The organism is Shewanella frigidimarina NCIMB 400, assembly GCF_000014705.1.
In the GTDB taxonomy this organism is placed as follows: domain Bacteria; phylum Pseudomonadota; class Gammaproteobacteria; order Enterobacterales; family Shewanellaceae; genus Shewanella; species Shewanella frigidimarina.
Window position 1 is genome coordinate 634,099 of record NC_008345.1, and the last position, 57,671, is coordinate 691,769.

Here is a 57,671-nt window from a genome sequence, read left to right on the forward strand (position 1 = left end):
GCTAAGCAGTCTGGGCGTAATCAATATTGTAGTGCGTAGATAAAAACGACAGTTTGCTGGATGTTTGTGCCATTAACAAAAATAGATCTTTATGTGAATAAATGCATATTTGTTGTGGTGTGATGTTGTTTCGCGACATTATGTGGCCCTAAAAATGCTTATTTGGCCATTTCATCTAAAATTTAACATTTTTCAGTGAAATCCACCCAAAGATTAAAAAATAATCTACTATATTTTAGTGCATTGTTTTATATGTAATTTGCAGCATTAATTGAGTTTTTTTATGCTAAAAACAAATAAATATTGCAACAGCTATTTGCGCCCAGCAAGGTTCCAATTTACAATATGCGCCTTAATAACCTGATGTGCGGTGTGTCGGTTCTTTTTCGCATGCTCCGTCTACTTCTTAAACTAATCATTAAAGTTGAATCATGACCGAATTATCCAAATACAGAAACATTGGTATCTTCGCTCACGTTGACGCGGGTAAAACCACGACCACCGAGCGTATCCTTAAGCTAACCGGTAAGATCCATAAGATCGGTGAAGTACATGATGGTGAATCAACCACAGACTTCATGGAACAGGAAGCTGAGCGCGGTATTACCATTCAGTCTGCAGCTGTAAGCTGTTTCTGGAAAGATCACCGTTTTAACGTTATTGACACTCCAGGCCACGTTGACTTTACAGTTGAAGTTTATCGTTCGCTAAAAGTGCTTGACGGTGGTATCGGTGTATTCTGTGGTTCTGGCGGCGTAGAGCCTCAGTCAGAAACAAACTGGCGTTATGCTAACGATTCTGAAGTTGCGCGTATCATCTTCGTAAACAAGTTAGACCGTATGGGTGCTGACTTCTTACGTGTTGTTAAGCAAACTAAAGACGTATTAGCGGCTAACCCATTGGTTATGGTTTTACCAATCGGTATCGAAGACGAATTCTGTGGTGTTGTTGACCTACTAACTCGTGAAGCTCACATTTGGGATGATTCTGGTTTACCAGAAAACTTCGAAATTAAGCCTGTGCCAGCTGACATGGTTGACATCGTTGAAGAATACCGTGAAATGCTAATCGAAACTGCTCTTGAGCAAGACGATGCCTTATTAGAAGCATACATGGAAGGTGTTCAGCCATCTATTGAAGACGTTAAGCGTTGTATCCGTGCGGGTACTCGTACAATGGCTGTGTTCCCAACATACTGTGGTTCAGCATTCAAAAACAAAGGTATGCAGTTATTGCTAGATGCCGTTGTTGATTATTTACCAGATCCAGTTGAAGTTGATCCACAACCTCTAACTGACGAAGAAGGTAACGAAAATGGCGAATTCGCAATCGTTGATGTTGATGCACCTTTTAAAGCATTAGCGTTCAAGATTATGGATGACCGTTTTGGTGCGTTAACTTTCGTACGTATCTATTCTGGCCGTTTGAAGAAGGGTGACACCATCCTTAACTCATTCACTGGCAAAACAGAACGTATTGGCCGTATGGTTGAGATGCAAGCTAACGAACGTAACGAACTTGAATCAGCGCAAGCTGGTGACATTATCGCTATCGTTGGTATGAAGAACGTGCAAACTGGTCACACTTTATGTGATCCTAAGCACCCTTGTACACTAGAAGCCATGGTATTCCCTGAGCCAGTTATCTCTATCTCTGTAACGCCAAAAGATAAAGGCGGTTCTGAGAAAATGGGTATCGCTATCGGTAAAATGATTGCAGAAGATCCATCTTTCCGTGTAGAGACTGACATTGATTCTGGTGAAACCATCCTTAAAGGTATGGGTGAACTTCACTTAGACATTAAGGTTGATATTCTTAAGCGTACTTACGGCGTTGACCTAATTGTAGGCGAGCCTCAAGTTGCTTACCGTGAAACTATCACTAAAGAAATTGAAGATAGCTACACGCACAAGAAACAGTCTGGTGGTTCTGGTCAGTTTGGTAAAATTGACTACACTATTCGCCCTGGCGAGCAAAACACTGGCTTCACTTTCACTTCGAAAGTGGTTGGTGGTAACGTACCTAAAGAATTCTGGCCTGCTGTTGAGAAAGGTTTCAAGAGCATGATGAACACAGGTACTATCGCAGGTTTCCCTGTGTTAGACGTTGAACTTGTGCTTCAAGACGGTGCTTTCCACGCAGTTGACTCGTCAGCTATCGCGTTCGAAATTGCTGCTAAAGGTGCTTTCCGTCAATCTATGCCTAAAGCCGGTGCACAACTTCTTGAGCCTATCATGAACGTTGACGTATTCAGCCCAGATGACAACGTTGGTGACGTAATTGGTGACCTTAACCGTCGTCGCGGTATGATCAAAGATCAAAACGCTGGTGTTACAGGTGTTCGTATTAAAGCTGACGTACCGTTATCAGAAATGTTCGGTTATATCGGTTCACTACGTACAATGACTTCAGGCCGTGGTCAATTCTCTATGGAATTTGCTCATTACAGCCCTTGTCCAAACAGCGTTTCTGAGAAAGTTGTTGCTCAAGTTAAAGAACGTAAGGCTGCTGAAGCTAAGAAGTAATTCTAGTTTCGACCTGCCCATAAAAACCGTTGCCTAGGCAGCGGTTTTTTTATGCCTGTTTTATGTGATTTATACGATATCAAATGATTATGACACCGTATTGATATTACTCATGACTGTTTCTGCTGAGCGTTAATAGTGCTTGGGCTGGTGGGGTTAACGGTAGATTCTCTCGCCATATTAATGCCAGATCCCAGGTCATTGCCGGTTGCATCGGTTTAAATACCAGTTTGCTATTGGTTAACCGTTGGCAAATGGGTTCGGGCAAAATCGCGACACCCAAGTTAGCTTCAACCATTGCGGCTAAAAAGTCCCACTGACCTGTTCGAAAGGCGATGTTGAGATGTACGCCAACTTTACGACTTAAATAATTAATTAACTTTGCTAATGAAAAGTCTTCGTTGTAAAGAATGAAAGGATAAGATTCAAAGTCTTGCCAGCGTATGTCAGCATTGTCAGCAAGTGGATGGCCTTCTGGTAAGCAAGCCAGTAAAGGGTATTTAGTCAGAGGTTGGCTTGCTAACTCTGTTTTATGCGTTGTCGGAAGTGCAGTAAAGGCAATATCTAGACTGTTGCTCAATAGTGCTTGCTCACAACCAAATCCGCCATACTCGTACATCTGTAATTCGATTCCGGGATATTTTTGTCGATAATCGGTCAGCAAAGGAGTGATTAAACTACTCATCATAGGGCAAACTCCAAGTCGTAATCGTCCTGATTTTAAGCCACTGAGATTGTTAATACCTTCTTGTAGTCGGTGCCAATGACCTAAAATCTCCCGTGCGCTTTGCTCAAACAATTGTCCTGCTTGGGTTAATTCTACTGTTTGATTATTCCTTATTAACAATTGCTCACCCATATTGTCTTCTAAACGTTGAATGGTTTTTGTCAATGTCGGTTGGGTCATAAAACATTTTTGTGCCGCACGGGTAAAGTTTTTGGTTTCCACTATGGTGAGAAAGATCTGTAAGGTCTTGATTGGGATGTTCATGCTTAAATGGAATCCACTCTATGGTAATTATTCATTTTACCTATGAACCCTAAACGATTACTTTGAACCTGTTAACAAAAACGGAGTAATGGTTATGAAATCAACATCAAGTTTATGGGTCGGTGCGTTATGGCAAGCAGCGATGCCTGTTCAGCATGAGATACAATCATCTAATACATCACAAACAGCTGCAGAACCGAGTTCGCCGGTTACACCGCAGACATCTCAACCAACAAACCCAGCCTAGGCTGGGTTTTGTTTTTAGTTCTTTTGTTGTTCGAGCAAGTACCGTTTTAACACTGACACTAATAACTAATAAAAAAATGCCACTTCGATAGAAGTGGCATTGCTCAAATTGAGGAGTGAGGGGGATTTATATCTTTATCAATTACTTTGTCGTAAATGTGTTTTCCACTAGTTCCTGTTTATTATCTGCTTGTGCAACATGACACTGTACACAGAAGTAGTTCATGCCATTCACTGTGCCCTTATCATCCACAACGTGTGACTTCGCCACTGGCGTTGCTTTCATTCTTTTTGCTTTATCCCAGCTATGGCATGTTAGACAGCCATTTTTGTCTGTAGTGATGCTATAGCTATCTTTATGAGGGATCAACGGCGGTTGTTCAGCAAAGCTGCGCGCGATAGCTTTACCTCTAGTCGGATAGGTGGCGATAGCATCAGCAGGTGAGTTGTCGGTTATGGCGACGTTACCTACACGAGATTCTACTTTTACAGGGGTATTATCTGCTACGGCTTGTTGTCCAGAATATGCGCTAAGGCTTAATAGTATGGCCGCGACGCTAAGTAGTTTTTTCATTTTCATCTCCGTTACATCCTAATGAATGTAGAAATCGAGTGTCGCAGCTGTCAAGGTGTAATAACCCCGCGACAGCTGCAGCAATTAATATTAAAGCGGTATTAGGCTTTAAATATTTTCACTGGACACTTTTTGAAATCAGTTTCTTTTGATAATGGGTCCGTGGCATCCAAAAGCAGCTTGTTCACTAATTGCTTAGCGTCGAAGAATGGCATAAATACCACACCTCTAGGCGGCTTGTTTCGGCCTTTAGTTTCCACTCGAGTATTGATTTCGCCGCGTGGTGATGCAACAGTAACCTCATCCCCTTGGACTAACCCACGAGCTTTAGCGTCAGCAGGGTGCATAAAGACTTGAGCACTTGGCATCGCTTTATGCAATTCTGGTACGCGAGCGGTCATTGACCCTGTGTGCCAATGTTCCAGCACTCGTCCTGTTGACATCCATAGATCGAACTCTTCATTAGGTTCTTCTGCTGCCGGTTCATAAGGCAGTGCAAATATGACGGCTTTGCCATCTGGCTTACCGTAAAAATTGAATCCTTCACCTGCTTTGACATAAGGGTCACTGCCTTCAACAAAGCGGCGGGTGGTTTCTTTGCCATTAACGACAGGCCAGCGTAATCCTCGCGTTTGATGGTAAGTGTCAAAGTCTGCTAAATCGTGTGCATGGCCGCGACCAAATTGTGCATATTCTTCGAAAATACCTTTTTGCAGGTAAAAGCCAAAGTGTTCGTTTTCATCGTTATAAGCACCTTTACAATCGCTGGTTGGGAACTTATTGATTACGCCGTTAGCAAATAACACTTCATATAATGTTTTATCGGCTAACTCTGGTTGTTTAGCGATTAGCTCAGCGGGCCAGACTTCACTGACTTTAAAGCGCTTAGAGAACTCAACCAGCTGCCATAAATCTGACTTAGACCCTTCTGGCGTTGGTACGAGCTGATGCCAGAAATGAGTACGTCGTTCTGCGTTACCATATGAGCCTTCTTTTTCAACCCACATTGCAGTTGGAAGAATTAAATCTGCGGCCATTGCCGTGATAGTTGGGTAAGGATCCGAGACCACAATAAAGTTTTCTGGATTACGGAATCCGGGATAAACTTCATCATTGATATTAGGACCAGCCTGCATATTGTTAGTACACATAGTCCAATAACAGTTTAATTTACCATCTTTAAGCATACGGCTTTGCAGCACGGCATGGTATCCAGGTTTAGCTGGAATAGTGCCGGCAGGGACTTGCCAAAGTTTTTCAGTAATCTCACGATGTTTATCATTGTTCACCACCATGTCAGCAGGTAAACGATGTGAGAATGTGCCTACTTCACGAGCAGTACCACAAGCTGAAGGTTGACCTGTTAATGAGAATGGGCTGTTGCCTGGAGTCGCTATTTTACCGGTGAGTAAGTGAATGTTGTAGAGCATGTTATTTGCCCACACACCACGAGTATGCTGGTTTATACCCATGGTCCATAAGCTCATCACTTTAATGTTAGGGTCGGCATAAGCTTTTGCCATAATCTCAAGTTTTTCAGCCGGTACGCCGCTCATTTTTGCCGCGTATTCAACTGTGTAAGTGCTAACGAATTTAGCATACTCGTCAAAGCTAATCGGTTTGGCATCACCGCTACCTGGATTTTTAGCTTTCTTTTCCAATGGATGTTCAGGGCGCAAGCCATAACCAATGTCAGTGGTACCCAGGGCAAATTTAGTGTGCTTGCTAACAAAGTCTTTGTTTACGGCTTTGTTTTGAATAATGTAGTTGGCAATATAATTTAAGATGACCAAGTCAGTTTGTGGCTTAAACACCATGGCATTATCTGCTAAGTCAAAGCTACGGTTTTCATAGGTAGAGAGTACGTGTACGCGGGCATCTTTATGGCTTAAGCGACGGTCTGTTAAGCGGGCCCACAAGATGGGATGCATTTCTGCCATGTTGGCGCCCCACAATACAAAGTGGTCAGCGGCTTCTAAGTCATCATAACAACCCATGGGTTCATCAATCCCGAAGGTACGCATGAATCCACCAACAGCTGATGCCATACAATGGCGTGCATTCGGGTCGATATTGTTGGTGAGAAAACCAGCTTTATGAAGCTTAGATGCGGCGTAGCCTTCCCAAATAGTCCACTGGCCAGAACCAAACATTCCTACAGAGGTTGGGCCTTTTTTGGCTATGCTGGCTTTCCATTTTTCGGCCATGGTATCAAAGGCAACATCCCAGCTTACTGGCGTAAAATCACCTTCTTTATCATATTTACCATCTTTCATTCTGAGTAATGGCGAGGTTAATCGGTCCTTGCCATACATGATTTTAGATAAGAAATACCCTTTAATACAATTTAAGCCTTTGTTAACAGGGCTTTCTGGGTCGCCTTGAGTAGCAACAATTTTACCATTTTGAGTACCTACTAGGACGCTACAACCTACACCGCAAAAGCGACATGGGGCTTTATCCCATTTTATTTCACTTTTACCTTCTGCAGCTTGAACGATATTAATTGGAATAGCGATACCCACGGCCGACGCTGCTGCGGCAGCGGCGTTGGCTTTTAAAAACTCGCGACGACTGATGCTCATGGTGTTCCTCACTCTTAGAATGTTGTACTTGGTACGTGATAGTCATTGGAGGTGACGTGATAGAGTGAGTCTAGACCTTACTAATAACATGGGTATACCTCAGAATGGGTATAGTGGTTAATAGTTGTGCAAGGTCACATTTTTCAGCGTGATGTAAATCTCATTTTAACAATTAGGTAAATGCTGTTTTAGGGATTGCTTGTAAAGCTTGTAGTGCTTGAGGCACAGCTTTTATTGCCGATTAAAACCTTTCGGTACCCTGTTGCTAACACGGCTCCCAGGAATGGGGAATTGAGATTGTGAGAGGTATGATCTTTATAGGTAGGATACGGCTTGCTTCTCTTCGAGAAAGTCTTCGAGAAAACCTTTGAGCGAATCTTGGTGCAACATTCAACTTAAATGACCAGCAGACCTAGTAACCAGTAAGCTCCATGTAACCTTGACCTTGGTGACTGCCTTTAATCGTAATGGGGCCTTCCCAATATGACGTAGATACTGGCATGTCGCTGTTAGGGTTAACAGCTTGGGTCGTGACGTCGATGGCTTCACTATTAATCTTAATTCGCCATGCAATAGGATGATTGCCTAATGCGGTTTGTTGCCACTGAGTGGGTTGCATATCAATATCACCAGGGTTGTCTCGGCTATTAATATTGTGGCCACTACCATCAGTAAACATCCTTCTGGCACTGTAAAAGTGTGCTTGGTCATTTTCGCCGCGCAGTCTAAATGCCATTAGCGTTGAATTGTCGTCTAAACGCAGTGAAAACCAGTCCCAACCTTGCTGGGCTTTGGTTAAAAATTGTGAACTCCATTCGCGGTCAAGCCAAGCTTTACCGCTGACTAGTTCTGTTACGCCATGACGAGTTATTTGACCTGTTACGTCGATAAAAGGCTGGCTGTAATAGTAAGACGCTACGCTTTGGTCTGCACTTTTGCTGCTATAACCTTTATCACCTTGTAATTGCAGCGGTTGCTGACTATTTAGCTGTAATTGATAACTAAACTGATCACTAGCCACATTTAATGTTGCCGGAAAAAGACTGTCAGACTGACCTAACCATTGCCAGTTTTGCAGATGCACTTCAAACGGTTGCGATTTTACACCTGCAAGTTGCGGGTGCCCTCGTGACCATTTCTCAGCTAATAAATGTTCATTTGATGTGGTTACAGCGGCATGAGCCATGTAAAGCTGATTTGTTTCCCAGTCATTGGTGGCAACTGTCGATTTTTGAGGTGGTGTCATTCCAATGCGAAATTGAGTCCATTGCACGCCAACATCTTCACCTGCAGCCGTGGTCAGGTTTGCGGTTAAATACCACCACTCAATTTTAAAGTCATCGTGCGCTAAATGGTCTTGTGGAAAGTGTAAGGTTTTACCTTGAGTGACTTCGCTATAACCTTCAGCTGATGCAGATGACATGCTACTAATTGTTGACTCTTTTGTGACGCTATCTTGCGCAGGTGAGCAGGCTGTTAACATTGCACACAGAGGCAATGCTAAAAGGAGCATCCATTGTGTTTGCCGTGTTGTAAACTTGGTATGTAATACAAACTTGAAAGCGATGGAGTATATGCCTTTAAAGGTAACAGAGATCATAGCGCTTCCTGTTGCAAACTTGATATCAAGGGTTTTCTGGTTTGCCAATACAAAGGTAAACACACTGCCAGTAAACAACTGACTACAGCAATGATCACCACTTGAGCATATGCAGCCCAATCCCAGACCATGGCGATGCTCCAGCCAAATGCTTGTAATGTGACTTTATGAATTAATAAATAACCCAGTAACGCGCCTGTCGGTAACGCGAGAAAGCAGGTCAAAAATACGATAAATAGCATTTGTACTAACACCATCATCCGTAATTGATTACGGCTAACACCTAGAGCATACAAGCGGGCTAATGGCGCTTGCCTCGCTTGCGTTAGCATTATACAGGCACTGAATAAGCCGATTGCCGCCACCAGTAAGGTCAAACTGTTGAGTACCACAGTGATCGAAAATGTTTTGTTAAACATATTAATCGCTTCTGTTTTAATCCGCTGTTGACTGTACATATAGGCTGAAGACAAGTTGAGCTGTTGGCTAATACTGTTTTGTAGCGGGGTAATATCGCCTTGATAAGACACTGCCAGGCTAATGGGTTTTGCTGGTAATTGAGATTGCTGCCATAAAGACTGAGTGATAATCGCTTCGCCTTGGGGATTACCATAATCGTAATAAATACCGCCAATCGTCATGATGTGTTGATCAAGTTGCGATAGTTGAACTTTATCGCCTATATCGAGTTGGTATTTTATCGATAATGGCTCACTGATCATCAGGCTTTCACCTGCTGTGAAGGTTGTCCAAAAATCATCGGCAGTGGTTTTAAACACGGTTGTTTCAGTTAACGACAAATGGTCACGACTGACTAAATGAATTGGCACTTGTGTTTGCGGTGTTTCAGCTCGATTAAGATGGCTATCGACAGTCCATTGCTCATAAATAGCCTCAACCTTGGGGTCTTGTTTTAATAATAGCGTTAATGTATCGATTTGGTTTGGGTTGGGTCTAATGTATAAGTCTGCATGCAAACGGGCATCGAGCCACTTTTTTAAGGTGATTTCAAAACTACCCACTAAGGTATTCATGGCAATGTTGGCACACAAAGCTAGCAGCATAGCCATCATCGCCAGAGCGAGTGGGGCAATAATCTCTTTGGTTTCGGCAATCACATAATGCCACAACCCTTTAGGCATAAAAGGACTGAGTAAGTTAACCGCCCAATGCAGACATTGTGGTAACAGTAATGGAATCGCGACCGAGAGTACGCCTAGTAATATTAAGCTATGGCGATATTGTTCAGTAAACGCAAACGCGATAGTGCAAACCAAAAGTAGCAATGCCGCAATAATGAATTGTCGCCAATGAATAATACTTAACTGTCGGCTTTGTGGCTGCTTTTGAGCCCCTTGTGCAAGTGGGGTGTTAATAAGGTTTATTAGCATTGGAATACAAGCAGCAAAGGCTGCAGACAGGGTTAATACGAGCGCTTGTGCAAACCATTGCCACTGCCAGTTTCCCGGTAACAATTTAGCACCATATAGCTGCTCAAGAGTCATCGCGACCATAGGTTGTAACCATTGCGATAATTGCAGTCCGACAATAAAACCTAATACACAACCGATAAACACTAAGCAGATTATTTCAATGCTTAGGGCTAGCATGATGGTGCGTCTATCGAGCCCTTGCTGCATGATTTGCACTAGCAATTTTTGACGCTTCATTAAGCTATAACGAACCCCGTTATAAGCGATAAATAAGCCGACCACAAAAGCCAACATACTCATGGCATCAAGATTAAGATGAAAGCTGGCAGTGAGGGCGGTAAGTGATTCGCCTTCACTTGTTTGGGTGGTGAAGTTCAGCTTGGTGGGAACAATCCCTGCTTGGGTTAAGGTATGCGTTAATCGAGCGATTAGTTGCGCATCTGTTTCTGATTCGTTTGCGTCTGAGATATTTGTATCTGCGGAGGGGGAATCAAATACGGCAATGTAACTTAATTTACCCTGCATATTCAGCATAGGTTGAGCGAGTGAGATATCGGCCAAAATAGCAGAACCAAGTCCCCATGAATCGTCAATGGCAACAAATTCAACAGGCATACCATTAAGTATTATGCGGTCAGTGTTGTTAGTCACTTTACTCATGCGTTCGCGCTGGCTTGTCGACATTAGCACTTTAGGTTTGCCTGCCAGTAGTTCTGCTAACGGAATATGCGTCGCTGTTATCGATGAGCTAGTACCCGATTGCTGTAGTTGCATACTGCTGGTAATCGCGGCGACTACATCACTACTATTAACTCGCCATAGCCTGCCTTGTTCATCGGTTGCAATTCCTTCAATGCTGGCGATGGTGTTGAATCCTGCATTGGCTAACGCAAAATAAACCGACTCATCAATGCTGTCCTCAGTGCGGTGACTAATCGATAGTCGAGCTTGTTGGCTCATGAGTTCGGATACATTGCCATAGCTTTGTTTAGCGTTTTCGTTAGTGGCGTATACGCCAATCAATAACGTTACCGCCAGCATGATGCCCAATAAAATTGCGCTAGCTTGCAATGGGGCGTGACGATAATGGCTGGCAAACAGCTGCAAGCATAATCTTAAACGCTTAATTGAGGATAAGTATGATGAAGAGTGAGTCATCATGGGCTTAACCTTGCAATGTCATGTCAGCAGGGTTAATCACAATCTGCTGATTTTCGACGTGCCAGCGATGCTGCATAAAAGCGGCGCATTGTTCGCTATGGGTCACCATTAAGATACAGCAGTTGGCTTGTTGAGCGAGTTCGGTTAGCAGTTTCATGACTTGTAATCCGGCATGTTGATCAAGATTACCTGTCGGTTCGTCGGCTAATATGAGTTGTGGTTTATGAGCGAGTGCCCTCGCAATGGCCACCCGCTGTTGTTGCCCACCGGATAGGTTTTCGACGTTACGAGCTAGCAATGGTGTTAAGCCAAGCTGGTGGCAAAGTTCATCACACCAAGGGCTCCACGCTAACTGATTAAGCGCCAGTGAAAACTGAATGTTGTCACGCACATTTAATGGGGTGAGCAAGTTAAACTGTTGAAATATTACCCCGAGTGACTGACGTCGATAATGGCTCCATTGTTTATCTTGCCACTTTGTCACCGAATGCATGTTGCCTGTTTGGCGGATTAACATGTCGCCGCTGTCAATCGTTTCAAAGCCACCAATAATATTCAGTAAGGTACTTTTACCACTGCCACTAGGGCCTGTTAACGCAATCGTTTGGCCTTGTTGCAGTGTTAGGCTGACATTGTTAAGCACCGAATGGAATGACTCGCCATCGCGAAACCCTTTACTCATGTTTTCTAAGGTGACGATAGTGGTCATAGTCGCTCCATAACGTATAGGCTTAATAGAATTACTGCATCAACAGAGTAATATTATCAATAATATACGTGATATGAAGCGCAAATGTTCAAAAATAAAAAAAGCGAGCCAATGGCTCGCTTAGTCAATGTATCACTCAAATTAATTAAGCATCTGCTAAAGAATACGGTAACTCGATAATAGATAATTGTGAGCTTTCATCACCGGCAATACGAAGTTGCGCCGTGTTTTCGGTATCATTTGGCAATACAGCTGTCAGTAATACTTTATCGCCATATTGGACGCATTCAATGATATTGCCACCACGACGGAAACCGTCTTCAAGGGCAATTTCTAATTGAGTATCAGTGCTGATGGTTTGCTTGGTGGTGCCAGATATAATATACAATGCACGTTTATTGCCTCCGCGATATTTCATTCTGGCAATGGTTTCTTGGCCCATGTAACAGCCTTTGGTAAAGCTAATACCATTAATGGCTTGCAGGTTGCACATTTGCGCTACGTACTGGCCGGAATGAGCTGCATCTATGTTTGGATAGCCGGCTTTAATTTCTAATGCTTGCCATGCACTGGCATCAATCAATGTTTGTCCCGATTGGCTGATGATGGTTTCTGCTGCCGCATTATTAATAATGGCAATAAAACGTTCGCCATCACGAATAATTACACCTTGCTCTACAAGATTAATTGCTTGCGATACATCGCCAAAGTTTTCAGTTGCAAAGGCTTGTGCTTGTGATCCGGCAATACCAATTATTTGATAATTATTACTGACATCTGCGAGTTCGGCTTTACTGAATACAGCGTATTTTTGTAACTGGGGTAAATCTAAGCTTAAAGTACTTTTCGGCAGTAACATAAATAAGCTATCGCCGATTGAAAACGTACGGAAACTGGCGAGCATTTTACCTTTAGGGTCGCAATGAGCACCCCATTTCCACTCGTTTGTGCCAAGGGAGGTAATATCTGTGGTGACTTGGCCATGAATGAAACTGCGCCCTTGCTCACCGGTGATTTCGATTAACCCCATATGCGTCAAACTTGATAACATTAATTCAGGAGACGTGGCGATAAAATCCCAATCTGGCTGGTTTACTGAAATGGTCATAACTATCCCTAACGTGTGAATAAGACGGTATGGTTTGGAGTGTAACGGATTAATAGAATACTCAACAGGGGGCTATGGTTTTAAAGCTAATAAAAAAGCTACCTTGTGGACAAGGTAGCTTTTTTAGGAAGACAATTAACTCAAGTTAATTGCTTATAAAATATAAGTCAGTTTAAAACAATACCCGCGCACGGATAGTGCCTTCAATAGACTTTAATTCAACTAATGCTTCTTCAGCTTGATCTGAATCTACTTCCATTACCACGTAACCAATTTCAGCGGTAGTTTGTAAGTACTGAGCAGCAATGTTAATGCCTTTTTCAGAAAACGCTTGGTTAATTTTAATCAATACACCAGGACGGTTTTGGTGAATGTGCAATAAGCGTGAGGTGCCACTATGTTGCGCTAAAGACACTTCAGGGAAATTAACCGCAGACAGAGTCGAGCCGTTGTCTGAGTATTTGACCAGCTTACCTGCCACTTCTACGCCGATGTTTTCCTGTGCTTCAGCAGTACTGCCACCAATGTGCGGTGTGAGTAATACATTGTCTAAGCCGCGTAGTGGAGAGATGAATTCATCATCATTCGACTTAGGTTCAACAGGGAATACGTCAATCGCTGCACCCGCAAGATGTTCTGACTTCAGTGCATTGGCTAAGTCTTCAATATCAACTACGGTTCCGCGAGAAGCATTGATAAAGAAACTGCCTTGACGCATTTGAGCAAATTCAGCTTTAGCGAACATATCTTTAGTTTGCGGTGTTTCTGGTACATGCAGACTGACAACGTCCGCTTGAGCCAATAACTTGTCCATAGAGTGAACTTGAGAGGCATTGCCTAACGGTAACTTATCTTCAATATCGAAGAAAATTACTCTCATGCCTAAGGTTTCAGCCAAAATACCCAATTGAGTACCAATATGACCATAACCAATCACACCTAAAGTTTTACCACGGACTTCAACACTGCCATTAGCACTCTTCAACCAACCGCCACGATGTGACATGGCATTGCGCTGTGGAATGCCACGCATCAGCATGATGATTTCACCAATCACCAATTCAGCAACACTGCGCGTGTTGGAGAAAGGAGCGTTGAAAACTGGAATGCCCAGTTTCTCAGCCGAGGCTAAATCGACTTGGTTGGTACCAATACAAAAACAACCAATCGCAACCAACTTTTCTGCATGATGCAGTACTTCCGCAGTAAGCTGGGTGCGGGAGCGTAATCCAACGAAGTGAGCATCTTTAATTGATGCAAGCAAAGCCTCTTCGCCTAACGAGGCTTTATGGTATTCAATGTTGGTATAACCTGCACGTTCTAGTACATCGACCGCAGTTTGGTGGACGCCCTCCAACAGCAGGATTTTGATCTTATCCTTGTCAAGCGAGTGTTTCGCCATGATATGGGTACCCTCTTATCATTAAATGGTGCTTAAGCTAATGGTTATACTAATGCTTATACTAATAGTTATGATATAAATGCGGACTTCCGGCGCATTATCAAAGTAGCACTTTTTTAAGCGCTTGTAGAGGGCTAGATGGCTAAAGTTTATATTCTAATTTGAGAACAATATCTCATGGAGAGAATTAAGATGAAGAATAAGGTTATATGGATAGGGATTTATCTATTAGTACTGTTGTGGTCAGTTAGCGCACCTAAAGATATGTTCACTTGGTGGTTAGAAGCTATACCAGCGTTAATCGCATTACCTATTTTATTTTTTAGTCGTAAAAGCTTTCCGCTGACCACGTTAGCTTATGCACTTATTTTAGTGCATTGCTGTGTATTATTTGTGGGTGCGCGTTATACCTATGCCGAAGTGCCGTTATTTGACTGGTTAGCACAAGTGATGGGCAGCGAACGCAATAACTACGATAAAGTCGGCCATTTTGCTCAGGGATTTATTCCGGTGATATTAGCTCGCGAAATATTTATTCGTAAGCAGGTGATGCAAATTGGTGCCTGGTGTCAGTTTTTAGCAGTATGTTTTGTGTTGGCATTTTCAGCTTTTTATGAATTAGTTGAATGGTGGGTTGCCATTGCTACGGGTGAAAATGCCGAGGCATTTTTAGGTACTCAAGGATATGTTTGGGATACTCAATCTGACATGTTTTTAGCGTTAATTGGTGGGGTATGTGGCTTACTGTTGTTATCGTCTCTTCATAATAAACAAATAGCGACCAAAATGGCGCTTAACCAGCCGTCTGCATCATAGGGCTCACTTAGCTTATTCTTCCATAAAATGTGTAAATTTGGCTGCTAGCATTGATGATAAATTGATGATGTTGAGCGAATTGAAAGTATGAGCTTATCAGTCTTGAGTTAGTGATAAAGTCTACGCAAAGTCAGTCAAATTTACTATTCATACTTTAGACTTACATAATAGTCATAATAACTAGCAAATTTTTACTATGCTTGCTGTATAGGAAGGTTTTCATTATAAAAATCGTGATTGATAGTGACCGACTTACCATGATTATCCATTATTTTGGCGAGTCGATTTATCAAGTAACGCGGTTAACGAATAAATAAAGCACATGCTCTAATATAACGACAAAAAGTAAACTATCTGCTCAACCTAGTTCTGAAGGCTAGTAAACGTATTTCATTTACGTATAGTATATAGCCTCAGGATGTGCTCAAGGTATGTTGAGCAATAATGTACTTTTCAGGGAGAAGAGTGATGAGTTCAAATATTGATGAGTTGGTGTTTTTGCACCAAATCGCAGCACCTTGCCATTTAGCTATTTTGGCAGAATCTATCGGTTTAAAAACTCGAATTGTAAAGCACGCTGCTGAGCTTGAGTTAGAAAAAAAATCCAACAACTTTTATCTTGTTTCACAAAAAGGTGCGGCCTTAGACAGTAAGGGCATTCCGTTGTTGGTATCGCGTTTAGTTGAGCATGTCCCTGTAGCATTATACCAAGTTGAACGTGGATCACTTGATCAAGAGTCTGCATTGCTCCTGGGGGTGCGGGGTTTATTATACAGTGACCAACGCATGGATTTAATGCTGACTGGTTTGCGTAAAATGGTTTCTGACGAATTGTGGTATGACCGTCCATTGATCAGTAAAATTTTTAGACGTTTAGTCCAGCAGTTAGATACCAGTGCTGAAATCCCAGCCGATACTGTTGCCATCCTCCAAAGATTGACCAGCCGAGAGAGAACCATTATTCAGCTTGTCTCTAGCGGCGCGCGTAATAAAGAAATTGCTCAGCGCCTGTGTATTAGTGAACATACTGTTAAAGCACATATCTCATCAATTTTCCGTAAAACGGAGTCTCGTAACCGAGTTGAGTTATTGCGTTGGGCACAAACCTATCAAAGCCATTGTGAATTAGTGAGTTAACGTACATATAAATTTATTTAATAACAATAAAAGGAGCTTAGGCTCCTTTTTAATGGGCTACTGTTATTGATCGCGTTTCTCTTTCAAAAAGGTAAGGTAATCAGTACACTGAATTTTCTAATAATGATAATGATGGATATTAAGAATGAGTATTTGGTTTAACACTGTCACTTTAGAAGATTGTGCTCGCTTAGATGCTGGGATGCACGGAAAGGGCACCTTAATGCAAACATTAGGGATTAAGATTACCGAAATTGGTGATGATTATATGGTTGCCACTATGCCTGCTAATCCAGCTGTACATAATCCATTAGGGATAGTTCACGGCGGTGCAAACGTCGCTTTAGCGGAAACAGTAGCCAGTTATGCCGCCAACTTTGTAGTCGACTTTACCCGTTATTATTGTGTCGGCCAAGAAATCAACGCCAATCATTTAAAAGCGTCACGTAATGGTGAGTTAACGGCAACAGCTAAACCTGTGCATTTAGGTAAACGCAGTTCGGTTTGGGAAGTTCTTATTCGTAACAGTGCGGGTGAGCTTTGTTGTATTTCAAGAATGACGGCAGCAGTTGTAGAGCGATAAGCTATTATAGATACTAGAATTCTAGTAATAAATAGGCCTTATAATCAGCGATAGACCAACGTTTTAATTTTGTTGATTCGGTATTATGCATATAAGGCGTTTTGCTTGTTTGAATGTAAAAACAGATGCGTTAAGCAATAAGGTGATTTCATTCACTGACTCACGCTAGCTTAAGGTTGTTACTCGCTTGCATTAGATGTAGGCATATCAAAATAAGGAAAATCCATGGACAGTATCAACATCTGGGAATGGGTAGGGTATTTAGCCTCTGTCGTTGTGGCTATTTCGCTGATGATGTCAGACATTAAAAAACTACGCTGGTGGAATTTAATTGGTGCTGGGTTATTCGTGGCATATGGTCTCGCGATTGATGCTATTCCTGTGGCACTGGTTAACTTTTTTATTGTGCTCATTGATGCTTATTACTTGGTTAAGTTATATCGAGATCCGCCCCCACCAACAGAGTAATTAATCTGTTTATTGTTAAAGTCAAAATGAAGATTTTGGCTTTTTTATTGCCTGTATTTTAAGCGTAATCTGTTCTATCAATCATTGATAAATTCTCTAATCGCCTTTTACTTTTAACGTTATCTATTTTAATCGTTTTTAATAATTCTATTGTACTCCTATTATGTGTCCATCGAATGATGAGTTGAGTGAGGAAAATCATCATGGCAACAGTTTATGACTTAATAGAGCAGTGGTTAGTAGACCGCGCATAGGAGCAACAAATGAATCAAACTAACTATTTAACTAGCCAAAATGGCGCACCAGTAGCAGACGACCAAAACTCAATGTCAGCTGGTGAGCGTGGACCACTGCTTTTACAAGATTGGCATTTAATTGAGAAGCTTGCTCATTTTAACCGTGAACGTATTCCAGAGCGTGTTGTGCATGCTAAAGGAACCGGTGTATACGGTACATTTACACTAACTAAAGATTTAAGTGAATTTACCATAGCGGATCATTTTAATGGTGTAGGCAAGCAGACTGAAACATTCATGCGATTCTCTACGGTAGGCGGAGAGATGGGCTCAGCTGATGCAGAGCGTGATCCACGCGGTTTTGGGCTACGTTTTTATACTGCTCGTGGTAATCATGATATTGTCGGTAATAACACGCCAACATTCTTTATCCGTGATGGTATTAAGTTTCCTGACTTTATTCATACCCAAAAACGTCACCCACAAACTAATTTGAAAGATCCCCAAGCAATGTGGGACTTCTGGGCACTCAATCCAGAGTCGATGCATCAAGTGACTATTTTGATGTCAGACCGTGGTATTCCGGCTAACTACAGACAAATGCACGGTTACGGTTCGCATACGTTTTCGTTCTGGAATGCTCAGGGGGAACGTTTTTGGGTTAAGTTTCACTTTAAATCACAGCAAGGCGTGGTGAATTTAACCGGCGAACAAGCAGATATATTAAAAGGGATAGATCCTGATTCATCACAACGCGACATGGTGGCAGCAATTAATGATGCTAACTTTCCGCGCTGGACTGTAAATGTACAGATTATGCCAGAAGCTGATGCCAATACTTACGCCATTAATCCTTTTGATTTGACTAAAGTATGGCCGCACAGTGATTATCCGTTGATTGAAGTGGGTGAACTTGAGCTAAACCGCTTACCACAAAACTACTTTGCTGAAGTTGAACAAGTGGCATTAGCACCAAGTAACTTAGTGCCCGGTGTGGGTGCATCGCCAGACAAAATGCTGCAAGCACGTTTGTTTTCATATGCAGATGCTCAGCGTTACCGTATTGGTACTAACTACAATCAGTTACCGGTTAACTGTCCGCATGCCGCTAAAGCCAACCATCATCAACGTGCTGGTGCTATGGCAGGAGCTCAGTGTTCTTATCAAGGTAGCCAAACCGGTGGTGATGCCAGTGTTAATTATGGTCCTAACAGCGTTGCACCACTCACTGAAAATGCAAGTTTTGCAGAACCACCGTTACGTTTAGCAGGAGAGGTTGCACGTTTTAGTCGTTATAACCAAGATGACTTTACCCAAGCTGGTAACCTATATCGTATCTTTAGTGAAGCAGAGAAAAATCGTTTAGTGGAAACGATTGCGGGCACACTCAGTCAAACGACCTTAGATGTGCAACAAAAAATGGTGGATCATTTTACTAAAGCGGATGTTGATTACGGTCGACGTGTTAAGCAGGCTTTGGCAAAGTAACCTGTATTTTGCGAAAGAATAAGCGACTATTAATGCCTTAACGCTAACAGATTAGTTGCTTAGTAAAACAGGAAGATAATCATTATCTTCCTGTTTTACTATTCATCACTAATACATGTGGGCGTGTAACCATTTATATGGGTAATATGCACGCTTACCAGTAAATAGGGACTTTTAAGGCACTTTTTCGTGAGTGCTCCATGGCAAACAATAAACTGGTTTCTTTATTGTCTAACCAAGCTTCAATATTAAGCTGATGCTGTGCACTCAAATGCCTTAATATTTTATATGCAGATAACGTACTAATCCCTAACGCTAAGTCTTGCCATGGTGCCCGAAAAGCCTCGCGCTTTTTAGCCGGATACATTTCTCCATAAGCAAACCCAACTAAGATACTTTCATCCAAAGCATCTGCAACATGTTGGTAATCAATACTGTTCATTTCAGCGGTTATCGGCATTGATTTTCCAATACGCTTCCATGAGGCTTGCTGTAGTTGGTTGGCAAATAAACCTAATTCTGGATAATGACGACCCTGGTTTTTGCCGCTTTCAGCTGTTAATAGTAAATCGACTAATGCCAATTGTAATTGACCATACTCAGGTTGTTGCCATATTGAGGCCAATTGAGTTGAAACAGACATTAAGCTGATATGGTTTTCTAGTTGTTGGCAAACAAGGGTTTTATTGTTGATGTTGGCAAGTGGTTTTGCATCGTCTTGTAATAGTAAACAACAACTTTGCAGTGGGCTAACAAATGCCAGAGCCTGCTCAAGATGATCGAATAATGGACTGGTGCGCTGATCTAATAAACCAAATTGATTTAAGGTGAGCCTGAGTAAGCGCACACAGTGGCGTAATTCGCCCCACAAGGCTGATTGTTGATGAACATCACTCGTTGGCAGCGTTAATATATTTTCAATCAATTGCCAGCGCTCAAGACCTGTTTCTAATAATGTGCTCAAGACTTGCTGCATGTTATTGTTTTTAGGCAATGAGACATAATCAATATGTTCAATAGTGAACGGCTTTGATTTACCTGCAAGTTGATAGCCGCGCTGAGCTTTACTTGCTTTCCCTAAGCGAAATGGAACTGATTTAGCGACTTCGATAGCTAATGTTACTAAGGCAGAAGTATCACCAGCGAGTAATTCAAATTCGAGTTCGCATATAGGGTCAACTTTATCATTAGCGATAATTTCACCGACATCTAATGCGACCTCAACGAGACTATCATTGAGGTATATATGCCAAGTTTGACGCTCAAAATTGGTTTCAAAAATACATGTTAACGATGTTGATACCTTGTCGAGATCATTTCCTATTGGCCAAATTTCTTTGGGGAAACGTGACAAGATCGGTGTTTTTTGATCAATGTTGACATTATATTCGGGACGGGAATGGATCCCCCCTACGACACGTCCTGCCGTTTTTATGGTCTGTTCGAGTTGATTATCAAAACCTCTTACACGTAAGCCCATATCCCATCTACGCAGTTGTAAATCGTCGGTATCGAAATATCCGTTGGTGAGTTTTTTCTGCCCTTGTGGGGTCGAATTAGGGTATTCATTCAATATTTTTTTTAATAAATCATGATGTTGTGGTTGAATGAATAGTTTTAACTCTATTTCTGCGTCCATTGACTTTATGTCTGCCTTGTCATTAAATATTCACTAATGCGTCACATTATCTTCATAATGTCATATTGTTGTAATAAAAATCTCTTAGGATAGCGTTGCTCGCATCATATATACTGAGCAACGATAACAGAGAAACTGTCGTACGAAATTAAAAAACACAGTTTCATTATGCGGACGCTTGGGTTAACATGCGCCCGCTTTTTCCAAACTGGAATTTATTAAATAGGTAAACGGCAATGCCAGTAAACTCTATTTTAGGTGTGTTTGCAAAATCACCTCTTAAGCCTTTAGAACTACATATCGACAAAGTACATGAGTGTGCATCACTTCTTGTTCCTTTCTTTGACGCAACCAATTCAGGCGACTGGGATGAAGCGATAAAGATACGTAAACAAATTAGTTTGCTTGAAAAAGAAGCTGACTCACTCAAACGTGAAATTCGCCTGACTCTTCCTGGTGGATTATTCATGCCTGTTGAGCGAACTGACTTGCTTGAGTTATTAACTCAACAGGACAAAATCGCGAACAAGGCAAAAGATATCTCTGGCCGTATTATTGGCCGTCAGTTAGTCCTTCCTCAGCCTATGCAAGATGCCTTTGGTGCTTATCTCAAACGTTGTTTAGATGCGGTATCACTAGCCAAGCGGGCTATTAACGAACTCGATGATTTACTCGAAACCGGTTTCCGTGGTCGTGAAGTTGAGTTAGTTGCCAAAATGATCACTGAATTAGATCTTATTGAAGAAGATTCTGATGATTTACAGATTCAAGTGCGTCGTCAGTTGTATGCATTAGAATCTGAATTGAATCCGATTGATGTGATGTTCACGTACAAAATTATCGAATGGGTTGGAGGTTTAGCAGATATTGCTGAGCGTGTCGGTTCCCGCCTAGAGCTGATGCTAGCTCGTAACTAATCACAAAGGTTATCAAGGAAACAACATGGTTGATGTATTAGTCACCAACGGCCCTATGCTCATTATGATAGCGGCTGCATTTGGATTTTTGATGGCATGGGGCATTGGTGCAAACGACGTAGCCAATGCAATGGGAACCTCTGTAGGTTCTAATGCCATTACCATTAAACAAGCGATTATTATTGCAATGATCTTTGAATTCGCCGGCGCTTTTTTAGCTGGTGGTGAAGTCACGAGTACAATTCGTAAAGGTATTATCGACGCGAGTTATTTTACTGATGTCCCTGAGTTGTTGGTATACGGCATGATTGCCTCATTACTTGCTGCGGGTATTTGGTTAGTTGTAGCGTCAGCGTTAGGCTGGCCGGTTTCGACAACGCATTCAATTATTGGTGCTATTGTTGGCTTTGCCGCAGTGGGTGTTAGTGCTGACTCTGTTGAATGGGGTAAGGTTGGCGGTATTGTTGGTTCTTGGGTAGTGACACCTGCTATTTCAGGTTTTATTGCTTATATCATTTTCCAAAGTGTGCAAAAGCTGATTTTTAATACCGATGATCCGTTAACAAGTGCTAAGCGTTATGTGCCTTTCTACATGGCATTGGCCGGTTTTGTGATGTCACTTGTGACCATTACTAAAGGCTTATCACATGTAGGCATAAACTTTTCAACAGTTGAAGCATATGCTTTAGCAATTGTGGTTGCAGCCGTCGTCGGTCTAGCAGGTAAAATTGCTATTAGTCGTTTAAAAATGAGCGATAAAGCCGATCTAAAAACCCAATATGGTAATGTTGAAAAAGTATTTGCCATATTAATGGTTGTAACTGCGTGTTGTATGGCATTTGCCCATGGTTCAAACGACGTTGCTAATGCGATTGGTCCTTTAGCTGCTGTGGTTTCAGTGGTTGAAAGTGGTGGTGTTATTGGTGCTAAGGCTGTTTTAGCCTGGTGGATTTTACCACTTGGTGCTGTAGGTATTGTGTTAGGTCTGGCTATTTTTGGTCAGCGTGTAATGCAAACCATTGGTAAAAACATCACTCATTTAACCCCAAGCCGTGGTTTTGCAGCTGAATTAGCTGCCGCATCGACCGTGGTTATTGCTTCTGGTACTGGTTTACCTATTTCGACAACGCAAACATTAGTGGGTGCTGTGTTGGGTGTGGGCATGGCGCGTGGTATTGCAGCAATCAATATTGGTGTAGTGCGTAACATTGTTGTGTCTTGGGTTATTACTCTACCAGCCGGTGCAGCATTGTCTATTTTGTTCTTCTTCATTATTAAGAGCATCTTTAGTTAATTTGACTAAGACGCAATGAAGTATTAGCAGAAATGTGAACGCTGAATGTATTAAAGAAGGAAGTCATATGACTTCCTTCTTGCATTCAGAGCATTTAATAAATAGCATGACAATAAGTTTTCTGAGTTTGGATAAATACCGTGTTAAGAGTACTTTCAATTCTTATATTTTTACTTGCGCCAAGTGGCGTATTTGCAGCGCAAGCCCCAACGCGTTTTATTTCTGATGATGTGTTTACCTATATTCACGGTGGACCGGGTACAGAGTTTCGTATTATCGGTAGTGTTGAAGCAGGTCAGCCGGTCACTTTATTGGATAATACTGAAGGTGATTTTACTCAAATCATTGATCATAAAGGTCGTGAAGGCTGGGTATTAACCAGTTTAGTTTCAGATCAGCCTAGTTTTCGTGAACGTTTTCCTGAAATGGAAGCACAACTAAAACAAGCTAATGAGCAATTAAATAATATTACTCAAAATACTGACAATACCGAAGAGTCTTTAACATTGTCTAATGAAAAGGTGGCAGAGTTAAGAGCTGCATTGACTAAAGCGATTAAAGAGCGAGATGATGCTAAGTCAAAGGTGCAACAAGCCGCTGATAACCAACGTTATGAAATGTGGCAGCAAGGTGGGTTAATTGCAGGTATTGGTGCATTGATTGGTATTGTATTGGTGTATTTACCTCGTCCGCAACGTCGTAAGAAAAGCCGTTGGATGTAACATCTCAATGTAGATGAGATTTTTCGGAATATAATGACACGACTTATGTCACTAATTTGATTGTATAAAGGCCAACTATTCAAACGTTGGCCTTTTTTTTTACCTTGCTAATGATGAGATGTAGTCATATTTATTCTTATTTTTTATTTAGTAATAGTTGTTATTTAACAGGTAGTTAACAGTGTTTTGTTGTTGCAGCGTTAATTGTCTAGCACATTGTTTTGACCTATTTCAGTGAACAAAATCAAACAATTATTAGCAAGTTTTCAACTTGAGTGTCCAAGTTCACATTTTGAATGTATAATCGCCGAAAAACCAGATCGTACATTGTATACAAAATAAAATATTCGTGAATACAATGTCCATTCAACAACGATAATAACCATCCTTAACCTGACCCAGATGGAAGCGAATACTATGTTCAAAGCGAGTGAAGTACTGGACGGCCGCTACGACAATGCCACTCTTGAGGAACTGTTTACTGCAGTGACCAACAATTACATTGTCGATGAAGAGCAATACCTGTCTGAATTAATTAAGCTTGTGCCTTCGTCTGAACAAGACATTGAGCAAGTGACTCGTCGCGCCCATGAGCTCGTGAGCAAAGTTCGTCAGTTTGAGAAAAAAGGCCTGATGGTTGGTATTGATGCATTTTTGCAGCAATACAGCTTAGAAACAAAAGAAGGCATTATCTTAATGTGCTTGGCTGAAGCCTTGTTACGTATTCCTGACGCGGCAACCGCGGATGCGCTTATCCAAGATAAACTGTCTGGTGCCAAGTGGGATGAACACCTTAATAAGAGTGAGTCATTACTGGTTAACGCCTCAACATGGGGCTTAATGCTGACCGGTAAACTGGTTAAGTTAGATCGTAATACTGACGGTTCGCCAAGTCATATACTTAAACGTCTGGTTAATCGTGTTGGTGAGCCAATGATCCGCCAAGCCATGCTTGCAGCAATGAAGATCATGGGTAAGCAATTTGTGTTAGGTGAGGACGTTAAAGAAGCACTTAAAAATAGTGAAGCTAAACGTAAGTTAGGTTATACCCATAGCTATGACATGTTAGGTGAAGCAGCATTAACCGCCAATGATGCGCAAAAGTATTTTAACGATTACAGCAATGCTATTCGCGATTTAGGCGAACAGCAATACGATGAAGCGAACTCACCAAGACCCACCATATCAATCAAACTATCTGCTTTGCACCCTCGTTATGAAGTCGCTAACGAGGATCGTGTATTAAGTGAATTATACGACACAGTTATTAAGCTGATAGTACAAGCGCGTGAACTTAACATTGGTATTTCTATTGATGCTGAAGAAGTTGACCGTCTTGAATTGTCATTGAAGTTATTTAAGCAGCTTTATCAGTCAGAAGCCGCTAAAGGCTGGGGCTTATTAGGCATTGTGGTGCAAGCTTATTCTAAGCGTTGTTTACCGGTGTTGTGTTGGTTGACGCGTCTTGCTAAAGATCAAGGCGATGAAATTCCGCTGCGTTTAGTTAAAGGTGCTTATTGGGACAGTGAGCTTAAATGGGCACAACAAGCGGGTGAGCGTGGTTACCCACTCTATACCCGTAAAGCAGGTACTGACGTGTCATATCTTGCTTGCGCACGTTATTTGCTGTCTGAAGCCACCCGTGGTGCGATTTACCCACAATTTGCCACCCATAACGCTCAAACCGTTGCCAGCATTGATGCGATGGCAGGTAATCGTATATATGAGTTCCAACGTTTACACGGCATGGGGCAAGAGCTTTACGACACTATGCTTGCAGAAAGCGGTGCTAAAGCGGTACGTATCTATGCCCCCATTGGCGCCCATAAAGACTTACTGCCGTATTTAGTACGCCGTTTACTTGAAAACGGTGCCAATACCTCATTTGTGCATAAACTGGTCGACCCTAATACGCCGATTGAAAGCTTAGTCGTTCATCCATTGGTGACGCTATTAGGTTACAAGTCGTTAGCGAATCAAAAAATTGTTAAACCTGCTGATATTTTCGGTGCAGAACGTAAGAACTCTAAAGGATTAAACATGAACATTATTTCTGAGTCAGAGCCATTTTTTGCTGCACTGGATAAATATAGCGATACTCAATGGACCGCGGGTCCATTGGTAAACGGTAAAACATTAACGGGTGAAGTACAAACTGTTGTTAGCCCATATGATACTTCGCTAACCGTCGGTACCGTGGCTTTTGCAGATGCAAACGCAATTGAGCAAGCCATTGCTGGTGCAGATGCTGCTTTTGGTAGTTGGGTTCGTACGCCTGTTGAAACTCGAGCGAATGCACTACAGAAATTAGCTGATTTATTGGAAGAAAATCGTGAAGAGCTGATTGTATTATGTACCCGTGAAGCGGGTAAGAGCATTCAAGACGGCATTGATGAAGTTCGTGAAGCAGTCGATTTTTGTCGTTACTACGCGGTACAAGCTAAGAAGATGATGGCTCAGCCTGAATTACTTCCTGGCCCGACAGGCGAGTTGAACGAACTGTTTTTACAAGGCCGCGGAATTTTTGTGTGTATTAGTCCATGGAACTTCCCGTTGGCGATTTTCTTAGGCCAAGTATCTGCAGCACTTGCCGCGGGGAATACTGTTATTGCCAAGCCTGCGGAGCAAACCTGTTTAATCGGTTATCGTGCAGTACAACTTGCGCATGAAGCCGGTATTCCTACCGATGTATTACAGTTTTTACCAGGTACTGGCGCTGTTGTTGGTTCTGCAATCACTGCAGATGAACGTATTGGCGGTGTGTGTTTTACCGGCTCTACTGGCACCGCTAAATTGATTAACCGCACTTTGGCAAACCGTGATGGCGCAATTATTCCATTAATTGCTGAAACCGGTGGTCAAAATGCCATGGTTGTGGACTCAACATCACAACCAGAGCAAGTTGTTAATGACGTAGTTTCTTCATCGTTCACCAGTGCTGGTCAGCGTTGTTCGGCATTGCGAGTCTTATTTTTACAAGAAGATATTGCAGATCGCGTGATTGAAGTGATGAAAGGCGCCATGGAGCAATTAGTGATTGGCAACCCAAGTTCAGTTAAAACTGACGTGGGACCAGTGATTGATGCCACTGCCAAAGCAAACTTGAATGCCCACATTGATCATATCAGCCAGGTCGGCAAGTTAATTAATAAACTTGAATTACCAGCGGGTACTGAAAACGGCCATTTTGTAGCGCCTACAGCCGTTGAAATTAGTTCTATTAAGTTACTCGAAAAAGAACATTTTGGTCCTATTTTGCATGTTATTCGTTATAAAGCGGCTGATTTGGCAAAAGTGGTTGATGAAATCAACAGCACAGGTTTTGGGTTAACCTTAGGTATTCACAGCCGTAATGAAGGCCATGCGCTGTCGCTTGCTGACAAAGTAAACGTAGGTAACGTGTACATTAACCGTAACCAAATTGGCGCCGTTGTTGGCGTGCAACCATTTGGTGGTCAAGGTTTATCGGGCACCGGTCCTAAAGCGGGTGGCCCGCATTATTTAACTCGTTTTGTGACCGAAAAAACGCGTACTAATAACATTACCGCGATTGGTGGTAATGCGACATTATTGTCACTGGGTGATGCTGAAGAATAAGCCTGAAGCACCTGCATTAAGCCCACTTGCTCGTGGGCTTTTTGTTATCTCTAGTTTAGGTTAGTTAATGATGGCCCTGGATATCATTGCGTTGTAAACCACGACTGACATTTCTACACAGTTTTCCAAAGCGACTAATATCGCCAAACGAAGGTATAACGCCTTGAGCAATGGCTGCGTCCCAATAGTTCATTTCTGCATCAACAAGGTCGAGCAACTTTTTAGGGCAGCCCACACAGTTGTTGGTTGGGCCACAGCTAAATATACCGGGTTGATCAAGCGGCAAAGAGGTTTTGACTTGATCAAGGAGCTGCTTCATCGCGCTCACTCTGTCTGGTTTACGTTCCATAGCCTCACCTCTATATAAGTTAGAGAATCCTTGTCAGCGTAACAAATTGGCATTAGGTTATGATTAACTTACATCAATTTTTTAGTGAATAAAGAGAGTTAAATAGATAAATTGATTATGGTTATGTAAATTATTTGTAGCAGTTTTCAGGTTTTAGAATAAAAAACACTCCGGAAGCAAAGAAGTCTAGACGTCTAGATTGACAGTGGTGAAGAGTTCTCTTATTCTTGGCACAACTTGTTATGATGTGACTGCAATATTTAGCACCGTTGAACGTGTTGTTAAATAATCACCGATGACCGAGATTGTGTCGTACTCGCTTTTCTCATCCAACAATCCCTATTCGTTAAGATAAAGAGAGATCATTTTGACCAAAGCTACTTCATCAGTTACCACGGCAGGAAACAGCCCGGCATCGTTTGTGGCGTTATTGCCATTATTTTTATTTTTAGGATTATTTATAGGCGCAGGCTTATATTTTCAAAGCCAGGGCGTTGATTATGCGTTCTATCAATTACCTAGTGTGATTGCGATTTTACCTGCCATTGTGTTGGCGGTGCTGTTATCGAAACAGAAAATCAACAGTGCGATAGAAACCTTTATTGAAGGTATTGGCCACAGCAATATTATTGCTATGTGTTTAATTTATTTATTGGCAGGCGCATTTGCTGCAGTGGCTAAAGCCACTGGTGGCGTTGATGCCACCGTTGCTCTTGGTTTATCGTTTATTCCATCAAATTTACTATTGCCTGGTTTCTTTGTTATTGCTGCTTTTATAGCGACTTCAATGGGCACATCTATGGGCACCATAGCAGCAGTAGCACCAGTGGCATTAGGTGTTGCAGACCAAGCACAAATTGATTATGCCTTAATGGCGGGTGCGGTGATGTCTGGTGCATTATTTGGAGACAATTTATCGATTATTTCAGATACCACGATTGCGGCAACACGTACTCAAGGTTGTGAAATGAAAGACAAGTTCCGTGAAAACTTAGTGTTTGCAATTCCAGCGTCGCTCCTCACCTTGATTGCTTTTTCGATTGTCGGTCAAGGGCAAGCGGATATTGCTGCTCAGGACATTGAAATCTTAAAAGTATTACCGTATTTAACCATTCTGGTATTAGCTGTGGTGGGTTTAAACGTTTTTGTGGTGTTGTCGCTAGGGATTGTACTTGCAGGCATGACAGGCGTACTGACTTCAGAATATAGCGTTATTCAATTTGGTAATGATATTTATACTGGTTTTACCAATATGCAGGAAATTTTTATTCTGTCGATGTTAGTCGGTGGTTTAGCGGCGTTAATGCAGCAGCAAGGTGGATTAACCTTTGTCAGTAAACAAATTGAGGGCTTGATCAGCCGTTTTTCAAAAGCTAATGGCGAAGCATCAAGTCGTGCAGCAGAGTTAGGCATGGCAGCGATTGTTGCCGCGACGAATACCTGTGTTGCTAACAATACAGTATCAATAGTGGTCACAGGTGACATTGCGAAAGAGCTTGCTGAAAAACATGGCGTATCGCCAAAACGAGCTGCCAGTATTTTAGATATCTTCGCATGTATTATTCAGGGATTAATTCCGCATGGCGCCCAAGCATTATTAATTGCCTCGGTGTTTACCATTAGTCCATTAACCGCAGTGTCTAATGCTTGGTACTGTATGATTTTGGCCGTTATTGCGGTGATTATTGTGATATTTCGTAAACGTACTTAAATTGGTTACAGGGTAAATCACACTGTCGCTTGGTTTAACGAGATTAAGTTTAAAGTGACTATTTAGTCCGCTATAGCAAATAATGCCTAGTCAGCCATGATTGGGCATTTTTATTTTTGGTTTAAATTTTGGTTTAAGTTAGGGCTTAGGTTTAGTTTTTGGGTTATGTGATTATCGGCTTTTACTTTTTTGCTTTCCGCGTTAACATTCTCATTCCATTTTTGACATAAGTATCGATCAGTGACAGATAGAGTCCGTAATTATGATTTACACCTAGTGATTGTATTTATGTCATTGGCAGCGGCTGCAATCTGCTCTTTTGGCGTAGGAAGTGCGTTGATAGTACAAGCCGATGGTATAAGCTTAGACATGTTGATGATCCGCCCTGATACGCTTGGTAATTATATGCATTCGTCGTTTGCAATCGTGTTTAATTTATCACTATTAGCGGGTGGCTCATGCTTCTTACTCGCCATGGTGGCGGTGTTTAATACCTTTCCTGATTTACTGAGCCGTTACATTGCCATTATTGGTGGTGTAGTTGGTGTTAGTATTGTGCTAATGGGTGTGTTTCCGATTAACTTTTTAGACTTACACCGTAAAGCGTCGACGCTTTATTTATTCAGTACCATTTTTTTGCATTGTATTTGCCTACTTGATTACTTTAAACCTGGCAGCACGATGACCAAGCGAATGCTTAGTTTGAGCATTATTTCAATATGCAGTGGGTTATTATTATTGACGCTGTTCGATTGGAGCCAGTTGGATTTTGCTGAGTGTTCGGCCGATTTACCTCAGTATTGTATCGTGTCCTCAGCCATGTGGACATTAACGCAAGCGAATATTCTATGGTGTATCTGTCTTGGGTTAAGCCTGCTGTCAACCATTAAAACTCAACAACATAACGTGTATCAATTTCTCGAAACCCGTTAACGTCTATTTATTCCTGCTTGAGTATTATCTATGACATCAATGAGATTAAGTCATTATTTGGCTGTATGTGGTGTGGCGTCAAGACGCCAAGCTGCACGACTTATCGACACTGGTCGAGTGAGTATTAATCATCAATTAGCTAAACACACTGACCGAGTTAACTTTTGTGAAATTGAGACAATTCTAGTAGATGATAAACCGATCCTTGCTGTGCAAGATAAACAGTATTGGCTATATCATAAGCCTGTTGGAATTGATTGCCGTTTATTAGTTGATGATCCCCACAGCTTACTGCATGTATTACCTGAGTTACCAAGGTTGTATCCTGCAGGGCGTTTGGATAAAGATTCTCGTGGTTTGCTACTACTCACTAATGACGGTCAATTAACGCAAGCGCTAATGCATCCCGATTATTATCATCCTAAGACATACGTGGTCCAAGTTGATAAGCCAATTAGTACCAGTTTTTTATCGATGATGGCAAATGGGGTTAGTTATGGTGATGTGCAAACTCGATCATGCGATATTCGGCCATTGAGCTTAACGGCTGAAGAAGACAGGTTTGAGATTGTATTAACCCAAGGATTAAATCGACAAATACGCCGTATGTGTCAAACGTTAGGTTACAAAGTGATTGATTTAATGCGAACTCAATTACTCGATATACGTATTGATGAGCTTGCAGAAAAAACAATGCGGCCATTAACGGCCGCAGAGTTATTGAGTCTTAAACGTGCAGTAAACTGAGCGTTATCTAACGATTTCCATTTCAGCTAATAAGTTGTCAGCATTATCTAAATACTGCATTACCCATAGCATGTAGCGGCTGTCTACTTGGATAGAACGGTTACTTTGTGCGTCGTATCCCCAGTCACCAATGATACTTTCGTACACACCATCAAACAGTAAACCCACTAGTTCAGCTCGGCCGTTTAAGGTTGGTGAGCCTGAGTTACCACCCGTTGTGTCTAGGGTAGATAAGAAGTTAACCGGTACAGAGTCAACCGCTTTGACGTAGTAATCGCCGTATTGCTTTTGTTTAATCAGCTCAAGTTGTTTAGCTGGCGCATCGAAAGGATCAACACCAGTGTCTTTGGCTAAAATGCCTTCTAAACGTGTAAAAGGCACCGCCACTAAACCATCCTGTGGAGAATAACCTTTAACGTTACCTACCGTTACACGCAGGCTTGAGTTTGCATCAGCATAAACAGGTTTTCCTAACTCGCGATTGTAAGCAATGATAGCGTCCATATATTGTGGACGTACTTTCATTAAGTCACCTTCTAATTGCTTTTTCTCTTTCTCGCGCGCCATGTCAGCATCAAAGGTCTGTACTGCAAATTGAATGAATGGGTCGTTAGATGCTTTAAAGTCGGCAACCGATTTGTTCATCCATGCTAAGCGAGTTTCTTTGTTATTTAGCTTGGTGTTGGCGTACATTTTATCGAGTGTTTTAGCTAATGCTTTAGCATCGAACTTGCTGCTAATACCAAATGCTTTATCTAAAGCGGCTAAATGCTGCTCTGCAGGTAATGCAGCATAACGTGTCAGTAAATCGGCTAGCAGGGCTTTATCGACACTGGCGGCATAACGGCGATCAATACGTTCCATGCTTGAAGTGAAGTTGGTCATGTCACGTTCTTGGTAGCCTGGTTCTCGTGCCATATCAGCTAAGGTTTTCTCATTAGCTAAGCGATACAAATCACGAGCGGTAGTGACCATAGTGGTGTAACCGATGTAACCTAATAAAATGTCACGTTGCTGATTTTGCTGACTCTTAGCCACTAACTTTTCTAAGCTTGATAGTGTTTCGCCATACTGCTGTTGGCGCTTTTTATCTTTGCCGATCCAGTTGGCTAAATCGCTCTCTATTTTCTCACGATCAGCGAGCATGGTTGATTTTCCATAATACTCAATCATCGAGGTAAAGTTTTTGGCATAATTGGCTAAACCGGCAATCAAGCTTTCGTATTTAATCCGCTCGTCGCTGCCTTCTGAGGCGGTTTCTTTGATGATGCTAATCATGCGCTCTTGCAGGACTTTGCCTTCTGGATAAGCCCAATTAAACTGATTGTTCACTTCATCGGCAGTGCGGTATCGGTTGGTACGGCCAGGATAACCAGCAACCATGACAAAGTCGCCATCGCTAACGCCTTTAGCTGATACTTTTAAAAAGCTTTTTGGCTCGTACGGTACATTGTCTTTGCTAAAATCGGCAGGCTTGCCGTCTTTAGATACGTAAGCACGATAAAATGAGAAGTCACCGGTATGACGAGGCCACATCCAGTTATCGATATCACCGCCGTATTTGCCCACACTAGCGGCTGGGTTATAGGCTAAACGCACATCACGAATTTCTAACTGCTTAACAAGATAATATTCTAGGCCGCCATGGAAACTATACACTTGGCAACGGTAACCATCCTCTTTTTCACATTCAGCAACTAAGGTTTTTTCTTGTAGTTCTATACCTTTATAAAACTCATTGCCCACTTTATCCATCTGGTTTGCTTTAACTTTATCGGTAACATCGGTTACTGCTTCAGTTACAAAAATACGTGAACCAGGTGTCGCCGGTAATTCTTCGGCGTAAGTTTTAGCTAAAAAGCCGTCTTTAAGGAGGTTTTTTTCTGGGGTGGAGTTGTACTGAATTGAGCCATAGGCACAGTGATGGTTGGTAACTACCAAACCTTTTGGTGACACAAATGATGCGGTACAACCACCCAGGCTGATAACGGCATTCATTGGGAATTCAGTTAATTTTGAAATTGAATCAGCGCTTATTTCTAAGCCTTTTGCTTTAAGTTCATCAGCCATTGCGGGAAGTTGATGTGGTTGCCACATGCCTTCATCTGCCGCAGCGCCAAAGCTGGCTGCCATTGCGACAGTTAATAACCATTTTTTCATTATAATAATTCCATTTGGGGTGTTCACGGGTAATCAATATTGCCGTCAGTCGTGTCGATTTCTTGTTTAATCATCTAGGTCAATGTTGGCGGACTATAAAAACGTCGGACCATAAAAACAAAAAAGTCAGGCTAAGCCTGACTTTAACAAAAGTTTTACTATCTTAACAGCGTTTGAAAAACTCGCTTACAAATCCATTTTATCAGTCGTCCGATTTAGGCTAATGCTACCATCAACTGCGCCACAACAATTAATGTGCCGAGCAATCCTGCGGCGATCAGCCCTAATGTGCCGCCAGAAACTTGATAACCGCCTAATTGCTGTGAGCGTTGCTTTAATGCCATCGCAATGGGTAAATAGATAATCATCACCACCAATGGAATGGCAGCAAAACCTAGCACTTTGAAAAATCCGTCTGGGTAGTAAAGCGCACATAACAGTGGTGGTATAAATGTTATTAACCATGTTTTAGCACGACCAACAGCGTCATCTTTAGCTCGGGTCAGTTCGGCGACATAATCAAATAGGCTCATGGTGACACCCAAAAATGAGGTCACCAATGCAAGGTTGGCAAATAGATCAATTGCTTGGCTGATAATGTGTGACTGGGCTAAACCTTGTAAAGCAGCAACCAGTTTAGGCAGTGAACCACCAAAGCTGTGAACTGTTTCGCCACCTAAAGAACCTAGCGTTACGAGCAACCACAGGATGTAACAAACCAGTGGAATGGTCGAGCCTATTAATAACACTTTTCTAAGTGATGCAGCATCACCCTCTAAGTAGCGCACAATGGTGGCAATACACACGTGGAAACCAAATGAAGTGAATACTACCGGGATAGCTGCTAACCATAATTGTTGTAAAGCGGTGCCCGATGCCACATCGGTTGAGTAATTGTTTAATGCACTGATTAAATTAACGTCTGGTAATAGAAATGCCACCACAATGACAAGCAGCACCACCATAGAAGTAAATAAAATACGTGATACTTTATCAATCCATTTAACACCAATGGCAATCAAGCCACCAAAAATAACCGTAAAAAGTATGACGGCGACTTGGTTGCTCATGTTAATGCCGATGGGTTGTAAACGGGTTTCTAATAGCGATGACCCTCCCATTAGATACACCATGGTTAAGGCGAATAATAAGCTAAGGAATGAGCCTCCTTGAATGAGTTGGCCGACTTTGCCCAGTGTTTTACCAGTAATGGCATGGACGTTATCGCCGACACCACTGTGAAGATTAATTTCTAACATCAGTAACGAGGTGTAAGCCGATAAACCCCAAATAACCACTAATAAGATTAATGCGGGGATCATCCCCAAAGCTGCTGTTGCTAATGGTAGCGCTAGCATGCCTCCGCCAATTGCCGTTCCCGCGACAATCGAAATAGAACCTAAAGTTTTAAAATTCACAGAAAACGTCCTGTTTAATTATTATTTTATTTGTGTCGGACATTAGCAGAAGGGTGACAGAGCAGGCAAGGATCTTTGACTGTTAAAGGCTAACAGCTATGTTTATAAACAATTACACAACAATCGACCAAACTTTTTTACACGTGATTTTTGCAATAGTGTAGCATTACGGCGTTACTGTTAAGGCTTAGGTGTTTTTATGCCAAATTTACAATGTAAAATGAGTGCGTTGAATAAAATTATTTAATCGTTATAATGCGACTTGTTTTAGGGGAGTAGCTAATCTTGTTTTGCTGTTATGGCACACAAGATGTCTGTATCAACATAATTGGCCTCATGCCATGGTGCAGACAGTAACACACTGTATATCAGTGATTTACCAAGCGAGACCTAAGCACAGTAACTGCATCAAGGGGTATGCGGTGGCTTGTGCTTAGTTGTCATTTACCCCTAGGAATATCACATTGGAAGCTTTATTCGCCTCAACTCTCACAGTTGCCATCGCTGAAATAGGCGACAAAACTCAATTATTAGCTTTACTGCTCGCGGTGAGATTTAGCAATAAAACCGCTATTATCTCAGGCATTTTGCTTGCCACATTATTAAATCATTTTCTTGCCGCATGGTTAGGTCAATGGGCAATTGCGTGGATTGATCCACAATGGACGACCTATTTGGTGGCCGGGTCATTTTTTGCTATTGCACTATGGGTCCTTATACCCGATAAAATGGATGATGATGATAATCGCTTCTATAAACTCGGTGCTTTTTCTGCAACGTTTATTTTGTTTTTTATTGCTGAAATAGGGGATAAAACTCAAATTGCGACGGTGGTCTTAGCGGCAAAATACCAAGCACTGACATGGGTTGTCATCGGCACGACATTGGGAATGTTAATTGCTAATGTCCCCGTTGTGCTGGCTGGGCATTTTAGTGCTAACAAATTGCCCATGAAACTGATTCATCGCGGTTGTGCTGTGTTGTTTGCGCTACTTGGGGTCGCTACATTGCTGTGGTAAAAGGAGGTTCCATACCGATAACCAAGTTTTTGATGCAGATACTGCCTGTGGGTTGCCCTAGGTTGTTGCCATTGCTTTTTTGTGCAGTCCGGCACACACTTCATTTTATGATTGGTTAAAATGTAAGCATGCATAGCTTTATGGATAGGCGCGTGCATGTAAATGTGTAATCGCATAGTAAACGGATAGTAAAGGAGTCACGATATGGATATGAAGAAACATGGTTTATCGATAGGCATAAACCGAATTGAAAGTGTGTTTTTTGTGACATTAAAAGCCATTGGTACATTAACCCACGAAGACTATCTCGTCATTACCCCTATGCTAGAGGGGGCATTAAGCCAAGTTGATCAGCCTAAAGTGAGTTTATTTCTTGATGCTACCGAGCTTGACGGCTGGGACTTACGCGCCGCTTGGGATGATTTAAAGCTGGGATTAAAGCACAAATCTGAGTTTGAAAGAGTGGCCATTTTGGGCAATAAAGATTGGCAAGAATGGGCGGCCAAAATTGGTAGTTGGTTTATTGCGGGTGAGATAAAATATTTCGAAGATGAAGATGACGCCTTGAAATGGCTTCGATATTAATATGATGTTCAAGCTCAGTTGCTCTCGAACGATGCAAAGGTCTTTAGCGTTGTGATGGCGTCATTAGCCCTAGGAACAGATTTTCTAGGGCTTTAACCATTTATGCCGTGGTATTAACATTATGACCACTGTTGCCAACGGGCTGCGGTGCAGGTGGCTGAGCCGCTTCAATGAGTTGTAATGCCATTTGACCTTCAACTTTTTGCTGTTCTTTAGCCATTACGGCCACTTTTAAGCTGCTGCCAGAATCAATTGTTGTTGGCATTGAAGACGGTGAATTAATACTAATTGACATGGTTAACCTTAATATAAAGTCGGATGGTAATAATATATCGGCTGAAAATCAAAATGCTTGACTCATTTTTGTTAAAAAGCATTCGTTGGAATTTTTTGATTATAGGTTGCGCACAACCAATGTTATAATTAGCTCATATTATTGGTTAGTGGAGTGAAGCCTATGTCTAGTAAAGTGCTTACTGAGTCTCAATTACCTTCAGCGCAAAATCCGCTAGCACTTGAAAACCAAGTGTGTTTTTCATTGTATAGTGCGACTAATGCGATGATCCGTGCATATCGACCATTATTGGATGAGTTATCGCTAACTTATCCGCAGTATCTAGTGATGATGGTACTTTGGAAAGAGCCGGGGATCAGTGTTAAAACCTTAGGTGAGAAATTACATCTTGATTCTGGAACATTAACACCCTTGCTAAAGCGTCTAGAAAGCAAAGGCTTAGTGAGCCGTGGCCGTAGTGAATTAGATGAACGCGTGCGAGTGTTACATGTTACTGAGCAAGGCCAACAATTACATCAGCAAGCGTTGAGTATTCCTGAACAGATGCGTTGTAAAGTGGGTGGCACTATTGAAGACTTACAACAATTAAAGCAACTGTGTGATCAAGCATTTACCATGTTAAATTCCGGAGAGGCGAGCAGCTGTGAAATGTGATTATTTTGAGCGTGGCGATTGTTTGTCATGCCGCAATATTCAACTACCTATGGTTGAGCAAGTGAGTGTAAAGCAACAACAGTTAATCGATTTGTTTCGTGGCATTTCAGTTAAGCAATGGCTAGCGCCGATATTAAGCGCAGAATCAGGTTTTCGTAATAAAGCCAAAATGGTCGTTTTAGGTGCCGCTCACAAACCTATTTTAGGTTTGGTTAATCCTAAAGGGGAGCCGGTCAGTCTATGCGACTGTTCGTTATACCCTAAAGATATGCAATTATTGTTACACCGTTTAGAACGATTTGTGCAGCAAGCTGGTATACCGCCTTATCGGGTCGATAAAAGCAAAGGCGAGCTAAAATTTATTTTACTGACTCGCAGCCAAAGTAGTGGCCAGTTTATGCTGCGTTTTGTATTACGCAGTGATCAAGCCATCGTGAGAATTGAACGAGAATTACCTCAATTATTACAAGAGTTTCCCGAAATTACCTTAGTCTCGGCCAATATTCAGCCAATCCACATGGCGATTCTTGAAGGCGAAAGGGAAATATTTTTAACGGAAACGACACGATTAGAAGAACAACTTAATAATGTACCGTTGTTTATACGGCCAAAAAGCTTTTTTCAAACGAATCCTGAAGTCGCCGCCCAGTTGTATCAAATAGCGAGGGAGTGGGTTACTGAATTCAAACCGAACTATATTTGGGATCTATTTTGTGGCGTCGGTGGATTTGGGCTGCATTGTGCTGACAGCAATATCCGTTTAACTGGGATTGAGATCGAATCTGAAGCAATAGAATGTGCCATCTTGTCAGCAACTAAACTAGGGTTTACCCAAGTGGATTTTAGCGCACTTGATTCAACTCATTTTGCCAAAGGACAATCTGCTCAAGATAAACCAGATCTTATTATTGTAAATCCACCTCGGCGCGGATTAGGAAAATCATTATGCGACTCACTGAGTGAGTTTGCACCTAAAGCAATCGTGTATTCTAGTTGTAATCCACACACCTTAATGAGCGATTTAGAGTACATTACGGGTTATCAAATCACCAAAGTTCAAATGTTTGATATGTTTCCTCATACTGATCATTTTGAAGTATTGGTTATGCTAGAACAGCTGTAATAGTCTTTGCTATCAATTAAGGTATTTTAAAAATCGTAATTAAGTACTCGTTTGGTGTCGCTAAGTTATGGGCTATATCGAGCAAAGGTAGCAGTTAGATAGTGGTGTATATTGTCATCATAAAAATGTCATCTTAATGTCATAACATTGTTTATTCACATAAAAAAGGTACTAGGACGATGTGGCAAATTTTCAGTCGCTTTTTAGCGTTAGGGTTAATCAGTTTCGGTGGCCCTGCGGCTCACATCGGCTATTTTAGAAAAGCATTTGTTGACGACTTACAATGGCTAGATGGTAAACAATATTCAAGTTTTGTTGCTCTGAGTCAGTTTATTCCAGGGCCAGGCTCAAGCCAGATAGGGTTTGCAATTGGTTATCATCGAGGTGGTTTACTGGGCGGATTAGCCGCCTTTTTAGGTTTTACTTTACCGTCTTTTTTACTGATGTTTTTATTTGCTGTGACCAGTGCACAATGGCTGGAGATAACGGCCGTAGAGGGTGCTATTCATGGCCTAAAATTACTAGCAGTAGTGGTTGTAGCTGATGCCACCTTGTCAATGTTTAATCAATTCTGTCAACGAAAAACCGCTAAAATAGTAATGGCTGCCACCGCAGTTGCTATCATATTAATGCCTTCATTATTAATGCAAATTGGCGTACTAGTTGTGGCTGCTATTATTGGCGTCATGTTAATGACTCGAGGTGACAGTATTACGCCAGATACACCTGCAATCGAGCTTAATTATGCTTGGTTAGCATTATTTATTATTGGTATAGCTGCTTCTATATATTTGATCAATCAACCTGATAGTCTTGGACAGATTTTTGCGCAATTCTTCCAAGTGGGCAGTTTAGTGTTTGGCGGTGGACATGTGGTATTGCCTTTGCTTGAAACCAGCGTCGGTGAATACATTACCCCAGATCGATTTTTAACTGGCTATGCACTTGCGCAAGCCATTCCTGGCCCTATGTTTACTTTAGCGACCTTTTTAGGGGCAGATTTATGGTTAGAGTCTCCTATTCTGGGCGCGTTGGTCGCAACGTTAGCTATTTTCCTTCCTGGTTTTTTATTGATGCTGGTGGGCTTAAAAAGTTGGCATTCTATAAGCCAACACCCAGCCATTGCTGGCGCTCTCGCTGGGGTAAATGCTGCCGTTGTTGGTTTATTGCTTTCAGCACTTTATCAGCCGGTGTTTACTAGTGCGGTAATCATGCCACTGGACATGGCGTTAGTGATTATTGGTTTTAGTCTATTAAAGGTCTTTAAGCCTGGTCTTGTATGGTTGGTAATAGGATTTGCTGCAATGGGCAGTGGATTGTCGATGTTGTAAAAAGCTGTTGTATTGTATATTTTTGCGACATGTTTCACTTTATTGGGCTGTAATTGTTCGTTAGTTAGTGTAAACATCTATAATAAATAGACTATTATATTAAATAGACCATTACCCTAAAAAGGCTTGCCACTATGCTGAGATCTTCCCTACGCAATAAACTACTGGGGTTATCGTTAATTCCACTATCGTTGATCCTCATTGTACTACTGAGTATTTTTTATGTTAATGAAGAATCGTCTTTAACCAAGGATATTGATAACTTTCGCAGTGAATTAATTTCAGAGCGTAAAAACCAACTAAAAGAAGCTGTTCAGATTGCACAAGGAGTCGTTGAGTATCAACTTGCTTTGGGGAGCAATGGTAATGTCAATGGAGCCTTACGAGATTTACGCTTTGGCAGTGCAGGCTATTTCTTTATGTATGATGATGCCGGCGTCAATATTTTTCATCCGACTATGCCTGAACTTGAAGGCCAAAACAAAATTGATATGGCCGACCCTAATGGAACCAAAATTATTGTTGGGCTATTAGATGCGGCTAAATCGGGTACTGGTAATTTTTCTTATTATTATAAAAAACCGGGTAGCGAGCAGCTTGTTGAAAAACTCGGCTTCGCAGTAATGATCCCCAATACCAATTGGATGTTAGGCTCGGGCGCTTATATTGATGATATTGAAGAGTCTATTGTTGGTTATGAAACTTATAAAACAGAAGAGATGCATCAAAAAGCATTCATGTTCCTATTAATTGCTTTAGGTCTTACTGGTATTACTGCTTTTGGCGTGGTGCTGATGGCCCATAAAATGGTGGTGCCAATTCAAAATATGGCTACATCGCTTAATGACATCGCTAAAGGTGAAGGTGATTTAACCAAACGTTTAGATATCACTAGCATCGATGAAATTGGGCAGTTAGGCAGCGCATTTAATCTGTTCATCGACAAATTACAGCATATTATGGGTGATGTTGCTGGTGCGACCGACAGGGTTAAGCAAGCAGCTCAGAGTATTAATGGTCAAACAGTGTCAATGACAGAACAACTCTATAATCACAATAATGAAATTGACCAAATTGTCACCGCAATCACAGAAATGTCGGCGACAGCACATGACGTGGCCCATAATACTAATATGGTAGCGGAAGCCACACATGCTGCCTCTGATAATGTTACGAAAGCGCAAGATTGTGTCGATACCTCATTAACGGAAGTGTCTAATTTAATGAGTCAAATTGACAATGCTGCGGCCAATGTGAAGTCATTAAGTGAACAATCTAAGAAAATTAACTCGGTGCTAAGTGTGATTGGTGGGATTGCTGATCAAACCAATTTACTGGCATTAAATGCGGCAATTGAAGCCGCGCGAGCCGGCGAGCAAGGTCGAGGTTTTGCGGTTGTTGCTGATGAAGTGAGAAACTTGGCCAGTCGAACCCAAGCCAGCACGGTTGAAATTAATGAAATGCTGTCTGAACTGCATAAGCTAGTGACCCAAACGGTACAAACTATGGAAGAAAGCCAAGTGAGTTGTTTGAGTTCGGTGGAGTCTTCTAGAGCGATTTCTGAAAGTTTAGGCGCAGTAACATCGTCAGTGACCAGCATTAATGACATGAGTACTCAAATAGCCACCGCTGCAACGGAACAAAGTTCTGTGACCGAAGAAATTAATCGTAATATCAATTCAGTGCAAGAGATTGTTAATACGTTATTGGTGGCCAGTCAAGATGCGTCCGGTATGAGTAAAACCGTTGCGGATGATGGTCAGACGTTAGCGGAGTTAGTGGGTCAATTTAAAATATAATGTTGACTTGGTAGGCAATTAAAAATGAACCCGAAGTGGTTCATTTTTTTTAGTCGCTTTTTTAATCTAACCCAGAGTCAGATCTTGAATTTAAATATTCTTAACTTGGAGTGGGGTGTTAATATAACCATAAATATCAAGGCTTTAGTTATCAACCGCTATCAAGCCTGTCATATGTTTTGCTAACAAAGCGAATGGGCGTGTCAATAGCAGGCCTATTGTAAGTCTTCTTGTGTAAAGAATAACGCAGTGAGCAAGGCAAAGGGCTGTTTGAGAGGCATTTGCTATCCCGAGTTCTGGTTAAATAGTAATAAGCTGTTCATTTCATTTATCCATTCGCGGTTAAGCGTTTTTCTCGATGTTGATTTGATGAAATATATTCGTCATTTGTTTATTAATAATCGCCCTTCTGGTCTAGGTTTAGTGCCTATCATGGGGTAAAATGCGCCGTTGCACCTTTTGTTAACCGCTAAATTTAAGTTGAATATTCATGTTTGAAGTTAATCCAGTAAAATTCAAAATTAAAGAGCTAGCCGAACGTACTGAGTTACTTCGGGGGTATCTTTGACTACGCTGCTAAAAGTGAGCGTTTAGAAGAAGTCAGTCGCGAGCTTGAAAGCCCTGAAGTGTGGAATGAGCCTGAACGTGCTCAAGCATTAGGTAAAGAGCGTGCTGCGTTAGTGGTTGTGGTTAAAACCATTGATGATATGGACACGGGTCTAGAAGACATCCAAGGGTTACTTGAGCTTGCCATTGAAGAAGATGACGAAGAAACCTTTAATGATGCTGCCGCAGAACTTGAGGAGTTAGACACCCGTCTGGCAGATCTCGAATTCCGTCGCATGTTTTCTGGCAAGAGTGATGCTTCAAACTGTTATCTTGATATTCAATCTGGTTCAGGCGGCACCGAAGCACAAGACTGGGCCAACATGGTTCTGCGCATGTATTTACGTTGGGGTGACGCGCATGGTTATAGCCCAGAGTTAATGGAAGTGACCGACGGCGATGTGGCTGGTATTAAAGGTGCTACGATTAAGTTCACTGGTGAGTATGCTTTTGGTTGGATGCGAACTGAAACCGGTGTGCACCGTTTAGTACGTAAATCGCCATTTGATTCATCAGGTAAACGTCATACTTCTTTCTGTTCTGTTTTCGTTTACCCTGAAATTGATGACGATATTGAAATCGATATCAATCCATCAGATTTACGTATCGACACTTACCGTGCTTCGGGTGCGGGTGGTCAGCACGTAAACAAAACCGATTCTGCGATACGTATTACACATTTACCAACAAACACTGTGGTGCAATGTCAAAACGATCGCTCGCAACATAAAAACCGTGACTCTGCTTTTAAGCAATTAAAGGCGAAGTTGTACGAGTTAGAAATGCATAAACAAAATGCCGATAAACAAGCTGCTGAAGATGCAAAATCAGATATCGGCTGGGGCAGTCAAATTCGTTCATACGTATTAGATGACGCCCGTATCAAAGATTTACGTACAGGGGTTGAGAACCGCAACACTCAAACTGTGCTGGATGGTGATTTAGATAAGTTTATTGAAGCCAGCCTAAAATCAGGACTTTAATTAAATTAACTTTTTCCGCCATGTAAGTGTGGCGAGTAAACGCGAGAATATAATATGACTGAACACGTACAAGATGAAAACAAACTGATTGCTGAACGTCGCGCTAAATTAGAACACATTCGCACCAACTGTCCTGCGAATGCTCATCCAAATACATGGCAGCGTAGTCATAAAGCGGCTGAGTTACAGGCACAATATGGCGAGCAAACTAAAGAAGCGCTAGAAGAGTTAGCTTTTCAAACCAGTATTGCTGGCCGTGTTATGGCAAAGCGTGGTCCATTTTTAGTGATTCAAGACGTGTCTGGTCGTATTCAAGCTTATGCTGGTAAGCCAGTACAAGGCGATTTAAAAGAGCGTTATCAAGGTTTAGACATCGGTGACATCATTGGTGTTAAAGGTCAGCTGCATTTATCTGGCAAGGGCGACTTATACGTTAATATGGAAGAATATCAGTTACTGACCAAAGCATTGCGTCCGTTACCTGAAAAATTCCATGGTTTAACAGACCAAGAAACTCGCTACCGTCAGCGTTACGTTGATTTGATCGTTAACGAAGATTCGCGCAATGCCTTTATTATGCGCTCTAAAGTGGTTGCCGCAATCCGTAACTTTATGGTCAAAAAAGAGTTCATGGAAGTTGAAACCCCAATGATGCACGTTATTCCTGGTGGTGCTTCTGCGCGTCCATTTGTAACGCATCACAATGCATTAGACATGGCTATGTACTTACGTATCGCGCCAGAGCTGTACCTTAAGCGTCTAGTGGTTGGTGGTTTTGAACGTGTATTCGAAATTAACCGTAACTTCCGTAACGAAGGTTTGTCACCACGTCATAACCCAGAATTCACCATGATGGAATTCTATATGGCGTATGCTGATTACAAAGACCTAATGGACTTAACCGAAGAAATGCTGGGGTCAATTGCTCAAGAATTATTAGGCAGTACTAGCATGCCGTATGGTGAAGAAACTGTTGAGTTTGGTGGCGCTTATGCTCGTTTAAGCATGTTAGAAGCGATTCAGAAATACAATCCTGACAATGCGACTATTCAAGCTATGACCTACGAGCAAGTTAAAGACGTAGAGTTTATGCGCGACTTAGCATCGAGCCTAGGCATCAAGTTAGAGAAATTCTGGACTTGTGGTCAATTACTTGAAGAAATCTTCGGTGAAACTGCTGAAACTAAGTTAATGCAACCTACGTTCATTACTGGCTACCCAGCTGATATTTCACCTTTGGCGCGTCGTAATGATAACAATGACTTCATTACCGATCGTTTTGAGTTCTTTATCGGTGGCCGCGAAGTGGCTAACGGCTTTAGTGAGCTTAACGATGCTGAAGATCAAGACAACCGCTTTAAAGCGCAAGTTGATGCGAAAGATGCTGGCGATGACGAGGCGATGTTCTATGACGCTGACTACATTACAGCACTAGAGCACGGTTTACCACCAACAGCAGGTCAAGGTATTGGTATCGACCGTTTAGTGATGCTATTCACTAACACGCATACTATTCGCGACGTGATTTTATTCCCAGCGATGCGCCCACAAGCGTAATGGCATAGGTCGGCAGTAGCTGACACTCAGGAATAATCAAAACCAGCTTTCGGGCTGGTTTTTTTTGACTAAAATTAACAGGAAGTTTGTCTAGTACTTGTTAATTTACTGTTTGCAAAACGCTAGCCAATGACACCACTTTTAGGTTGGATAAACTTTGCCGATGCTGTCACGAAAGCTTTATTGTCAACATAGAGCGCTGCTTCTAATTGGTACATCCCTAAGCGTTGTATCACCAATCGACCGACAATTTTGATGGCATCACCAACCTTTATGGGGGCAACAAAGCGGATGGTCATTTCGGCGGTTAAGGCCTTAATACCTTGCATCAGCAAACAATGAGTCATAGCCGCATCGACTAAGGCACTGGCAACGCCGCCATGCAAGAAGCTGTTGTAGCCTTGAAGCTGCGGACTCACTTTATGATAACCGACAACTTGATTATCACCGTCAGCAAAAAATTTACACTGTAACGACAATGGATTTTGTTTAGCGTCGCCACAGACAACACATTGACTGTGGCTTTGTTTGCTATCTTGATAACGGTTCACACAAGACCTTATTTATTGATGAGTATAAATCCCAGCAATGCTTTAAAAGCGCGCATTAACCATTTGGTAGGTTTTATAACCACCAGTGAGGTTACGCACTTTAAAACCATGCTGTATTAACATGCGATAAGCGACATGTCCGCGTAAACCCACCTGGCAAAATACCAGTAACTCTTTGTCTTTAGGGAGTTCGTTTAGCCGGTCTCTAAGCTCTGGCAATGGAATATTCATTGCGCCTGCAATTGAACCCACGGCCGTGAGTTCCCCAGGGTTTCGAATATCGACAATGATTTGTTTTGCGGTCAAAGCGTGTAAATCTTGACTGTGACAAATGGCTTCATCACCTAATAATACATTGGCTGCGACCATACCTGCTTGATTGACCACATCGCGTGCAGAACCAAACGGAGGCGCGTATGTGAGTTCAAGATCGGCTAAGTCATGCACCGTCATACCAGCGCGTTGCGCCACGGCTAATACGTCCATACGCTTATCAACGCCGTCAATCCCTGCTGCCTGCGCGCCTAAAATACGGCCTGAATCAGGGCAGAACAACAGCTTTAAGCTAATAGGGTGAGCCCCAGGATAATAGCTGGCGTGGCTTGCTGTGTGGACATAGATTTTTTCAAATGGGATATTTTGCTTGAGTAAGCTTTTCTCATTTAATCCTGTTGAAGCAATAGCCATATCAAATAACTTACAAATAGCTGTGCCTTGAGTGGCACGATATTTTTTATCACCACCAAGCATGTTATCGGCGGCTAATCGTCCTTGGCGGTTGGCAGGGCCAGCAAGGGGGATGAGTGTCGGATTACCGGTGACAAAATCTGCAGTTTCGATGGCATCGCCCACAGCATAAATATCTGCATCGGAGGTACGCATGCCTTCGTCAACCCGAATACCACCGAGTGGGCCTAATACTAAACCGCACTCAGACGCCAAGCTGGTCTCAGGTTTAACACCAATGGCGAGGATGACTAAATCGGTTGCTAAGGTGTTGTTATCACTCAATGCTAGTTGCAGATGGTAGTGAGGTAATATTGGCTTATCATAATCACCGGTATTATCGGCTTCAGCCAGTTGTATCGGGTATTCATCAACAGCGGTTAAGCCGGTTTTTAAGCGTAAATCAACGCCATTATCGACGAGCTTTTGATGCAGCATGTTGGCCATTTCCAGATCAACAGGTCCCATCACTTGGTCTGCTAGTTCGAGTAAGGTGACGTCTAATCCAAGGTGGCGCAACGCTTCTACCATTTCTAAACCAATAAACCCACCGCCTACTACAGTGGCATGTTTAGGTTTATGCAGTAGAAGATTCGACAGGATTTTATCCATATCAGGAATATTACGTAGGCTATGGACGAAATGGTTATTGATGCCGCTAATGGGTGGTTTGATTGGTGATGCACCGGGGCTGAGTAATAGCTTTTCATATGACTCTTGATACATTTCATAGGTCATAAGGTTACGTACGGTTAATTGCTTGGCTTGCCTGTCAATCGAGACGACTTCATTATGTACCCGTACATCGACATTAAAACGTGACTTAAAGCTTTCGGGTGTTTGCAGTAATAGTGCGTCTCGGGATTCAATTTCACCACTAATATGGTAAGGCAAACCACAGTTGGCAAATGAAACAAATTCGCCCCTTTCAAGGATGATTATTTCAGCGGTTTCAGATACACGTCTTGCTCTTGCTGCTGCCGATGCACCGCCAGCAACACCACCAATAATGACTATTTTGGTCATGCTATTCTCCAATAAAATTAACGATTAACCTAGCGACTATCAATCAGACTTTTTGTTTGTCTGATTTGCTATTAAGTGCTTTTTGGCAAGCAAAGCAGTGACCGTACATATTGAGGCTGTGGTGGTGAATACTCATGCCGTGATGTTCTGCCGCTAATCCTAAGCGAAGCTCAATCAAGGGGTCGATAAAATCTATTAACTTGCCACAGGTTAAACAAATTAAATGATCATGCCGTGGTTTATTACTGAGCTCATAAACAGTATTTTTAGATTCAAATAATCGACCTACAACGAGGCCTGCTTGTTCAAAATTCGCCATAATTCGGTGTACAGTATGAAGACCAATGGTCTCTCCCTGAGCATTTAACCCCAGATAAATATTTTCTATTGTTAAATGCTGCTCATCAACTTGAGTTAAAAACTCAAGTAGCTTACAGCCTTGAGCTGTTATTTTGAGGCCAGAGTCTTTCAATACTGCTTGCATTAGATTGACCTAAACACGTCGACACGTGTTAACTGTGTTTAATCTTCAGCTGATATTATTTGTCATCAACGCTTTGCCATTAATAAGACTATCAACCACCTTATGCCTAGCTCCTTTAACCAAATTAGCCAACGTTTGACGAGAGATATTCATTGATTTAGCCGCTTCTTGTTGCTGCATACCCAGCAAATCAACTAAGCGTAAAGCCTCAATTTCATCCTCTGCAAGTGGTACCTGCTCTAACTGGGTTATTGGGATACCATTGGGCTTAAAACAGATGTTGGCAGCTTGGCCGCATATGGTTCGGGGGATTTTAGGTCTTGCCATGTAACACCTCATTTTTAGCATATGCCATATATACTGAATGTAGTTCGCACATGCAAGCTCTATTCTTTATTGAGTTTCAGATACAAACAGATCTTTGATCTAGCCCATAAAACTGACAACTCTACGATACTGATTTTATCACTGTGCTAAATCAAGCTGGCTTTGGGATTGTTAGTGACTGTTTAGTGATGCTATTGATTCATATGGATACTATCCGAGAGATTATTTTATAATCCGTGATACGCCAAACATTGCAAGCATCTATGAGGCGCCAATTACCAGTCAACCACATTAACAATACAAATCAAATAACGCGGTAATGATTTTTATTATATCTGGTGGAGATAAACTTATAAGCTCCACGTCTCAAGTGCGCCATCTGAGCTTAAGGTTAATAGCTTACCATTAGGTTTCATTATCATTGAAAATACCGTGGTGCCAGCGTTATAGGCGGTGATATCCCAATGAGAAAGCTCTTTTCCAGATGAGGCATCCCAATAGATAACACTTTGTTTTGACGTTGCGGTAATTAAGTTTTTGCCGTGATTGACGAATAACGCCTGCCGAAAATAGCGATAGCGTTCAAGGTAATCTAGATGACTTACTGGCTGCGTTGTTTGGGTATCGATAATGACATTGTTATCGAGTGCATCGGCAATAAATAAGCGCCGATTAGCGTCATCAAAACTCACGCTGGTGATTTGTTGAGGACGTGAGAAACTGCTGATCAACTCACCGCTATAAGCAGCCCAAATATGTACATCACCATCAAGTCCAGTCGATAATACCTGCTGCTCAAAGCCCGATAGCTCAACATGATTAACGGCGGCGCTGTGTTGTTTAAACAATGACATTGTCATGCTACTTCGTTGTATCACTGTAATTGAACCATCATTCATTCCCACCAAAATAGTGCTGCCTGTTTGGCTCAGAAAAAGGCTCGAAATACTGGCATCGGGATTAAATCCCTGGGCGGGCCAACGTATGTCTAATTTGCCTGTCTCAAGGTTAAAAACGGATATTTTTTGTTTGCCAGCAGTCGCAAGGAATTGTTTATTACCTGATAACGCCAGCAGATAATTGGTTTCATCAAAGTCATCGTCAGACCATTGATGTATTAGTTGGCTTGTTGCTACATCCCAAATTGATAATGTACGGCTTCTGCCTAATGTGACAGCCATACTGGCATCGTTAGACAGTACGCCATCAATTAGCGTTTCTTGAACAAGTGGTTGAATATTATCGGGGGTTTTCATCACCTCCGCTTGATTGCAGCCAGAGACAGCCATCATTATCGTGATTACGGTAATAAAGTGCACATTGATTAGTAATCTAGAACCGGCATTAGCTAACAATTTAATTCCCCTATAAAAAAGATGCTTTCAACATAATAACATAGAGCGTTACCGCTAGTTTTAATGGTTTATAGCTACATGAATAGCGCGATTTTTTATTAAAAACGGCATGATTTTTTGATATAGCAAAGTCTGCGTTCAAATTATGCATCTATTAAGAAAAAGCGAATTCAGGCACAATAACGGTTAACAATCTGTTATTTAAGCCAAGGAACCCACATGACGCAAATTACCTTAACCACTCCCGATGATTGGCATCTTCATTTTCGAGATGGGGATATGCTAGGTGAAACGGTTCCTGCAACGGCTCGATTGTTTCAACGCGCGATTGTCATGCCTAATTTAGTTCCACCAGTAACGACAGCGGCAATGGCTTTAGCTTATCGAGATCGTATTTTGGCTGCTCGCCCACAAGGTAGCAATTTTGAACCATTAATGACCTTGTTTTTAACAAACAACACCAGCGCCCAAGATATTATCGATGCTAAAGCGGCAGGGGTTGTGGCAGGAAAGTTATACCCAGCAGGTGCGACCACAAATTCAGATGCAGCAGTTAAAGCTTTGGATGAGTTGTTTCCTATATTTGAGGTTATGGCACAACAAGGCATGTTGCTATTAGTGCATGGCGAAGTGACAGAATCGCATATTGATATTTTTGATCGCGAAAAAATGTTTATCGATCGCTATTTATCGCGCATTGTCGAAGCCATTCCTAGCCTTAAAGTGGTGTTTGAACATATCACCACTAAAGAAGCGGCTGAGTTTGTGGCAGAGGCTTCAGCTAATGTTGCTGCAACTATTACCCCACAGCATTTATTGTTAAATCGTAATGATTTACTCGTCGGTGGTGTTCGTCCACATAACTTTTGCTTACCCGTATTAAAACGCAATATTCACCAGCATGCATTACAAGCTGCTGTGGCGACAGGCTCAAGTAAATTCTTTTTAGGTACTGATTCTGCCCCGCATGAAAAACACCGCAAAGAGTCAGCCTGTGGCTGCGCAGGTTGTTACAGTGCCTGGAGTGCATTAGAACTCTATGCGCAAGTTTTTGATAACTTAGGGGCATTAGATAAGTTAGAAGGCTTTGCCAGCTTACATGGCGCAGACTTTTATGGCTTACCACGCAACAGCGGCACTGTGACGCTAGTGAAACAAGAATGGACGGTACCAGAAGAGATTATTCTGCCAAACGGCAATCCTATCGTGCCATTTTTTGCAGGACAAAAAGTGAATTGGAAAGTGAAAACGGCTTAATTCAATCACTAAGCTAACTATATGTTTAACTATGTAATTAGCTATGTAATTACATAGTTATTCACTCTATAAGCTAATTTTTCTCGAGTATTGTTAAGTTGAAATCGCTTAATGACCAATAGATTTATTAATGCCTGTCAGCTTGCTGATAGGCATTTTTTATCAGCGTCTTATTGAGGATCTCTTATTGGTTTTTTCATTTTTTGCTTGTTTCAGTAAAAGCGCTTCAAATGCCGCTTGGGGTAATGGTTTACTAAATAAGTAACCTTGGCCGTAATCACATTTCAATGCATTAAGCAGATGATACTGCTCTTCTGTTTCAACGCCTTCTGCCACGACCGTTAAATTAAGCCCATGCCCCATAGCGATCGCCGCACCAACAAGTTCTAGATCCCCAGGATCGACTGTTATATCGTTAATAAAACTTTTATCTACTTTTAAGGTATTGAATGGGTAACTGCGCAGGTAACTGAGCGACGAATATCCGGTACCGAAATCGTCCATTGAAATACTGACACCAATATCGTTAATGGATATTAAGTTGCTGTCGATGACTGCATCGCTACTGAGTAATACCCCTTCAGTAATTTCAAGCTCTATAGTGCTGGCATGAATTTGGTGTTTATCTAGCTGAATGTTAAGCATATCAACAAAGGTATTTTCCCTGAATTGTTTCGGGGAAACATTAATGGCAATTTTAAAGTAAGGATTATAAGTTTGTTGCCACTTTTTGGCTGTAGCAAATGCAACCTCGATAACATATTGGCCAATTGAGACAATGAGTCCTGTTTGTTCTGCAATAGGGATAAACTCATCAGGAGTCACTTGACCGAGCAAAGCATTATTCCAACGTAAAAGAGCTTCCGCGCCGATGATTTTACGACTCTTGATGTCCACAAAGGGTTGAAAGTAAACCTCGAATTCTTTTTGCTTCAATGCACTGCGTAATTGCTCTTCAATTTTCAAGCGCCTATCCATATCGTGGTTCATTTGATGTGTATAGAAGTTATAGGTATTTCTGCCGCGATCTTTTGAATGGTACATGGCTGAATCTGCTTGTCTTAGCAATTCTTTGGGGTCTTCACTGTCAAGCGGGTAAAGGGCAATACCAATACTGATGGTTGACACTAACTCACGGTTTTCGAGCCTAAAAGGTTGGTAAAATTGCTCGAGTAGCTTACTGGCAATAATTTCAACTTCAATGGGTTCATTAATATTGCTCAGTATAATGATAAATTCATCACCACCCAATCTCCCCACAACATCACTTTCTCTAATGGTATTCTTTAACCGAACCGCAGCTTGGATCAACAGTTCATCACCAACAGAGTGACCCATGGTGTCATTAACCTTTTTAAAATCGTCTAAATCTAAAAACAGTACCGCCACGTTATTTTTTGCTCGATGGGCGTCTTTGAGCATTTGCGATAATCTATCAAGTGACAGCAGTCTATTTGGCAAGCCTGTTAAGCTATCGTAATGAGCTTGGTGAAGTATTTTTTCTTCTTGTTGTTTGTATTGGGTGACATCTTGTTTCAATGCTAAATAGTGCTTAGTGACGCCTGCATTGTCAAAAATGGGTGCGATATGGGCATGTTCCCAAAAAATATCACCGTTTTTCTTTCTATTCTGCAACTCGCCCTGCCATGCATGCCCAGTAGAAATCGCATCCCATAATTGTTTATAAAGTGATTTTGGGGTTAAACCAGATTTAAGCATGCTGGCTGACTGGCCAATAACTTCACTTGCGGCGTAGCCAGAAATTTTTTCAAAGGCACTATTCACATATTCAATTTTGCTATCGATATTGGTTAATATCATTGATATAGGGCTTTGCTCTATTGCTTGTGACAGTGTAAGCGCTTGTTCCTCAGCCTTTTTTTGGGCGCTCAAATCGATATCAATGCAGTACATTTCTGCTTCATTATCAGTGTTGTTTATTAATGTATGAGACGAATAAACTGCTACATTGCTACCATCTGCCCGTTGCAGGAGTAATTCTTCTGCAAGAATAGGAACCCCTTCATTAATCCATGCATTAACGTTATTGATCACATGTTCTCTGTATGGAGGGGGAATAATGAGATCTTCTAACTTTTTCCCTAATGCTTGTTCTTTTGTATATCCATAAAGCTTTTCACTGGCCTGGTTCCAAAAAATGACCGAACGGTTTTTATCGTAACCTTGGACTGAAATTGAGGGTATATTTTCGAAAATGTGCCTGAATTTAGACTCACTCAGAAGCAGTTTTTGTTCAGCATTTATGCGCTGTGAAATGTCTTTAATAAAGCAGAAGAACATTCCATCATCACCATCCCAAAAGCTGATGTTCACCTCAACATGAAATAAATAGCCCAATTTATGTTTGTGTTGAGAAGTATAATGAATCGCCTTTACTTGCTTGGCTGTAATAATATTTTGAGTTGAAAACTGGTGGTTTTCACTGGTTTCGATATCCCCAATAGGTTTATTGAATAGCTCGTCGAGTGTATAACCGGTCATATCAGCGAAACTCTGATTCGACTCAATTATCTTTCCGTCCACCGATACAATAACAAAGCCATCTTGCGCAGTACTGATAATATTACGATAAGTACTTTCACTGCGACGTAACTGTTCTTCAATGAGTTTTCTGTCGGCCATATCTCTACTTACGCCCACAATTCCCTGAATATCTCCGGACGAATCAACAAAAGGTGTTTTATGAGTTTTAAAAATATGTGCTATACCATCAGGTGTCGTTATCCATTCTTCATCCATCCACGGCTGGTTTTCTTGTAAAACAAAACGATCGGCTTTGATAAAGCTATCTGCCTGTTGACGGTCAAATAAGTCATAGTCTGTCTTATGTTTAATATCTTCGGGGTTGAGTTTTAGAGCTTCAGAGAATGCTTTGTTACAACCTAAATAAACCCCGTCGGCCGATTTGTAAAAAATGATATCGGGAATACCATCAATAATGCTTTGTAACAGGTTTTTCTCGGTTTCGAGGAGGTTTTTGTGATGATGTAATTCTTGAGATATTTGTTGCCTTTGTTGATGCTGTTTTAGTAATAATCCAATTAACATAGTGCCACATGTATAAACAGTGAATAATGTCGGACTAATGGTGAGAATAATGTCGTATTTATCTGCCACTGGCATGAGTAATAAACACAGCAAAACGCCAATCTCCACGACAAAGCCCATGGCCAATAAGTTTTGCCAATTGGGCTGTTTGTTTGCAGACTTCATCCAGTATCGCCAGCCCAACCCAATGGCAGAGCTGATGAAAATAATTAAAGTACCAACGTATAAACCGGCACCGCCTTGATAAAGACGGAAACAAGCGGCGAGTATCGTGGCAATCAATGTCGGGATAAAACCAAAAAATAGCCCGCTTAAACTTAACAGTACCCAGCGAGTGTCAAAAAAAATCCCCGGCCTTAGCTCCCAAGGATTGTTCATGACACAAATTGCGATCATTCCAATAAAAATCCCACTCAAGACATTTCCATATTTCTTGGGGGCTATTTTTTGTAATTTTATGGCATCATAAATGACGACAAGTGCCAGTAACAATACGGTGTTGCTCATCAAACTGAAAAAACTATCCATTTCTTCCCCACATAAAAAGGGCATTGCCTTCTTTTACTGTAGTTCAAATCTGACAATAATAAAAAATAAATCTATTTTTATCATTGTGTTAATAAGGTTTTTGCCATTGATGTCAAACTCCTGCAGTATTTGGAATCTGAGCAAACTGTTTTTATAAACGGCATGACAAAGTTTAGTCGTTAAACGGTGTTTCTGTGTGACTTAATCTTCATCAAGTGATGTGAAGTGCAATACAATCCACTTCTTTTTTATCCACTGTAACAGTGGCTAAAAAACACTAATTAATTGTAACTGCGCATGGTTGTACTTACTGAGAATGAACTGGAGTATGTTGAATGACTCTTCAAATTTTTTTTGATGGTCAAGTACGTTACTTACTCGGCATTAGTGAGTACTGGTTGAAATTTTGTCTATGAGTTTTATAGCGGTTTACATATTTAAAATGTTAACCATCATTAATACAATAAGATAAAAATAAATTAGTGATATTAATGGGTGATAATTTTTTAAATATAAAAAATTGAAATTTATTGTTATATGCAGAGGTCCTTTACATTAATACCAACATACTTAATCGTTAAGTATGAAATATGGATGGATATTATTATGACGACTTCATTTTCTGTAAAGATGTTACTCACCTCAACTACCGTAGGCTTAACGCTATTATTTGGCATGCCAGCTCAAGCATCGAGTATTACAGTACCAGACTCAATGATAGTTGAAACCGTTAATGGTCAGAACGTCAGTATAAAAAATACGATTGGACTTAGCCATGGACAACAATTGGTTGAAATTAATTATAGTGACTTATTCCAAGATAATGCTGATGATTCAGGCCATTGGGTTCGTTCAGAATCCTTGTACCTCACATTAGAGGTCGCTGAAAATCAACGTTATGAGCTTGCTACACCTGATATTTATAGTGCAGAAGATGCCCGTGAATTTTTAGATAATCCACAAGTCACGTTGAGTGTAAATGGTCAGCAACAAAAGAATGTCGCATTATTGACTCAGTCGCAGTTATTAACTCAATTAGTGTTAAGGTAAGCTTGGAGTGGTTAGCAAGTCTAATAATACAAACGGCTTGCTAATGAATTGTTTTACGAGAAATCTTTTTATAATACAGCCTCTATAATACGCCTTCTATAACGCCAACTACATAATGATATATTGAGTAAATCTTAATTTAAGTAATATTTTTATTTGTTAAATTGTATTTTTGTCATAACTTCAGTTCAATAATATTGTTGATTTAATATTGTTGATTTAATATTGTCGATTAATGTTATTTTGATTATTTTGATTATTTTGATTATTTTGTTAATGATATCCTTAGGTTGATTTATAGTTTGTGTAGTGTTTTTAAAGATTTCTCAAAAGTAGTAAATTTAGTTTAATTTTAAATGTGTATTTAGTTTCCTCTATCCCAATTTTTCAACACGTAAACAAGTCCTTATACTGTTTTATAGATCACTTGTCTCAAATTTTGGGGCTATCGAGGTGTAAGCTACCGCTGCCCAACGCTTATTGTTAAACAGTGTGTGATGTATGTAATCGCTACTGCCTGAATGATTTCTTATCAATGGGTATTGTCATAAGCAATTGATAAGTAATTGGTAAGTAATCTCTATTGATGATTTTGCGAAGGTGGAATTGATTTTTTGTGTTCATCCTAGGATGAACACAACTTACGGAAACAGTCCTTTAACAATATCGTGGGTAGACAAAGACATGGTTCTCGCAAGATGAACTCGCAGCGCGATAATCAATTCATTTATTGATCATTCTCTGTATTTTAGTAAATCATTTGCGTTAATATACTGTTGCATTCTAATGCAGTTATTTGTAATGAAAATGACTAACATAATGTAAAATAAAGGAATATTAATGCAGTTACTTTTTAGGAAAGCTATCACTCCATTATTGGTTGCCGCCAGTTTAACCGTTGCAGGTTGCAGTGGTGGGGGAAGCGAGTCAGCCAGTAATAATGTCACACCTCCGGTGACAGACACCAGTAGCATTACTTGGACCAAGGGCCAATTTACTCCATACGCTGAGATCGCATTACAGTGCAAGGCCGATCATACTGGATCTGAACTCACCGAAAAGCTTTGGCTTCGCTCATGGAGTAACGACACTTACCTTTGGTACGATGAAATTTTCGATCGCGATCCAGCTCCTTATACCGTAGCGCAATACTTTGATTTATTAATCACAGATGAACTGTCTGAAACCGGTAATGTAAAAGATAAGTTTCATTTCTCAATGCCGACTGATGAATGGGAGCAATTAAATCAATCTGGCGCATCATTCGGTTACGGATTTAACCTGTCACTTCGCAATGCATCTGCAGGGGTAACACGTCAGGTCACCATTACTTATAGCGAACCTAATTCACCAGCAGTGGCCGCGGGAATAAATCGCGGCGCTATTATTGTTGCTGTAGATGGCGTCAATGTGGCTAATGCTGACGATAGTGCAAGTATAGATACATTAAATGCAGGGTTGTTCCCAACTCAAAGTGGCAAACAAACGACATTTACCGTGCGAGATCTCAATGCCAGTGTTGATCGCAATGTCATATTGTCGGCCACCACCGTTATCTCTACCCCGGTACAAAATACCCAAGTGATCCAAACAGCAAGCGGCAAGATTGGATACTTACAATTTAACTCTCATATAGCGACTGCTGAGCGAGGGTTGTTTGATGCTATCACCACGTTAAGCGAAGCGGATGTAGAAGATTTAGTCCTAGATTTACGCTACAACGGTGGCGGTTTACTCGCCTTAGCGAGTCAGTTGGGTTACATGATAGCAGGAGATACCGCGACCAATAATCGCATATTTGAACGCACCAGTTTTAATGATAAATATCGAACTATCGATCCCGTAACTAGAGCAATACTCGAACCAACGCCGTTTATTCCGGAAACAATAGGCTTTAATACTGGGTTGCTACGTGCAGGGATTACACTGCCTTCACTAAACCTTAAGCGGCTTTATGTATTAACAACAGCAGATACTTGCTCGGCCAGTGAAGCATTGATGAATAGTCTGCGTGGTATTGATATTGAAGTGATTCAAATTGGTGGTACAACGTGCGGAAAGCCTTATGGATTTTACCCAACACCAAACTGCGGCACCACTTACTTTAGCATTCAATTTAAAGGCGTGAACGATAAAGGTTTTGGTGATTATTCAGATGGTTTTGTGCCCACTTCAAGTCCAACACTCGACAGTGAAATTGAAGGTTGTGCGCTAAGCGATGATTTAAACCATGCGCTTGGTGATACCAATGAGCGACTCTTAAGCGCCGCATTGTATTACCGTGATAATAACCAGTGTCCAGCGCTGACGTCATCAGCGGCTAAAGTGTCAGCGGCCCCAACAATGATGGATAAAGGCTTTATGTTGAAAGATGACCGTAACTCAACATTGCTTAAAAATAATCGGATAATGTCGACAGGAGCCATGTAATGTCCCGTTTATCTTCTGGTTTACTTATCGCTGTAGTGATGTTTTCCACGGCTTTTATGGGATGTGGTACTTCAACTGCCGGAAACGATAGTGCGGTTCCTGCGCTAATCACGTCCCCAAATAGTGCCAGTGTGGATGAACTACAAGCGGCTATTGCCAGTTTGTTGAATACAGACCATGTGATGATTGCTCAAAGCGCGTTTACAGACACCAGTGTCTTGTCTATTGAACCTGCAATGCACAAAGACACTAATGGTCGTTTATTAATGGGGCGCTCAATCGTGATGCCAGAGAGTGTGCAGCTGCTTATTCATGGCGATACATGCTTGCTTGAGCACGCCAAAAGCGGCCAACGTAAAATATTGCA

General features: G+C 41.5%; 46 protein-coding genes and 1 riboswitch (2 of these 47 only partly in view). Of the genes, 27 read left to right on the plus strand and 19 right to left on the minus strand.

What is annotated here, in order from left to right:
- Both SFRI_RS02825 and fusA read left to right on the plus strand, forming a co-directional pair.
- Positions 1–39: the final stretch of a diguanylate cyclase gene (locus tag SFRI_RS02825; protein WP_011636037.1), read on the plus strand. Its footprint begins 1,428 nt before the window's first position; the window shows 39 of its 1,467 coding nt (coding positions 1,429–1,467); its start codon lies beyond the left edge, outside the window; it ends in the stop codon at positions 37–39.
- Positions 40–431: 392 nt separating this feature from the next.
- A complete protein-coding gene (fusA, locus tag SFRI_RS02830; protein WP_011636038.1) occupies positions 432–2,525 on the plus strand; it encodes an elongation factor G in 2,094 nt (697 codons plus the stop codon).
- Between the two features lie 106 nt (positions 2,526–2,631).
- On the opposite strand, the gene SFRI_RS02835 is transcribed toward fusA, so the two are convergent.
- The gene (locus tag SFRI_RS02835) at positions 2,632–3,516 is read right to left on the minus strand and encodes a LysR family transcriptional regulator (RefSeq protein ID WP_011636039.1); all 885 of its coding nucleotides are present in this window, start codon (positions 3,514–3,516) and stop codon (positions 2,632–2,634) included.
- 94 nt (positions 3,517–3,610) lie between these two features.
- Here SFRI_RS02835 and SFRI_RS21615 point away from each other — a divergent pair, with 94 nt between their 5' ends.
- On the plus strand, positions 3,611–3,763 hold the full coding sequence (locus tag SFRI_RS21615; protein ID WP_086019735.1) for a hypothetical protein: 153 nt from the start codon (positions 3,611–3,613) through the stop codon (positions 3,761–3,763).
- A 141-nt stretch (positions 3,764–3,904) separates the two neighbouring features.
- On the opposite strand, the gene SFRI_RS02840 is transcribed toward SFRI_RS21615, so the two are convergent.
- The 7 genes from SFRI_RS02840 to serA all read right to left on the minus strand — a co-directional run bounded on the left by SFRI_RS02840 (position 3,905) and on the right by serA (position 14,334).
- Positions 3,905–4,336: a nitrate reductase cytochrome c-type subunit gene (locus SFRI_RS02840; RefSeq protein ID WP_011636040.1), complete on the minus strand. Its 432-nt coding sequence runs from the start codon at positions 4,334–4,336 to the stop codon at positions 3,905–3,907.
- Positions 4,337–4,437: 101 nt separating this feature from the next.
- Entirely contained in the window at positions 4,438–6,921 is a 2,484-nt protein-coding gene (gene napA / locus SFRI_RS02845) for a nitrate reductase catalytic subunit NapA (RefSeq protein WP_011636041.1), read from the minus strand.
- A gap of 412 nt (positions 6,922–7,333) precedes the next feature.
- A complete protein-coding gene (locus tag SFRI_RS02850) occupies positions 7,334–8,521 on the minus strand; it encodes a lipocalin-like domain-containing protein (protein ID WP_011636042.1) in 1,188 nt (395 codons plus the stop codon).
- Positions 8,518–11,115 carry an ABC transporter permease gene (locus SFRI_RS02855; RefSeq protein WP_011636043.1) on the minus strand — a complete coding sequence of 866 codons (2,598 nt, stop codon included), beginning with the start codon at positions 11,113–11,115 and terminating at the stop codon, positions 8,518–8,520. The genes SFRI_RS02850 and SFRI_RS02855 overlap by 4 nt, the downstream gene beginning before the upstream one ends.
- Before the next feature lie 4 nt (positions 11,116–11,119).
- Complete coding sequence (locus tag SFRI_RS02860; RefSeq protein WP_011636044.1) at positions 11,120–11,824, minus strand: ABC transporter ATP-binding protein; 705 nt, start codon at positions 11,822–11,824, stop codon at positions 11,120–11,122.
- 145 nt (positions 11,825–11,969) lie between these two features.
- On the minus strand, positions 11,970–12,932 hold the full coding sequence (ygfZ, locus tag SFRI_RS02865; RefSeq protein ID WP_011636045.1) for a tRNA-modifying protein YgfZ: 963 nt from the start codon (positions 12,930–12,932) through the stop codon (positions 11,970–11,972).
- Between the two features lie 172 nt (positions 12,933–13,104).
- Positions 13,105–14,334, minus strand: coding sequence for a phosphoglycerate dehydrogenase (gene serA, locus SFRI_RS02870; RefSeq protein WP_011636046.1), 1,230 nt, complete (start codon positions 14,332–14,334; stop codon positions 13,105–13,107).
- Positions 14,335–14,526: 192 nt separating this feature from the next.
- Here serA and SFRI_RS02875 point away from each other — a divergent pair, with 192 nt between their 5' ends.
- From SFRI_RS02875 to katB, 5 genes are all read left to right on the plus strand, one after another.
- Positions 14,527–15,150: a DUF2238 domain-containing protein gene (locus SFRI_RS02875; RefSeq protein WP_011636047.1), complete on the plus strand. Its 624-nt coding sequence runs from the start codon at positions 14,527–14,529 to the stop codon at positions 15,148–15,150.
- Positions 15,151–15,618: 468 nt separating this feature from the next.
- A complete protein-coding gene (locus SFRI_RS02880) occupies positions 15,619–16,287 on the plus strand; it encodes a helix-turn-helix transcriptional regulator (RefSeq protein ID WP_011636048.1) in 669 nt (222 codons plus the stop codon).
- A 145-nt stretch (positions 16,288–16,432) separates the two neighbouring features.
- Positions 16,433–16,870 (plus strand): PaaI family thioesterase, encoded by a 438-nt coding sequence (locus SFRI_RS02885; protein ID WP_011636049.1) that lies wholly within the window; start codon positions 16,433–16,435, stop codon positions 16,868–16,870.
- A gap of 225 nt (positions 16,871–17,095) precedes the next feature.
- Positions 17,096–17,338 (plus strand): YgjV family protein, encoded by a 243-nt coding sequence (locus tag SFRI_RS02890; RefSeq protein WP_011636050.1) that lies wholly within the window; start codon positions 17,096–17,098, stop codon positions 17,336–17,338.
- A 263-nt stretch (positions 17,339–17,601) separates the two neighbouring features.
- On the plus strand, positions 17,602–19,062 hold the full coding sequence (katB, locus tag SFRI_RS02895) for a catalase KatB (RefSeq protein WP_011636051.1): 1,461 nt from the start codon (positions 17,602–17,604) through the stop codon (positions 19,060–19,062).
- A gap of 154 nt (positions 19,063–19,216) precedes the next feature.
- On the opposite strand, the gene SFRI_RS02900 is transcribed toward katB, so the two are convergent.
- The gene (locus SFRI_RS02900; protein ID WP_011636052.1) at positions 19,217–20,701 is read right to left on the minus strand and encodes a CYTH domain-containing protein; all 1,485 of its coding nucleotides are present in this window, start codon (positions 20,699–20,701) and stop codon (positions 19,217–19,219) included.
- A 236-nt stretch (positions 20,702–20,937) separates the two neighbouring features.
- Here SFRI_RS02900 and SFRI_RS02905 point away from each other — a divergent pair, with 236 nt between their 5' ends.
- From SFRI_RS02905 to putA, 4 genes are all read left to right on the plus strand, one after another.
- The gene (locus SFRI_RS02905; RefSeq protein ID WP_011636053.1) at positions 20,938–21,618 is read left to right on the plus strand and encodes a TIGR00153 family protein; all 681 of its coding nucleotides are present in this window, start codon (positions 20,938–20,940) and stop codon (positions 21,616–21,618) included.
- Between the two features lie 25 nt (positions 21,619–21,643).
- Entirely contained in the window at positions 21,644–22,912 is a 1,269-nt protein-coding gene (locus tag SFRI_RS02910) for an inorganic phosphate transporter (protein WP_011636054.1), read from the plus strand.
- A 140-nt stretch (positions 22,913–23,052) separates the two neighbouring features.
- Complete coding sequence (locus SFRI_RS02915) at positions 23,053–23,634, plus strand: TIGR04211 family SH3 domain-containing protein (protein ID WP_011636055.1); 582 nt, start codon at positions 23,053–23,055, stop codon at positions 23,632–23,634.
- Positions 23,635–24,036: 402 nt separating this feature from the next.
- On the plus strand, positions 24,037–27,231 hold the full coding sequence (gene putA / locus SFRI_RS02920; protein WP_011636056.1) for a bifunctional proline dehydrogenase/L-glutamate gamma-semialdehyde dehydrogenase PutA: 3,195 nt from the start codon (positions 24,037–24,039) through the stop codon (positions 27,229–27,231).
- Between the two features lie 64 nt (positions 27,232–27,295).
- Here putA and SFRI_RS02925 read toward each other — a convergent pair whose 3' ends face one another.
- A complete protein-coding gene (locus SFRI_RS02925) occupies positions 27,296–27,580 on the minus strand; it encodes a hypothetical protein (protein ID WP_011636057.1) in 285 nt (94 codons plus the stop codon).
- 367 nt (positions 27,581–27,947) lie between these two features.
- Here SFRI_RS02925 and SFRI_RS02930 point away from each other — a divergent pair, with 367 nt between their 5' ends.
- The 3 genes from SFRI_RS02930 (at position 27,948) to SFRI_RS02940 (ending at position 30,971) form a co-directional block, all read left to right on the plus strand.
- Positions 27,948–29,291 (plus strand): Na+/H+ antiporter NhaC family protein, encoded by a 1,344-nt coding sequence (locus tag SFRI_RS02930; protein ID WP_011636058.1) that lies wholly within the window; start codon positions 27,948–27,950, stop codon positions 29,289–29,291.
- Between the two features lie 240 nt (positions 29,292–29,531).
- Complete coding sequence (locus tag SFRI_RS02935) at positions 29,532–30,224, plus strand: hypothetical protein (protein WP_041412747.1); 693 nt, start codon at positions 29,532–29,534, stop codon at positions 30,222–30,224.
- 39 nt (positions 30,225–30,263) lie between these two features.
- Positions 30,264–30,971 carry a 23S rRNA pseudouridine(2604) synthase RluF gene (locus tag SFRI_RS02940; RefSeq protein ID WP_041412749.1) on the plus strand — a complete coding sequence of 236 codons (708 nt, stop codon included), beginning with the start codon at positions 30,264–30,266 and terminating at the stop codon, positions 30,969–30,971.
- Positions 30,972–30,974: 3 nt separating this feature from the next.
- Here SFRI_RS02940 and SFRI_RS02945 read toward each other — a convergent pair whose 3' ends face one another.
- Complete coding sequence (locus SFRI_RS02945) at positions 30,975–33,131, minus strand: S46 family peptidase (protein WP_011636061.1); 2,157 nt, start codon at positions 33,129–33,131, stop codon at positions 30,975–30,977.
- A gap of 215 nt (positions 33,132–33,346) precedes the next feature.
- Positions 33,347–34,549 carry an aromatic amino acid transport family protein gene (locus SFRI_RS02950; RefSeq protein ID WP_011636062.1) on the minus strand — a complete coding sequence of 401 codons (1,203 nt, stop codon included), beginning with the start codon at positions 34,547–34,549 and terminating at the stop codon, positions 33,347–33,349.
- Positions 34,550–34,807: 258 nt separating this feature from the next.
- Positions 34,808–34,995, plus strand: a riboswitch (yybP-ykoY riboswitch).
- 18 nt (positions 34,996–35,013) lie between these two features.
- On the opposite strand from SFRI_RS02950, the gene SFRI_RS02955 reads away from it, so the two are divergent.
- Both SFRI_RS02955 and SFRI_RS02960 read left to right on the plus strand, forming a co-directional pair.
- Positions 35,014–35,568, plus strand: a complete 555-nt coding sequence (locus tag SFRI_RS02955) for a TMEM165/GDT1 family protein (RefSeq protein ID WP_011636063.1) — start codon at positions 35,014–35,016, stop codon at positions 35,566–35,568.
- A gap of 204 nt (positions 35,569–35,772) precedes the next feature.
- Positions 35,773–36,153, plus strand: coding sequence for a SpoIIAA family protein (locus SFRI_RS02960; protein ID WP_011636064.1), 381 nt, complete (start codon positions 35,773–35,775; stop codon positions 36,151–36,153).
- Positions 36,154–36,253: 100 nt separating this feature from the next.
- Here the strand turns inward: SFRI_RS02960 and SFRI_RS02965 are convergent, their stop codons facing one another.
- On the minus strand, positions 36,254–36,448 hold the full coding sequence (locus SFRI_RS02965; RefSeq protein WP_011636065.1) for a hypothetical protein: 195 nt from the start codon (positions 36,446–36,448) through the stop codon (positions 36,254–36,256).
- A 162-nt stretch (positions 36,449–36,610) separates the two neighbouring features.
- On the opposite strand from SFRI_RS02965, the gene ohrR reads away from it, so the two are divergent.
- The 6 genes from ohrR to lysS all read left to right on the plus strand — a co-directional run bounded on the left by ohrR (position 36,611) and on the right by lysS (position 44,501).
- Entirely contained in the window at positions 36,611–37,102 is a 492-nt protein-coding gene (gene ohrR / locus SFRI_RS02970) for a transcriptional regulator OhrR (protein WP_011636066.1), read from the plus strand.
- Positions 37,092–38,225 (plus strand): 23S rRNA (uracil(747)-C(5))-methyltransferase RlmC, encoded by a 1,134-nt coding sequence (gene rlmC / locus SFRI_RS02975; protein WP_011636067.1) that lies wholly within the window; start codon positions 37,092–37,094, stop codon positions 38,223–38,225. Before ohrR ends, rlmC begins: the two co-directional genes overlap by 11 nt.
- Positions 38,226–38,404: 179 nt before the next feature.
- Positions 38,405–39,556 carry a chromate efflux transporter gene (gene chrA / locus SFRI_RS02980; protein WP_011636068.1) on the plus strand — a complete coding sequence of 384 codons (1,152 nt, stop codon included), beginning with the start codon at positions 38,405–38,407 and terminating at the stop codon, positions 39,554–39,556.
- 134 nt (positions 39,557–39,690) lie between these two features.
- A complete protein-coding gene (locus SFRI_RS02985) occupies positions 39,691–41,355 on the plus strand; it encodes a methyl-accepting chemotaxis protein (protein ID WP_011636069.1) in 1,665 nt (554 codons plus the stop codon).
- A 490-nt stretch (positions 41,356–41,845) separates the two neighbouring features.
- Positions 41,846–42,944 (plus strand): peptide chain release factor 2 gene (gene prfB, locus SFRI_RS02990; RefSeq protein ID WP_162022282.1). Its coding sequence is split into 2 segments (ribosomal slippage): positions 41,846–41,920 and positions 41,922–42,944, totalling 1,098 coding nucleotides; the frame shifts between segments, so codons are not numbered across the junction.
- Between the two features lie 54 nt (positions 42,945–42,998).
- A complete protein-coding gene (gene lysS / locus SFRI_RS02995; protein WP_011636071.1) occupies positions 42,999–44,501 on the plus strand; it encodes a lysine--tRNA ligase in 1,503 nt (500 codons plus the stop codon).
- A gap of 122 nt (positions 44,502–44,623) precedes the next feature.
- On the opposite strand, the gene SFRI_RS03000 is transcribed toward lysS, so the two are convergent.
- The 5 genes from SFRI_RS03000 to SFRI_RS03020 all read right to left on the minus strand — a co-directional run bounded on the left by SFRI_RS03000 (position 44,624) and on the right by SFRI_RS03020 (position 48,871).
- Positions 44,624–45,052 (minus strand): PaaI family thioesterase, encoded by a 429-nt coding sequence (locus SFRI_RS03000; RefSeq protein ID WP_011636072.1) that lies wholly within the window; start codon positions 45,050–45,052, stop codon positions 44,624–44,626.
- Positions 45,053–45,094: 42 nt separating this feature from the next.
- Complete coding sequence (locus SFRI_RS03005; protein WP_011636073.1) at positions 45,095–46,804, minus strand: FAD-dependent oxidoreductase; 1,710 nt, start codon at positions 46,802–46,804, stop codon at positions 45,095–45,097.
- 43 nt (positions 46,805–46,847) lie between these two features.
- Positions 46,848–47,288, minus strand: coding sequence for a transcriptional repressor (locus SFRI_RS03010; protein ID WP_011636074.1), 441 nt, complete (start codon positions 47,286–47,288; stop codon positions 46,848–46,850).
- Between the two features lie 45 nt (positions 47,289–47,333).
- Positions 47,334–47,615, minus strand: coding sequence for a DUF134 domain-containing protein (locus SFRI_RS03015; protein WP_011636075.1), 282 nt, complete (start codon positions 47,613–47,615; stop codon positions 47,334–47,336).
- A gap of 350 nt (positions 47,616–47,965) precedes the next feature.
- A complete protein-coding gene (locus SFRI_RS03020; protein ID WP_244262854.1) occupies positions 47,966–48,871 on the minus strand; it encodes a WD40 repeat domain-containing protein in 906 nt (301 codons plus the stop codon).
- A gap of 318 nt (positions 48,872–49,189) precedes the next feature.
- On the opposite strand from SFRI_RS03020, the gene pyrC reads away from it, so the two are divergent.
- On the plus strand, positions 49,190–50,227 hold the full coding sequence (gene pyrC, locus SFRI_RS03025) for a dihydroorotase (RefSeq protein ID WP_011636077.1): 1,038 nt from the start codon (positions 49,190–49,192) through the stop codon (positions 50,225–50,227).
- 162 nt (positions 50,228–50,389) lie between these two features.
- On the opposite strand, the gene SFRI_RS20950 is transcribed toward pyrC, so the two are convergent.
- Complete coding sequence (locus tag SFRI_RS20950) at positions 50,390–53,824, minus strand: PAS domain S-box protein (protein ID WP_011636078.1); 3,435 nt, start codon at positions 53,822–53,824, stop codon at positions 50,390–50,392.
- Positions 53,825–54,430: 606 nt separating this feature from the next.
- Between SFRI_RS20950 and SFRI_RS03035 the strand changes: the two genes are divergently transcribed.
- The 3 genes from SFRI_RS03035 to SFRI_RS03045 all read left to right on the plus strand — a co-directional run.
- Positions 54,431–54,874: a DUF2057 family protein gene (locus SFRI_RS03035; protein WP_167526083.1), complete on the plus strand. Its 444-nt coding sequence runs from the start codon at positions 54,431–54,433 to the stop codon at positions 54,872–54,874.
- An 840-nt stretch (positions 54,875–55,714) separates the two neighbouring features.
- Positions 55,715–57,304 carry a S41 family peptidase gene (locus tag SFRI_RS03040; protein ID WP_011636080.1) on the plus strand — a complete coding sequence of 530 codons (1,590 nt, stop codon included), beginning with the start codon at positions 55,715–55,717 and terminating at the stop codon, positions 57,302–57,304.
- Positions 57,304–57,671 carry the 5' portion of a hypothetical protein gene (locus SFRI_RS03045; protein WP_011636081.1) on the plus strand. It continues 25 nt past the right edge of the window, so 368 of the gene's 393 nt are visible here — the first part of the coding sequence; it begins with the start codon at positions 57,304–57,306; its stop codon lies beyond the right edge, outside the window. The genes SFRI_RS03040 and SFRI_RS03045 overlap by 1 nt, the downstream gene beginning before the upstream one ends.

What these genes read in the sequence shown, in the direction of transcription:
- SFRI_RS03035 (WP_167526083.1), top strand. Translation starts at nt 54,431, where the DNA reads ATGACGACTTCATTTTCTGTAAAGATGTTACTCACCTCAACTACCGTA.
- chrA (WP_011636068.1), top strand. Translation starts at nt 38,405, where the DNA reads ATGTGGCAAATTTTCAGTCGCTTTTTAGCGTTAGGGTTAATCAGTTTC.
- SFRI_RS03010 (WP_011636074.1), bottom strand. Translation starts at nt 47,288, where the DNA reads ATGCAAGCAGTATTGAAAGACTCTGGCCTCAAAATAACAGCTCAAGGC.
- putA (WP_011636056.1), top strand. Translation starts at nt 24,037, where the DNA reads ATGGAAGCGAATACTATGTTCAAAGCGAGTGAAGTACTGGACGGCCGC.
- SFRI_RS02925 (WP_011636057.1), bottom strand. Translation starts at nt 27,580, where the DNA reads ATGGAACGTAAACCAGACAGAGTGAGCGCGATGAAGCAGCTCCTTGAT.
- pyrC (WP_011636077.1), top strand. Translation starts at nt 49,190, where the DNA reads ATGACGCAAATTACCTTAACCACTCCCGATGATTGGCATCTTCATTTT.
- SFRI_RS02940 (WP_041412749.1), top strand. Translation starts at nt 30,264, where the DNA reads ATGAGATTAAGTCATTATTTGGCTGTATGTGGTGTGGCGTCAAGACGC.
- lysS (WP_011636071.1), top strand. Translation starts at nt 42,999, where the DNA reads ATGACTGAACACGTACAAGATGAAAACAAACTGATTGCTGAACGTCGC.
- SFRI_RS02900 (WP_011636052.1), bottom strand. Translation starts at nt 20,701, where the DNA reads ATGGACGCAGAAATAGAGTTAAAACTATTCATTCAACCACAACATCAT.
- katB (WP_011636051.1), top strand. Translation starts at nt 17,602, where the DNA reads ATGAATCAAACTAACTATTTAACTAGCCAAAATGGCGCACCAGTAGCA.
- SFRI_RS02960 (WP_011636064.1), top strand. Translation starts at nt 35,773, where the DNA reads ATGGATATGAAGAAACATGGTTTATCGATAGGCATAAACCGAATTGAA.
- SFRI_RS02880 (WP_011636048.1), top strand. Translation starts at nt 15,619, where the DNA reads ATGAGTTCAAATATTGATGAGTTGGTGTTTTTGCACCAAATCGCAGCA.
- SFRI_RS02945 (WP_011636061.1), bottom strand. Translation starts at nt 33,131, where the DNA reads ATGAAAAAATGGTTATTAACTGTCGCAATGGCAGCCAGCTTTGGCGCT.
- SFRI_RS02905 (WP_011636053.1), top strand. Translation starts at nt 20,938, where the DNA reads ATGCCAGTAAACTCTATTTTAGGTGTGTTTGCAAAATCACCTCTTAAG.
- SFRI_RS03015 (WP_011636075.1), bottom strand. Translation starts at nt 47,615, where the DNA reads ATGGCAAGACCTAAAATCCCCCGAACCATATGCGGCCAAGCTGCCAAC.
- SFRI_RS02850 (WP_011636042.1), bottom strand. Translation starts at nt 8,521, where the DNA reads ATGATCTCTGTTACCTTTAAAGGCATATACTCCATCGCTTTCAAGTTT.
- fusA (WP_011636038.1), top strand. Translation starts at nt 432, where the DNA reads ATGACCGAATTATCCAAATACAGAAACATTGGTATCTTCGCTCACGTT.
- SFRI_RS02890 (WP_011636050.1), top strand. Translation starts at nt 17,096, where the DNA reads ATGGACAGTATCAACATCTGGGAATGGGTAGGGTATTTAGCCTCTGTC.
- SFRI_RS20950 (WP_011636078.1), bottom strand. Translation starts at nt 53,824, where the DNA reads ATGGATAGTTTTTTCAGTTTGATGAGCAACACCGTATTGTTACTGGCA.
- SFRI_RS02860 (WP_011636044.1), bottom strand. Translation starts at nt 11,824, where the DNA reads ATGACCACTATCGTCACCTTAGAAAACATGAGTAAAGGGTTTCGCGAT.
- napA (WP_011636041.1), bottom strand. Translation starts at nt 6,921, where the DNA reads ATGAGCATCAGTCGTCGCGAGTTTTTAAAAGCCAACGCCGCTGCCGCA.
- serA (WP_011636046.1), bottom strand. Translation starts at nt 14,334, where the DNA reads ATGGCGAAACACTCGCTTGACAAGGATAAGATCAAAATCCTGCTGTTG.
- ohrR (WP_011636066.1), top strand. Translation starts at nt 36,611, where the DNA reads ATGTCTAGTAAAGTGCTTACTGAGTCTCAATTACCTTCAGCGCAAAAT.
- SFRI_RS02985 (WP_011636069.1), top strand. Translation starts at nt 39,691, where the DNA reads ATGCTGAGATCTTCCCTACGCAATAAACTACTGGGGTTATCGTTAATT.
- SFRI_RS02965 (WP_011636065.1), bottom strand. Translation starts at nt 36,448, where the DNA reads ATGTCAATTAGTATTAATTCACCGTCTTCAATGCCAACAACAATTGAT.
- SFRI_RS02885 (WP_011636049.1), top strand. Translation starts at nt 16,433, where the DNA reads ATGAGTATTTGGTTTAACACTGTCACTTTAGAAGATTGTGCTCGCTTA.
- SFRI_RS02835 (WP_011636039.1), bottom strand. Translation starts at nt 3,516, where the DNA reads ATGAACATCCCAATCAAGACCTTACAGATCTTTCTCACCATAGTGGAA.
- SFRI_RS02875 (WP_011636047.1), top strand. Translation starts at nt 14,527, where the DNA reads ATGAAGAATAAGGTTATATGGATAGGGATTTATCTATTAGTACTGTTG.
- SFRI_RS21615 (WP_086019735.1), top strand. Translation starts at nt 3,611, where the DNA reads ATGAAATCAACATCAAGTTTATGGGTCGGTGCGTTATGGCAAGCAGCG.
- SFRI_RS03005 (WP_011636073.1), bottom strand. Translation starts at nt 46,804, where the DNA reads ATGACCAAAATAGTCATTATTGGTGGTGTTGCTGGCGGTGCATCGGCA.
- SFRI_RS03020 (WP_244262854.1), bottom strand. Translation starts at nt 48,871, where the DNA reads ATGAAAACCCCCGATAATATTCAACCACTTGTTCAAGAAACGCTAATT.
- SFRI_RS02910 (WP_011636054.1), top strand. Translation starts at nt 21,644, where the DNA reads ATGGTTGATGTATTAGTCACCAACGGCCCTATGCTCATTATGATAGCG.
- SFRI_RS03040 (WP_011636080.1), top strand. Translation starts at nt 55,715, where the DNA reads ATGCAGTTACTTTTTAGGAAAGCTATCACTCCATTATTGGTTGCCGCC.
- ygfZ (WP_011636045.1), bottom strand. Translation starts at nt 12,932, where the DNA reads ATGACCATTTCAGTAAACCAGCCAGATTGGGATTTTATCGCCACGTCT.
- SFRI_RS02855 (WP_011636043.1), bottom strand. Translation starts at nt 11,115, where the DNA reads ATGATGACTCACTCTTCATCATACTTATCCTCAATTAAGCGTTTAAGA.
- SFRI_RS02840 (WP_011636040.1), bottom strand. Translation starts at nt 4,336, where the DNA reads ATGAAAAAACTACTTAGCGTCGCGGCCATACTATTAAGCCTTAGCGCA.